This is a genomic window from Vibrio sp. 10N.237.312.B06 (assembly GCF_041464685.1).
In the GTDB taxonomy this organism is placed as follows: Bacteria; Pseudomonadota; Gammaproteobacteria; order Enterobacterales; family Vibrionaceae; genus Vibrio; species Vibrio tasmaniensis_A.
This window is the reverse complement of record NZ_JBFSPI010000016.1, coordinates 1-57,671: the sequence shown is the minus strand read 5'-3', so window position 1 is coordinate 57,671 and position 57,671 is coordinate 1. Positions and strand designations below refer to the sequence as shown.

General features: G+C 43.6%; 47 protein-coding genes, 1 pseudogene and 1 riboswitch. Of the genes and pseudogenes, 14 read left to right on the top strand and 34 right to left on the bottom strand.

The annotated features are described in order from the left end of the window. Nucleotides 1-124: 124 nt before the first annotated feature. Together AB6C75_RS06590 and AB6C75_RS06585 are read right to left on the bottom strand one after the other, a co-directional pair. Nucleotides 125-574 carry an L-alanine exporter AlaE gene (locus AB6C75_RS06590; RefSeq protein ID WP_009846408.1) on the bottom strand — a complete coding sequence of 150 codons (450 nt, stop codon included), beginning with the start codon at nucleotides 572-574 and terminating at the stop codon, nucleotides 125-127. 248 nt (nucleotides 575-822) lie between these two features. Further along, nucleotides 823-3,279 carry a hybrid sensor histidine kinase/response regulator gene (locus AB6C75_RS06585; protein ID WP_102502579.1) on the bottom strand — a complete coding sequence of 819 codons (2,457 nt, stop codon included), beginning with the start codon at nucleotides 3,277-3,279 and terminating at the stop codon, nucleotides 823-825. Between the two features lie 171 nt (nucleotides 3,280-3,450). Between AB6C75_RS06585 and AB6C75_RS06580 the strand changes: the two genes are divergently transcribed. Continuing rightward, the gene (locus tag AB6C75_RS06580; RefSeq protein ID WP_372107409.1) at nucleotides 3,451-4,020 is read left to right on the top strand and encodes a UPF0149 family protein; all 570 of its coding nucleotides are present in this window, start codon (nucleotides 3,451-3,453) and stop codon (nucleotides 4,018-4,020) included. Nucleotides 4,021-4,138: 118 nt separating this feature from the next. Here the strand turns inward: AB6C75_RS06580 and AB6C75_RS06575 are convergent, their stop codons facing one another. The 24 genes from AB6C75_RS06575 to aspS form a co-directional block, all read right to left on the bottom strand. Further along, a complete protein-coding gene (locus AB6C75_RS06575; RefSeq protein WP_009846405.1) occupies nucleotides 4,139-5,170 on the bottom strand; it encodes a potassium channel family protein in 1,032 nt (343 codons plus the stop codon). Nucleotides 5,171-5,359: 189 nt separating this feature from the next. After that, entirely contained in the window at nucleotides 5,360-6,172 is an 813-nt protein-coding gene (locus tag AB6C75_RS06570; protein WP_102502582.1) for an ABC transporter ATP-binding protein, read from the bottom strand. 354 nt (nucleotides 6,173-6,526) lie between these two features. Beyond that, nucleotides 6,527-7,588, bottom strand: a complete 1,062-nt coding sequence (locus tag AB6C75_RS06565) for a FecCD family ABC transporter permease (protein WP_372107421.1) — start codon at nucleotides 7,586-7,588, stop codon at nucleotides 6,527-6,529. Beyond that, nucleotides 7,585-8,625 (bottom strand): iron ABC transporter permease, encoded by a 1,041-nt coding sequence (locus AB6C75_RS06560; protein WP_102502584.1) that lies wholly within the window; start codon nucleotides 8,623-8,625, stop codon nucleotides 7,585-7,587. Before AB6C75_RS06560 ends, AB6C75_RS06565 begins: the two co-directional genes overlap by 4 nt. 39 nt (nucleotides 8,626-8,664) lie before the next feature. Then, nucleotides 8,665-9,648, bottom strand: a complete 984-nt coding sequence (fepB, locus tag AB6C75_RS06555; RefSeq protein WP_372107406.1) for a Fe2+-enterobactin ABC transporter substrate-binding protein — start codon at nucleotides 9,646-9,648, stop codon at nucleotides 8,665-8,667. Nucleotides 9,649-9,765: 117 nt separating this feature from the next. Continuing rightward, entirely contained in the window at nucleotides 9,766-10,581 is an 816-nt protein-coding gene (locus AB6C75_RS06550; protein ID WP_372107404.1) for a siderophore-interacting protein, read from the bottom strand. Nucleotides 10,582-10,749: 168 nt separating this feature from the next. Beyond that, nucleotides 10,750-12,810 (bottom strand): TonB-dependent receptor, encoded by a 2,061-nt coding sequence (locus AB6C75_RS06545; protein WP_372107402.1) that lies wholly within the window; start codon nucleotides 12,808-12,810, stop codon nucleotides 10,750-10,752. Between the two features lie 905 nt (nucleotides 12,811-13,715). Continuing rightward, nucleotides 13,716-14,777 (bottom strand): quinolinate synthase NadA, encoded by a 1,062-nt coding sequence (gene nadA, locus AB6C75_RS06540; protein WP_372107400.1) that lies wholly within the window; start codon nucleotides 14,775-14,777, stop codon nucleotides 13,716-13,718. A gap of 209 nt (nucleotides 14,778-14,986) precedes the next feature. Continuing rightward, the gene (gene ybgF / locus AB6C75_RS06535) at nucleotides 14,987-15,769 is read right to left on the bottom strand and encodes a tol-pal system protein YbgF (RefSeq protein WP_372107398.1); all 783 of its coding nucleotides are present in this window, start codon (nucleotides 15,767-15,769) and stop codon (nucleotides 14,987-14,989) included. A gap of 33 nt (nucleotides 15,770-15,802) precedes the next feature. Beyond that, the gene (pal, locus tag AB6C75_RS06530) at nucleotides 15,803-16,345 is read right to left on the bottom strand and encodes a peptidoglycan-associated lipoprotein Pal (protein ID WP_009846381.1); all 543 of its coding nucleotides are present in this window, start codon (nucleotides 16,343-16,345) and stop codon (nucleotides 15,803-15,805) included. Nucleotides 16,346-16,456: 111 nt separating this feature from the next. Next, on the bottom strand, nucleotides 16,457-17,809 hold the full coding sequence (gene tolB, locus AB6C75_RS06525; protein ID WP_009846380.1) for a Tol-Pal system beta propeller repeat protein TolB: 1,353 nt from the start codon (nucleotides 17,807-17,809) through the stop codon (nucleotides 16,457-16,459). Between the two features lie 12 nt (nucleotides 17,810-17,821). Then, nucleotides 17,822-18,811, bottom strand: a complete 990-nt coding sequence (gene tolA, locus AB6C75_RS06520) for a cell envelope integrity protein TolA (protein ID WP_372107395.1) — start codon at nucleotides 18,809-18,811, stop codon at nucleotides 17,822-17,824. Nucleotides 18,812-18,824: 13 nt separating this feature from the next. Beyond that, nucleotides 18,825-19,268 (bottom strand): protein TolR, encoded by a 444-nt coding sequence (gene tolR / locus AB6C75_RS06515; RefSeq protein WP_004736481.1) that lies wholly within the window; start codon nucleotides 19,266-19,268, stop codon nucleotides 18,825-18,827. Nucleotides 19,269-19,271: 3 nt separating this feature from the next. Next, nucleotides 19,272-19,955 carry a protein TolQ gene (gene tolQ, locus AB6C75_RS06510; RefSeq protein WP_009846377.1) on the bottom strand — a complete coding sequence of 228 codons (684 nt, stop codon included), beginning with the start codon at nucleotides 19,953-19,955 and terminating at the stop codon, nucleotides 19,272-19,274. Continuing rightward, a complete protein-coding gene (ybgC, locus tag AB6C75_RS06505; protein ID WP_372100050.1) occupies nucleotides 19,945-20,382 on the bottom strand; it encodes a tol-pal system-associated acyl-CoA thioesterase in 438 nt (145 codons plus the stop codon). The genes tolQ and ybgC overlap by 11 nt, the downstream gene beginning before the upstream one ends. A 172-nt stretch (nucleotides 20,383-20,554) precedes the next feature. Then, a complete protein-coding gene (ybgE, locus tag AB6C75_RS06500) occupies nucleotides 20,555-20,857 on the bottom strand; it encodes a cyd operon protein YbgE (RefSeq protein ID WP_102250075.1) in 303 nt (100 codons plus the stop codon). Next, the gene (gene cydX / locus AB6C75_RS06495) at nucleotides 20,850-20,957 is read right to left on the bottom strand and encodes a cytochrome bd-I oxidase subunit CydX (RefSeq protein WP_000270284.1); all 108 of its coding nucleotides are present in this window, start codon (nucleotides 20,955-20,957) and stop codon (nucleotides 20,850-20,852) included. The genes ybgE and cydX overlap by 8 nt, the downstream gene beginning before the upstream one ends. A 31-nt stretch (nucleotides 20,958-20,988) precedes the next feature. Further along, on the bottom strand, nucleotides 20,989-22,125 hold the full coding sequence (gene cydB / locus AB6C75_RS06490; RefSeq protein ID WP_017104274.1) for a cytochrome d ubiquinol oxidase subunit II: 1,137 nt from the start codon (nucleotides 22,123-22,125) through the stop codon (nucleotides 20,989-20,991). A gap of 13 nt (nucleotides 22,126-22,138) precedes the next feature. After that, nucleotides 22,139-23,725, bottom strand: a complete 1,587-nt coding sequence (gene cydA, locus AB6C75_RS06485; RefSeq protein ID WP_009846373.1) for a cytochrome ubiquinol oxidase subunit I — start codon at nucleotides 23,723-23,725, stop codon at nucleotides 22,139-22,141. A gap of 553 nt (nucleotides 23,726-24,278) precedes the next feature. Continuing rightward, a complete protein-coding gene (gene ruvB / locus AB6C75_RS06480; RefSeq protein WP_102533813.1) occupies nucleotides 24,279-25,295 on the bottom strand; it encodes a Holliday junction branch migration DNA helicase RuvB in 1,017 nt (338 codons plus the stop codon). A gap of 103 nt (nucleotides 25,296-25,398) precedes the next feature. Further along, nucleotides 25,399-26,010, bottom strand: coding sequence for a Holliday junction branch migration protein RuvA (gene ruvA / locus AB6C75_RS06475; protein WP_009846371.1), 612 nt, complete (start codon nucleotides 26,008-26,010; stop codon nucleotides 25,399-25,401). Nucleotides 26,011-26,102: 92 nt separating this feature from the next. Then, entirely contained in the window at nucleotides 26,103-27,563 is a 1,461-nt protein-coding gene (locus AB6C75_RS06470) for a methyl-accepting chemotaxis protein (protein ID WP_372107391.1), read from the bottom strand. Nucleotides 27,564-27,758: 195 nt separating this feature from the next. Next, complete coding sequence (gene ruvC / locus AB6C75_RS06465) at nucleotides 27,759-28,280, bottom strand: crossover junction endodeoxyribonuclease RuvC (protein WP_009846369.1); 522 nt, start codon at nucleotides 28,278-28,280, stop codon at nucleotides 27,759-27,761. A gap of 169 nt (nucleotides 28,281-28,449) precedes the next feature. Beyond that, nucleotides 28,450-30,228, bottom strand: a complete 1,779-nt coding sequence (gene aspS / locus AB6C75_RS06460; RefSeq protein ID WP_372107389.1) for an aspartate--tRNA ligase — start codon at nucleotides 30,226-30,228, stop codon at nucleotides 28,450-28,452. Between the two features lie 280 nt (nucleotides 30,229-30,508). On the opposite strand from aspS, the gene AB6C75_RS06455 reads away from it, so the two are divergent. The 7 genes and pseudogenes from AB6C75_RS06455 to AB6C75_RS06425 all read left to right on the top strand — a co-directional run bounded on the left by AB6C75_RS06455 (nucleotide 30,509) and on the right by AB6C75_RS06425 (nucleotide 39,193). Next, nucleotides 30,509-31,414, top strand: coding sequence for a DUF72 domain-containing protein (locus AB6C75_RS06455; RefSeq protein ID WP_372107387.1), 906 nt, complete (start codon nucleotides 30,509-30,511; stop codon nucleotides 31,412-31,414). A gap of 139 nt (nucleotides 31,415-31,553) precedes the next feature. Continuing rightward, entirely contained in the window at nucleotides 31,554-32,282 is a 729-nt protein-coding gene (cmoA, locus tag AB6C75_RS06450; protein WP_122046862.1) for a carboxy-S-adenosyl-L-methionine synthase CmoA, read from the top strand. A gap of 182 nt (nucleotides 32,283-32,464) precedes the next feature. Beyond that, on the top strand, nucleotides 32,465-33,436 hold the full coding sequence (gene cmoB, locus AB6C75_RS06445; protein ID WP_372107385.1) for a tRNA 5-methoxyuridine(34)/uridine 5-oxyacetic acid(34) synthase CmoB: 972 nt from the start codon (nucleotides 32,465-32,467) through the stop codon (nucleotides 33,434-33,436). 265 nt (nucleotides 33,437-33,701) lie between these two features. Continuing rightward, a complete protein-coding gene (locus AB6C75_RS06440; RefSeq protein ID WP_009846364.1) occupies nucleotides 33,702-34,442 on the top strand; it encodes an ATP-dependent zinc protease in 741 nt (246 codons plus the stop codon). A gap of 17 nt (nucleotides 34,443-34,459) precedes the next feature. Then, the gene (locus tag AB6C75_RS06435) at nucleotides 34,460-35,965 is read left to right on the top strand and encodes an inactive transglutaminase family protein (RefSeq protein ID WP_009846363.1); all 1,506 of its coding nucleotides are present in this window, start codon (nucleotides 34,460-34,462) and stop codon (nucleotides 35,963-35,965) included. Nucleotides 35,966-35,968: 3 nt separating this feature from the next. After that, complete coding sequence (locus AB6C75_RS06430; RefSeq protein WP_372107382.1) at nucleotides 35,969-36,928, top strand: alpha-L-glutamate ligase-like protein; 960 nt, start codon at nucleotides 35,969-35,971, stop codon at nucleotides 36,926-36,928. 364 nt (nucleotides 36,929-37,292) lie between these two features. Further along, nucleotides 37,293-39,193, top strand: a pseudogene (locus AB6C75_RS06425) (methyl-accepting chemotaxis protein). Nucleotides 39,194-39,529: 336 nt separating this feature from the next. Here the strand turns inward: AB6C75_RS06425 and mukB are convergent. From mukB to cmoM, 4 genes are all read right to left on the bottom strand, one after another. Beyond that, the gene (gene mukB / locus AB6C75_RS06420; RefSeq protein WP_372107381.1) at nucleotides 39,530-43,984 is read right to left on the bottom strand and encodes a chromosome partition protein MukB; all 4,455 of its coding nucleotides are present in this window, start codon (nucleotides 43,982-43,984) and stop codon (nucleotides 39,530-39,532) included. Next, nucleotides 43,981-44,787, bottom strand: a complete 807-nt coding sequence (gene mukE, locus AB6C75_RS06415; RefSeq protein ID WP_371703768.1) for a chromosome partition protein MukE — start codon at nucleotides 44,785-44,787, stop codon at nucleotides 43,981-43,983. The genes mukB and mukE overlap by 4 nt, the downstream gene beginning before the upstream one ends. After that, a complete protein-coding gene (gene mukF / locus AB6C75_RS06410; protein WP_009846358.1) occupies nucleotides 44,768-46,105 on the bottom strand; it encodes a chromosome partition protein MukF in 1,338 nt (445 codons plus the stop codon). Before mukF ends, mukE begins: the two co-directional genes overlap by 20 nt. A gap of 124 nt (nucleotides 46,106-46,229) precedes the next feature. Then, nucleotides 46,230-47,015 (bottom strand): tRNA uridine 5-oxyacetic acid(34) methyltransferase CmoM, encoded by a 786-nt coding sequence (cmoM, locus tag AB6C75_RS06405; protein ID WP_009846357.1) that lies wholly within the window; start codon nucleotides 47,013-47,015, stop codon nucleotides 46,230-46,232. Between the two features lie 115 nt (nucleotides 47,016-47,130). Here cmoM and elyC point away from each other — a divergent pair, with 115 nt between their 5' ends. Next, nucleotides 47,131-47,937, top strand: a complete 807-nt coding sequence (gene elyC, locus AB6C75_RS06400) for an envelope biogenesis factor ElyC (protein ID WP_009846356.1) — start codon at nucleotides 47,131-47,133, stop codon at nucleotides 47,935-47,937. A 91-nt stretch (nucleotides 47,938-48,028) separates the two neighbouring features. Here the strand turns inward: elyC and torR are convergent, their stop codons facing one another. Next, nucleotides 48,029-48,742 (bottom strand): two-component system response regulator TorR, encoded by a 714-nt coding sequence (torR, locus tag AB6C75_RS06395; RefSeq protein WP_009846355.1) that lies wholly within the window; start codon nucleotides 48,740-48,742, stop codon nucleotides 48,029-48,031. Between the two features lie 287 nt (nucleotides 48,743-49,029). Between torR and torD the strand changes: the two genes are divergently transcribed. The 5 genes from torD (at nucleotide 49,030) to AB6C75_RS06370 (ending at nucleotide 53,233) form a co-directional block, all read left to right on the top strand. Further along, nucleotides 49,030-49,677 (top strand): molecular chaperone TorD, encoded by a 648-nt coding sequence (gene torD, locus AB6C75_RS06390; RefSeq protein WP_372107377.1) that lies wholly within the window; start codon nucleotides 49,030-49,032, stop codon nucleotides 49,675-49,677. 318 nt (nucleotides 49,678-49,995) lie between these two features. Next, the gene (purR, locus tag AB6C75_RS06385; RefSeq protein ID WP_017099945.1) at nucleotides 49,996-51,000 is read left to right on the top strand and encodes an HTH-type transcriptional repressor PurR; all 1,005 of its coding nucleotides are present in this window, start codon (nucleotides 49,996-49,998) and stop codon (nucleotides 50,998-51,000) included. Nucleotides 51,001-51,170: 170 nt separating this feature from the next. Further along, nucleotides 51,171-51,256: riboswitch (cyclic di-GMP riboswitch) on the top strand. Between the two features lie 127 nt (nucleotides 51,257-51,383). Beyond that, on the top strand, nucleotides 51,384-51,974 hold the full coding sequence (locus AB6C75_RS06380; protein WP_009846352.1) for a TfoX/Sxy family DNA transformation protein: 591 nt from the start codon (nucleotides 51,384-51,386) through the stop codon (nucleotides 51,972-51,974). 154 nt (nucleotides 51,975-52,128) lie between these two features. Further along, nucleotides 52,129-52,809: a TVP38/TMEM64 family protein gene (locus AB6C75_RS06375; protein WP_009846351.1), complete on the top strand. Its 681-nt coding sequence runs from the start codon at nucleotides 52,129-52,131 to the stop codon at nucleotides 52,807-52,809. A gap of 106 nt (nucleotides 52,810-52,915) precedes the next feature. Continuing rightward, nucleotides 52,916-53,233 (top strand): DUF2007 domain-containing protein, encoded by a 318-nt coding sequence (locus AB6C75_RS06370; protein WP_102248916.1) that lies wholly within the window; start codon nucleotides 52,916-52,918, stop codon nucleotides 53,231-53,233. Between the two features lie 129 nt (nucleotides 53,234-53,362). On the opposite strand, the gene AB6C75_RS06365 is transcribed toward AB6C75_RS06370, so the two are convergent. The 3 genes from AB6C75_RS06365 to glgC form a co-directional block, all read right to left on the bottom strand. Beyond that, nucleotides 53,363-54,160 carry an alpha/beta fold hydrolase gene (locus AB6C75_RS06365; RefSeq protein WP_009846349.1) on the bottom strand — a complete coding sequence of 266 codons (798 nt, stop codon included), beginning with the start codon at nucleotides 54,158-54,160 and terminating at the stop codon, nucleotides 53,363-53,365. A gap of 283 nt (nucleotides 54,161-54,443) precedes the next feature. Beyond that, nucleotides 54,444-55,898, bottom strand: a complete 1,455-nt coding sequence (glgA, locus tag AB6C75_RS06360; protein ID WP_372107374.1) for a glycogen synthase GlgA — start codon at nucleotides 55,896-55,898, stop codon at nucleotides 54,444-54,446. Further along, entirely contained in the window at nucleotides 55,888-57,117 is a 1,230-nt protein-coding gene (glgC, locus tag AB6C75_RS06355; protein ID WP_081326175.1) for a glucose-1-phosphate adenylyltransferase, read from the bottom strand. The genes glgA and glgC overlap by 11 nt, the downstream gene beginning before the upstream one ends. Nucleotides 57,118-57,671 lie beyond the last annotated feature (554 nt).

Genomic DNA, 57,671 nt, shown 5'->3' with positions numbered 1-57,671 from the left:
GCTTTGGTCAAGAGGCATTATCAAAAAAAGTGCCTTTTTCAGTTTGTTCGATTACAAATTAACTCATTAGATCAAAAACAAACCAAATTTCATTCTATCGTTGTACTTACGCTTGTTGCTTTTCTTAAGCTTGTTGATAGTAGCCCGGAACTCTAAACCATTTACGGCACATATCTAAGAAGTAACCGTACAGCACGCCCATACCACATGAGATAACAGCGTTACTGGTGACAGCCGTAACAATCTGGTCGCTTGAAGCACCTACTGCCAATAAAATACCGGCATACACAGGTGACTGGAATAACACGTACGCCACCAAGTCAGACAAGTTTTTCATCAATGAGCTTTGTGAAAGCTTTGCGCCGTTACGCAAGAACCAATCACGAAAGACTCCATAAGGCCAAGCGATAGCTATGTTTACCGGAATAGATAACGTTCGAGAAGCAAGAGACTGCTCAAACGTCATACCAGAAATAAACACTTCAACAATCATTCCAGAAATAAAACAGAAAACGACCATAGCGAATGTATCCGCAGCTGCGTTTCGAATACAGAATGGACCACGAGACTTCATTGACGATAAACCTAAAATATATCACTACTTAATTAGTGATTTAACAACACATAAACAAGGCTAGATTACACCTCGCCAGATAATGTCACTATTAAACCACAAGATAAGCAGTCATACATTCCAAATTAAAAATAAAGTTGTAAATTAACAACCAAAAACCACTTTAAAAGCAGTCACTTCCACCAAAAAAACCCACAAAGGTCAAATAACGAGCGATTTGTTATTATATTTCCGTAATTAAACAACAACTATGCCATAGGAAGATTTACCGTAATGGTATTGATGATTTCTTGTTCAGGAGTGAAACCGAGAGAAACCTGCTCTAAAGCTTTATCGACGTGATCTGTGAGCTTTGCATTATTCATAGGTTCAGCATGAACACGCAAGCTCTCTAATGCAGACTTAATCAGCGCTAAGTTATTATCTTCGAGCGCAACGTACAGCGTGACGAGTAGCTCTTCGGTGTTATCTTTGTTTCGTAGATCAGGTTTAGGTAGTGACTCGCTGTTACTTTGCGAATCGTTTTTTTCTACATCTAGGCTATCAAGATCATGAACTTTAACTTCATGGTATTGGTAAAGCTTGTTTGAATAGCGGAATAACGCATCATCCAACTCACGCTCATCAATCGGCTTGGCAATAATATAATCCACACCCGCACCAAGCATACGTTCGCGAGTCTCTTTAAAGACATCAGCCGTACAACCAAACACCAGTACCGATGATATCTCGCCTATCAAAGCTCGAATTGCAGTGGTTGATTCAACGCCGTCCATCACTGGCATATGGTTATCCATTAATACCAAATCAAAGCGCTCAGCCACCACGGCTTGTATCGCAAGTTCACCATTTTCGACGCTCTTACAAGTAAAGCCTTTACTGCTCATGAAGGTTTCAATAATGACGGTATTGGTTCGGTTATCTTCGACAATCAGTACCTTCAAGCCAGAGTAATCTAACTTTTTATGTGGCAAGCTCTCTATTTCGCCAGGCTGGCAAGGCTTAATCTTCAAGCGAACATCGAAGCTGGTGCCTATCCCTTCTTCACTGGTGACGCTAATACTGCCCTCCATCAATTGGGCAATTTTCTTCACAATCGCTAACCCGAGACCAGTACCGCCAAAGCGTCTCGTAGTCGAAGACTCAGCTTGTTCAAACGGTTTAAAAATACGTTTTTGTGCTTCTTTAGATATACCAATACCGGTGTCGCGAACTCGAATACTAAGGTAGGTGTCACTCCCCTCTACGACTTCTTTAAGATACACCTCGACAAAGCCTCGAGAGGTAAACTTGACTGCGTTGTTTAAGAGGTTAAATAAAATTTGGCGAAGGCGTGCTTTGTCTGAGAAGTACCAACGGCCAGAAGGCACTTCGGAGTACACTTTGAATTGAAGCCCTTTCTCGGAAGACAATGTGTAATAGACACTGTTGATACTTCCTATAATTGAATCAAGCGGGAATCGTGTTTCATCTAGGTCTAACCGACCCTGCTCTATCTTTGAAAAATCCAAAATTTCATTGAGTAACGTCATCATATGATCACCCGAATCATACAGGCTCTTAAGATGCTTCTCTTGCTCTGTGCTCAAAGGGGTTTTCAGTAAGATCTGAGCCGTTCCTAATACACCATTCATCGGGGTACGAATTTCGTGTGACAAGGTCGCAAGAAAAGCCGTTTTGGCATTGGTTGATGCTTGAGCTTTAACCTTCTCAGCTTCGAGATAGATGGTTTTTTCGTTGAAGGTTTTGATCAAATGTCCGATTTCATCATCACTAGAGTAGTCAACATCGATGATCTCGCCCGCTTTAGAACTATCAACTTGGGCGGCAATCGTTGTGATTGGGCTTATCAAATAGCGGTTCAGTAAGTAATAACCTGCCATAACACACAATAATAACAGCGGCACAATACCGCTTTCAACGCTCATTACCTGACGAAACACTTCGTCTGCTACTCGTGATTTTGAGTTGACGACATCCACTTGCCATCCAAACTCTCCAAATTGGTTACTACTAATATAAATCCCATCAACGAGATTGAAGTTATGAGAAACCAACACTTGGTTGAGTTTGTCTCTTAGAGTAATACCAAGGTTGTATTCTTCCGCATGGTTCTTCATAAAGCCGAGTAACTCTTCGAGTGAGAGATCCACCGTCGCGACACCTGCAAAAGTTCCATCGTAATAGTAAGGTGAAGATGCTGTGATCATTTGAACATGTGTATATGGGTCAATATACACATTGCTCCATGCAATGGTTCCCTGCACTTTGTTTACTACAGATGTATACCAATATTCGTTTTGATAAGGCGCATTTTTGGGGTTGTTATAAGAAAAGAGCTGGTCAATATCACCATCGTCGGCTTTGTTGAAAAAATAACTGTTAAGGATTTTATCAGAATCCAATGCATGCGGTTCTGGCCAAATACCTGCGCTGACGATCGTGTCATCGCTCGCCGCCAACATTGACTTAATAAATAACGGTATAACATCAGTATCACTGCGCTGTGCCTGAGCGAAACCAACCAAACTATCAACAAAACCTTGAGAGCTACTGAGGGGCTCTGTAATCAATTCCGATAACAGTTGTGTACGTAAGTCGAGATTTTGTTGCAACTTAGCGCGTACAGGAGATTCTACGACGTAATACGTCACACTACCGACAATGGCAATGAACATTGCGAGGTATACACCAAGCGCTACCATACTTTTTTTCTTAAGAGACGACCGTATTTGCATAATTATCTTGTTGTTTTCTTTTCTGTTTAACCTAGTGTTTATCACTAATGACATCAAGCGTTTTTAGATTGAAGCTTGATTGGCGCAAGTTCATTGGTACTATAAGCGCAAATATGTTCCCTTTTACGGTACCTCACTTTGACTTTACAAGATATTCTTGCGCTTCCAGAGTTGGAAGGAAAGCTAATCACAGAACACAAAACCATGGGCTTTGTCACTGCAATGGCAGCAGATCCAAATGTGTTAACTCCTCATGAATGGCTACCATTCCTTTGGGGTGGCGAAGAAGTCGCGCCTTTTACCGACGGTGAACAGCTGGAAAGCTACATTGAAGTTATCATCGCGCTTTGGAACAAAACCCGCCCAGAACTGATCGAAGGTACTTGGGTATGGCCTGAAGCTTGTCAATTAGATGATGCAGAAGTTGTAAATACAGCAGCTCGCGATTTTTGTGAAGGCTTACTTCAAGGTTGGCAGATAGCCCGTGATGATTGGGAAACACTGATGCCCGAAGACAGCGAAGACAACGCACTGGTCGGCGGCGTGTTGCTTTCACTCAGCATGCTTTACGATCCAGAAACTTCCATTGCTACCCTTGCCGAACAAGGCATCGAAGGCCTTGAGCAGTTTGAAGAGATCTTTAACGCTGTGCCTGTGATGCTTTGCGGGTTAACGCAACGCGGTATCGCATTAGCTGAAGCTCAATAATTTTCCATTCTCTCTAAAGCGAGAGATATAAAAGAAATAAGCTGCGCTATATTCGAACGATAGTAAGAAGGCCTCACAATGAGGCCTTCTTTCGTTTCAGGTGACACTAAATAGCCGTCTAAAAGCCTTTCCAATCGAAATGATCAATTCGCTCATCGGCAATGTAAAACAACTTAGTACCGCTGCTGACAACTTGGTCTAACTCCGGATTAAGCTCTATACCACTCCCCGTATCAATCGCGATCAGCGTTGCTTTATACTTCTCTTTGAATACAGAGAAAATAGGCGCGACGGTTACAGGTTCGGCATCTTTAGGGTAATACGTCGAATACTGTGTCATACCTCTAGTTGAGCTTAAAAGCTCTTGATGAAGTGCACTTGAACCGGGATCAACCGCAGCTTTAGCCAGCATTTCGGCACCCACTGCCGGAATACATTCAGAGTTTGGGCAATGTTGATGCAGTAAATCGCTCAACGCCTCATCTTTAAAGTAAACCAGAAGATGAGCCTTAGGGTTTCGGTTCGCACAATAAAGCGCCGCAGACAGCGTGATATCGTCTTCGGGGTTATCAATAAGAATACAGCTGGCTGACTCAATGCCCGTTTTCTCCATCTCTTTGCCATCGGTGTAGCTGTTTACCTTAACGAAATTGATCTCACCGGGTAACGGATTTTCAATATCTGAACGCGTACATAATACGATTGGTCGCTTGCCCGTTTCTTCATGTTGCAGCATACGGATGAGATGAATGGTTCTTTGTTCATTCCACCCCAACATCAAAATGTGGTTTTCCACTCTAACTCTCCTTTTACCTAACAAGCCCGCTCGCCAATATTCAACACCTTCTGTTGCCACCTTACCCAGTAAAGCAGCGAAAAGGCTGAGCCCTCCAGGGATAACAAACAAAATAACAATCCATCGCCCCGCTTCCGTCGTCGGTGACAAATCGCCATAACCAACCGTAGAAGCCGTCACGACTAAATAGTATGCAAATGTAGTAAACGAGTTGGTTAAGTCCGTTTCACCCGCCAAATACAATGTCGACCACGATAAAAACACGTAGCCGAGGAAAGTAAACAATAGGTTTTTACCATTCAAAACAAAGATATTCGCTTTGACCCAACGTTTGAGTTGTAACCAGATTATCATTAGAGCCTCTAATCCATTTCTCTTAGTTACATGCTAGAAAAAATAAATGATATCAACAAGATGTATCTTAAGAAAAAGGCACATGAGCCCAAAATAATGCCAATAGTCCACATTTAGGTACAAAAAGACTTAGAAATATCTACAAACAATCTCTGGAGTAAATCAAAACTGAACAAAAAGTCATATGAGTTACTTCCCCAAAGGCACAATCAATGGAGTATGACTTACGGGATCATCAATAATAACGCTATCTAAGCCAAATACTTGCTTAACGAGTTTGGCGTCAATTAAAGACTTAGGTTTCCCTTGTGCGACAATTTCTCCACCAGCAAATGCAATCAGATGATCCGCATAACGACAGGCTTGATTCAAATCATGCAGCACGGCGACGATAGTGTGTTTTTTCTCTCTATTGAGGCTGCGGAACAACTCCAACAAATCGATCTGGTGTGCGACGTCTAAATAAGTTGTCGGCTCATCAAGTAATACTATCGGTGTTTTTTGTGCTAATACCATGGCAATCCAAACTCGTTGTTTCTGACCTCCTGATAGTTCATCAACCTGCCTCTCGGCCAAATCGGTGACACCAGTATCTTCCAGCGCTTGAAAGACCGCCTCTTGATCATCTAAGCTCCACTGCTTAAACAGTTTTTGATGCGGATAACGGCCTCTTGCTACCAAATCAACGACTCGAATCCCTTCAGGAGCTTGTGAGCTTTGCGGCAGTAACCCCAACTCTCTCGCCAACTCTTTAGCTGGTACTTTTTGGATATTCTGACCATCTAGACAAATTTGGCCTTTAGAAGGTTTCAATAAACGGCATAAGCTTCTCAATAAGGTCGACTTTCCGCACCCGTTGGGTCCGACAATGACCGTAAATTTACCTTCAGGAATATGAAGTTCGAGATTTTCACAAATAACGCGATTCTCGTATGCAAGTTTAAGGTTACTTCCATTTAGTCGAGAGGTGATTTTAGATTTAACCGGTGTCGATAGGCTCATAAGTTTCTGATTTAATTTATGTTAAACAATATCCCCAAGTAACTTTTAGCTATTTGCTTATTTAGCTAATTACTTAACTAATTAGCTCTAGCTATTCAGTTGCTTGGGAAAGCGTAGCATCAAGAATAGACTTGTTGCTGCTTAAGGTTACGCTTGGTTTCTTCGGGGCTAAAACAGGCAGCGTTACACAATTTCAAGTTCAGTTGGGTACACCATAAACCATTGGACCAACTTGTCATTTTTGAGTACTGATCTAACTCGGTAAAACGAGTCTTGCTCTAACACTCATATACTTGACAAATAATCGGTAAACTTAAGAAGTATCGCTCTCATTAATCATATGAGTACCTATGCTTAAAACTGGCGAGATCGAGTCAATAGCCAAATTAAATATATGCCACCTACAATACCCGTCATCCTGCCTATCGGCACGCTTGCTTGAAAAGGCAACCATTGAATTAAAACATCCGCGGTTAAGACCAACAACGCGCCCATAAGAGCTGAGGAGAACAAGGATAATGCTCGCGACTTTCTCAATCGACCAACTAATTGAGGAGCAGCAAGGGCAATAAAGGCAATAGGCCCAGCAGCTCCTGTCGCGAATGCGGCTAAGACCACAGCAAAGAAAATCATAGAAAGACGGACTCGCTCTACTCGGATACCCAGCTGAGTTGCGATGTCATCCCCCATCTCTATCATGGCAAGCTCACGCTTTAGCATCATCATAAAAGGGAGGAGGAGACATACCCCTATAAGTACAGGATAAACATGTGTCCATGTCCTAGCATGCAGTGATCCTGCAAGCCATAGATTGGCCAAAATGGCATTGTCTAAATTACCCTTAACTAACATCAGGCTGTTCAGCGCACTCAAAATGGACCCGATCCCAATACCAGTGAGTATTAGGCGATACCCTCCAACCACTCCTGTTTTTACCGCAAGTAAGTAAACGATAACAGCCGTGATTACTCCGCCGACTATCGCCGCGATTGCCACTTCGATAGCCCCTTGCTCAAACAAAACTATTTGAGCAATTGCACCGGTCGCAGCCCCCGTAGTGAAGCCAATGACATCTGGAGAACCAAGAGCATTTCTTGATACCGATTGAAATACCGCACCAGAAATGCCTAACGCAGCCCCAACAAAGACCGCAGTAAGAACCTTCGGTAGTCTTATGTTAAGAATTATTCGCTCTTTTACGCCCCCCTCTCCAACCCCAAGAATGATATCGGCCACTTGAGGCAACGAGATATTAAACTTACCCAATGTCATGGAATAAGTTGCAATAGCGCAAACTGATATCAACAAAATCAAAGCGACAAGTATATGAGACGGTTGATAACAGAAAGAAAACTGACCGAAGCGTACAACACTTCCCGAGCCAGAATGTTGAAGAGTGTAAGGCTCAATCATCATAGGAGAGATATCTTCCAACGTTTCACTAAGAATACAAAGAATGGCCCGCCGATTAGAGCAATCATAATGCCTACACTGATCTCATTGGGATACCCGACGATCCGGCCTAGTACATCGGCGACAACTGCCAGAATGGATGCAATCAGTAAAGAGAAAGGCATCAACCATTTATGATCAGGCCCCGCCGCCATCCTTGCAATATGAGGGGCAGTAAGACCAACAAAGCTGATAGGACCAGCCGCCGCAGTAGAGGTCCCCGCTAAAACCACAATAGCAATAGAAGCAAAACACCATATTTTGATCGGGTTAACACCTAAGGCGTGACCAATATCGTCCCCTAACGAGACAGTATCTAAGGCTTTACTTAATGAAAACGCGATTGCTAATCCAATGGCTATTAACATGGCAGCCGGGATCAAGACATCGTAACCTCGCCCTTGAAATGACCCCACAGCCCAATGTCTATATTGTTCAAACACCATTTCATTGCTGTTTATTGTGATCATATGAGTCAGCGCAAGCAACACAACCGACAAAGCAGTTCCCGCCAATACAACTCTTACAGGGTTAACCCCTTTATTTACCCCAGCAAGGGCAAAAACACCCGCTCCGGAAACAGCCGCCCCAAGTAAACCAAACCACATCACATAGGCCATATCATGGATGCCCAGAAAGGCTATCGCTGATACTATGGCAACTGTCGCCCCCGCATTGACACCGAGTATCCCAGGATCTGCTAATGGGTTACGAGTTAAGCTTTGCATGATAACGCCAGCAACACCAAGCGCACCGCCAACAACTAAAGCTAACAAGGTGCGTGGAATTCGAAGGTGGACAACCAATAGATGATCACTGTTGGTTGGATCAAAAGAAAAAATCGCATCCAAAGTCACTACCGGCGATATGTAATGCGTGCCGATAAAAAGGCTAAAACACGAGGCAAAAAATAACAACACGACTCCCGCTATCAGCCATCGTCGTCGTTGTCCATTTCTTATCTGTTCAAATGCTTCTGCAGGACTAGCAATACTTGTCATCACGGACATCCTTTACCCATTTCCCATCGGCATTAGCCATTAACCTGCATTTGTATCTCGTTCAAAAAGCTGAACAATGTCGTTAACGATTTCGGTAGCACTATACATATCGATACGAAATGAATTTTCACCTAAACCAAAGACTTGTTTATTCCGGACGGACGGAAGGTTGATCAGGATTGGGTCGTGCATAAATCGATTAGCGCTATCCTCACTCGCTTCTAGCAAAAATGTCGTATCAGCTTTAAGTTGAGTCAGCAGTTCAAAGTGGACGCGCATAAAATCTGATAAAGGCACGGTGTTGTCATGCCATTGACGATTTTGCACTTCCATTTTGAAACCGAGGTCAATGAGCAAGTCGGCATGAACGCCGTCCTCTAATGCGATAGCATTGGTTGCTCCAGGTCCAAAATACGCCACAATATTGGTTTCGCCTTCTGGTATCTGTAGCTTGTTTTTACTCTGGTTAACGAACAACTCAAACTGGCTAATTTTTTGTTGGGCTTGTTCTTCTAACCCTGTCGCCTGTCCAAGCCTCAAAGCCAAGTCTTGCCATGATTGTGCGGTGTAATCCAAAATAATGGTTGGTGCTATTTGCTTAAATTCAGCTATTTGATCTCTCGCCGAATCACCACCGCGCCATGCTACAACAATCAAATCAGGTTCATAGATATAGGCAGACTCTAAATCAACGCTGCCGGCAGGCCATGCCTTTTCCACGCTTCTCTGTTCAGCAATATCTGCCCATTGACTAAAAAACTTTCCTTCATAAGTGAGTGCTGTTGCGGCTAAAGGAGCATCAATAGCCAGTAGCGTCCCGCTAATCGTCACCGAGGTAGAAAGGATTCGAGTCGGTTTAGATGGGAGCACTGTCTGTGAGCCATCCGCATTGACGAAAGTCTTGGGATAAGTATTTTGATATGTCATTTCGGTTTCTGCGAAAACAGAAGCCGAAGCTGAAATCAAAAAAACAACAACGAACTTAAACATAATATTGATTTTAAAAATTACATTGATTCTCATTTACCACTTGCACTTCATTTAGTCTAAGTTTAATTATTAAGATGGACTTGCTGTGGTGATTACTAAATCAGAAAAATCATGGCTGAAACATCTATCGAATAACTTCAATAAAGCTGATTAGTACTCTTCATCCATAACTTCATGACGTTCATCATGGTACGCTTCTTCATCCTTACCTCGTTTCCAGTAAGGAATCGCATACATATCTTTTTTAGACAGCTTGTACTCTTGTTTAAGCGCTTTACGACACGCAATCACGCTTTCATTTTCACCCGCAATGAAAGCCGAAAGCGAGTGAGATCCATTCGGTGCAATTAAGCCGGAAATAGCTTCGCTCAATAGAGATTGATCGCTATTTTCGTCTCTAATTAGCCACTTCAGAACCAGACCTTGCGGATGCTGAATATCATGCTTATCTGCGGCATCCTCTATCTCGATAAATACATAGCCTTGAATGTCAGAGGGAAGGCTCTCCAAAATCGCACTAATGGCTGGTACTGCTGTTAAGTCTCCCGCAATAATATGCCAATCTGCGGGTTCAAGTAATGGGTCAGGCCCAGCAGGACCTACAAGGCCAATTTGGAAACCTTGTTCTGCTTTAATTGCCCACCCGCCGCCGAGAGAATCGGTTCCGTGGTTCACGAAATCGATATCAAGCTCATTCACATCAGCTCGATACTTTCTTACGGTATAGGCTCGGGGCACGGGTTTATGCTCAGGCCAAATCACAGTTTCACCTTCTCGGTAAGGTAACTGCAATATCCCACTAGCTCTATTGGGGAAAAACACTTTTATGTGTGTACCATTTTGATCTTCAGGGAACCCTTTTAAAGAGTCGCCCGTAACAGTTACTCGCAGTAGATGCTTTGAGATCTTCTCCTTACGAACAAAGTCCAACAACATCGGATGTAAACGCACTGGTTGATCGCTCATCAATTTTCCTCTTAAAGAGATCTACAGTATTGAGGGGAAAGCATGACTTTGGTGGGAGCCTCTCCTAATGTTCAGAGTTTTACTCATAGGGTCTTCGCCACTTTCCATGCTAATGATTTCAAAATAAACGCCTTGTTTTGAGCAAGGCGTTTTCTTATATCTAACCGATTAGAAGTACAATTCTACTGAACCACCAATTTGGCGAGGTGCTTGCTTCGTAATATCGTCTCCACCAAAGTTGAATGTTTCTTTTTCAGAATCAAACAAGTTTGTAGCGAATAAAGACATACGTCCGTTAGTAAACACATAGGCAACTTGTGCATTTGCAACCCAGTAAGCATCAATACTCTGGTTAGCTGAGTTTTCAACGTCACTGAAGTAATCTCCAGTGTAATTCGCATTACCACTCAATTCGAAATTCTCAGCAAACATGTATAAAGCACCGAAGCTTGCCGTCAAAGAAGGGGCTCGAGCGAGTTCTTTTGAGCTATTAGCATGATCTTTGTAACTTGTTTTCAACAAACCAAGTGAAGCCAATAGTTCTAGGTTTGATGTCGTTAACCAACGGCTTCCTAGTTCTGCACCGTAGGTATATGCTTCATCAACATTATCAACTTTCACATCACCTTTTGATGAAGTCTCCAGAACTTGGAAATTATCGTAGTCGTTGTAGAAGACGTTAGTTGTTAACTCAAGTTCATTATCTAGCAGACTATGGCGAGTGAAGAATTCATAGTTCCAAACGTATTCGTCTTCGTACGTATATGAAGAAAATGCCCACGTTTTGTTATTGAAGCCAACGCCGCCACCTCCAGAGTTAAAGCCCTTAGCTGCTCGGATACCCACGGTTTGGTCTGATTCAGGCTTATAGGCAACTTCAAGCTTGGGAAGGAATACATTTGATGTTTCATCATAATCTAAGCCAAAACGACCCGGGGCAACATAGCGTTTTTTGCTTTCGCGTTCGAATCGCCCTGCCGCTACAACTTCGATGCTCGGCATCACCAAGTACGTCACTTCAGCGAATGCCGACATAGCACGGTTTTTGCCTTCCATTGGTATAGATGACCCAGTCTGTTCAAATACATCGTCATCTTCAGATTTGAAGTAGCGTAAACCAAACAAACCAGAGAGATCTTCGCTAAGGGAATCAAATCGAACCAAAGGCTCTATTTGGAACTCATTACCTTTGGATTTGAAATCCTGCTTTCTGCCTGCAGGGTCAGTGATTCGGTTGTAAGTGCGATCGGTGTAGATCAAATTATTTTCAAACACTAACGTATCTGAGATGTCATAAGATACATCCCAAATGCCGCTTGTTGACTGAGTTTCGTAAACAGCTCTATTGATCTTTGTTTGTTGAGATTCAGATTGAGGTCCCACAGTATCCATATGGGCAATCGTTAACGTGGTTTTGAACCCAGGAAGGCCTGCTGGCTCTAGCAAAAATTTACCACGAGCTGTCGTCATTTCAATGCGATTAGGGTCACCGACTGGTTCATAAGCAGTAAGGTCTGCGTAACTACTGCGTTTTTGTTGATCAACACTCAATCTGAAGGCCAGTTGATCTTCTAGTATTGGCGCCGAGATAACCGCTGCGGTTTGAGAATAGTCTTGCTGACCAATAGCAGCCTTTACTTTGCTCTCAAAATCGTAAGTCGGATCATTAGATTTTAAAACGATAGCACCCGCAGATGCATTTCGGCCTTGAACGTAGCTTTGCGGTCCAAGATAAATTTCCGCTTGCTGCATATCCCATAAAGAACGAGGGCCAAACGCAACTTCAGAATAGCTGAGTGAACGTCCATCAATTGAAAGGTTCAACCTTGGCACGGAGCCACCAAAAGCAGCCAACCCGCCAATAGAAGGTCCAGAACCATCAACACCACGAATCGATGGTAGGTTATTACCCTGCCCTGAATCCACAATGTTTGGTGTTAACTGCAGCAGATCGTCGACCTCAGATGCGCCTGGAGTACTCGCGATACGATCTTCATCATACACATGCACGCTTGAGCCTGTATCATAAATCGAACGTTCTATTTTTTCGCCATACACGGTAACTTCAAAAGTAGTTTTGTCTTCGTTAGTGGTAGTTTCATTATTATTGTTTGTCGCTGCAAAAGCTTGACCACTTACACTAAGTCCCATGATGATTGCAGATAAGGTGCGAAGTTTGAATCTGCTATTTCCTAGCTCATTCACTGTCGCGGGGCGTAATGCTGTCATTTAAAATTCTCCTTGATTAAGCATTAACTTTAGGTGGGCTCATGTAACGGCATTTATAATGAAAACTAGGGAAGACATTCAAAAGGTGTTGAAAACGCAACAACTCAAAATGAGTATAAGCTGTACTTCCTTAGCTCCTTATTGACCACTGCTTTAATACATGAGCCAAAATTCCGACTGAAAACCGTCACATTGAACAAGCCCTAAGTCACTCAACGAATAAATTGAAAAATGATTTCCCTTTCAATGACCTGACGAATTTTCAACCGTACCTTATCGGTTGCATATTTAAATGTAAAGCATTCTCATTTAATATTGATAATAATTATCACTGGCATTAATTAACTTGAATTGAGAATTCTGATTTTTGATGGTTCGAGCACCTAACGAGACGCCCTATTCATGAAGAAGGGAAGAAAAATTAAAAATAAGACAGTATTAAGCTTATGTAGAGTTAATCTGAGACAGAGTTAAGAGCTTTAGAGAGGTACTTGAGCAAATGATTAGCAGGCTGAGTACGTAATCCTACTCATCTCTTGAATAGTTAAGCGGTAGCCTGCAATTCCGCTATCACTGACACCAATAATCGAATATTGCTCTCCTGCTAAAGCGCTCGTGCGGACTGACCATCTCGCTGATACTGGCTCGTGAACACTCTGTCTCAGACTTACCATGTCCATAAAAATCAGGACTTATTAACTGATAGCTATTACTAATAGTGGTATTTGCTACGATTGGTACATATCTAATGCAAACAGCAGCTACTAGTCAGACTAGATAGAGGCTAATATTCAGATACAAAAAAACCAGCACTGCGGCTGGTTTTTTAATGATGACAAATGCACCACATTATAAAGACTGCATAGTTATAAATATTGGATTATTTATAACCTCACGTCATTAGATTAAGCGTTGCCTTTCACTTGCACGTTAAGCTGCTCAGCAAAATCTAGCATGCGGTTCAATGGGATAAGGGACTTCACGCGCAGTTCGTCAGAAACGAAGATCTCGTGTTGCTCGCCACCATTCTCAAGCGCATTTTCAATCGCTTCAAGGCCGTTCATTGCCATCCAAGGGCAATGCGCGCAGCTTCGACAAGTTGCACCGGCACCTGCTGTCGGCGCTTCAATCAGCTCTTTTTCAGGAACCAGTTGCTGCATTTTGAAGAAGATACCTTTGTCTGTCGCGACAATCATCTGTGGATGAGGCAGCTCTTTTGCTTTCTTGATCAGTTGACTTGTTGAACCAACAGCGTCAGCCAGTTCAACCACGCTTGCTGGTGATTCTGGGTGAACCAAAATAGCCGCTTCTGGGTATACTGATTTCATTTTCTTCAAAGCATCAGCTGAGAACTCGTCATGAACAATACACTCACCTTGCCAAAGCAACATGTCAGCGCCAGTTTGATTTACGATGTAAGAACCTAGGTGACGATCTGGGCCCCAAATAATGGGTTTGCCTTCAGCGTCTAGGCTTTCAACGATTTCTAAAGCGATGCTCGACGTAACTACCCAGTCTGCACGAGCCTTAACAGCCGCAGAGGTATTCGCGTATACAACCACTGTATGGTCAGGGTGAGCATCACAAAATTCTGTAAATTTGTCTGCAGGACAGCCAAGATCAAGAGAACATTCAGCTTCTAGTGTTGGCATTAGAATGCATTTTTCAGGTGTAAGAATCTTTGCTGACTCCCCCATAAAACGAACGCCAGCGATGATCAAAGTGCTTGCAGAATGGCGGTTACCAAACTTAGCCATTTCTAATGAATCGCCAACAAAACCACCAGTTGCTTCAGCCAGGGCCTGAATTTCAGGATCTGTGTAGTAGTGTGCAATTAGAACTGCATCTTTTTCTTGAAGTAGTGTTTTGATGTTTGCGATGTGGGCCTGCTTCTGAGCGTCGCTCAGTGGAACTGGCTTAGGCGGAAACGGGTAAACTGTATCGATTTTATCTAGTATATGACTCATTGCTCTTGCTCTACGCAACTTCTTCCGAGAATTAGAGTATTCTACACAGGACAGCGATTGGGATCAAAAAGGATTGGTTTCAAGCGATGACTAACTAATGCTTAAAACGCATAAACAAAGCGATGCGTTGGCATTACAAAGAAGAGAAGTAGACACAAAACGAAAGTGATCAGATATAAAAAAGAGGTACCTGAGCACCCCTATTTTGTTTACAAGTGGGTTTTAGCCACTTTAGCCGAAGCACTGTTTGGATACTCGGTTACAACTTGCTGGTAATATTTCTTAGCTTGCGTCGCGTTGTTGTTACGCGTAGCTATGTCACCAAGCTTAACCAGAGCATCAGAGCGCTTGTTGGAGTCTTTGTATGACACAACAGCGGCAAAGCTCTTCACAGCTTCCTTATCTTGCTTTTTAGCGAAATAAAGCTGACCTAACCAATAATGGGTGTTAGGCGTGAAGGTCGAGTCTGGGAAGTCTTTTTGAAACTTTTGGAATGCTGCAATCGCACCCGTGTAGTCTCGTTGCTTTAGAATCATATCTACAGCATTTTGATAAGCGGTTTGCTCATCAACATCAGTACTGAACGTACCAGAAGCATCCTTAGAGCCTTCGCTCGCTGCTACTGCTACCGTTGCTGTTCCTGCTGCTTTCACCTCGCCTCTCACACGATCCAGTTCAATGAACAATTCACGTTGGCGCTCGAGCATTTGTTTCATATCGTAGCTGTTTCGCTCCAACTCACCACGAAGTTCACTGATCTCCAGTGACATATTGTCGATTTGCTGCTGCATTTGAAGCTGAACGAGATTACGATTTTGAAGCAAGCGCTCTAAACGCTCAATATCTGATTCGTTAGATGCTGATCGAGAGGAAGATGATGAATTTGTTGCGGTGCTATTGAGATCGGATACTGGAGCTGGTGCAGCGAACGTAGTGTTCGCTGCACTTGCCAGTAACGAAAGCAAAATGACTCGCTTTGTGTTACTGAACATGAGGCAATTCCTCAATTATATAGCCTACTGAAATTAGTAAACTAGTACTGCACGACGGTTTTTAGCGTACACGTCTTCAGATTGACCTAGAAGAAGTGGCTTCTCTTCACCGTAGCTTACGATAGAGATTTGGTCTGCTTGAACACCTAGAGCTTGTAGGTATTTCGCTACAGCTTGTGCACGACGCTCACCAAGTGCGATGTTGTACTCAGGAGTACCGCGCTCATCAGCATGACCTTCAACAGTAACGTTCATATCAACGTTCTTAACTAGGTATGCTGCGTGAGCTGCAAGCATTTCTTCGTAGTCGCCAGCGATAGTAGAGTTATCGAATGCGAAGTAGATTGTTTGAGTTTCGCGTAGCGCTTGCTCTTTAAGCTCTTGCTCAGACAGTTGACCGTTAGCGTCAATTGGCGTTACAACAGTTGTATCTACGTTGCCTTCTGAACCTGAAGTTGTTTGGTTGCTTTCTGTGCCAGATGTTGCAGAAGTTGCTTCATCAGTTGAGCTACATGCCGTTACTGCCATCACTGGTAGTGCAATCATCAAGCCTTTAAGAACTTTGTTAAGTTGCATCTTTTTTTCCTTACGTTATCAAACTTAGTTTCTACAGCGACTAAGTGCTATAGATAGTTAAATGCCACAATAGTTAACACTATCAATAGCTAAAAGAATGTATCAAATCAACTAGAGAAACGGTGACCACGAAGGCGCTCTTACGCGTCCGTTCGTTGCCGGTAATCTAGCCTTAAAACGACCGTCGATAGAAACCATCGATAGTACGTTTGTTTTATTGTAAATAGAGCTATAGATAACCATACCTCCATTCGGTGCAATACTTGGAGATTCATCTAACAATGTTTTTGTTAGCACCTGAACCGCACCGGTTTCCAAATCTTGTTTAGCCAAGTTAAAACCCGAATTGCTACGATTAACCATAATCAGGAATCGTCCGTCAGGGGTGATCTGGCCACCTAAGTTTTGGCTACCTTGCCAAGTAATACGAGATGTCGAATTATTTGACAAATTTACATTATAAATCTGTGGTTTACCACCACGATCAGATGTGAAAATTAGAGACTTGCCATCTGGGTGCCAGAATGGTTCAGTATTGTTAGAACGACCGCGGGTAATTTGAGTCAGCTTACGGCTAGCAAGGTCGAGTGTGTACACCTGAAGACTGCCTGTTTTCGACAATACCAACGCCAATGTTTTACCATCTGGCGAGAATCTTGGCGCACCATTATGACGAGGGTATGACGTCACTTTCTCGCGCTCACCCGTGTAAATATTCATTATGAATATTTCAGCTTGGCCATTTTGGAAACTCACATACGCAAGCTTCTTACCGTCTGGCGACCATGCTGGTGACATAAGAGGTTGCTTAGAACGAAGCACCAAACGCTCGTTAAAGCCGTCGTAGTCAGCAACACGAAGCTGGTACGGGTATTTGTCTTTGTCGTTCACAACTACGTAAGAAATACGCGTTAGAAACGCCCCTTTCTCACCCGTTAGCTCTTCATACACTAAATCAGAGATTCGGTGTGCGTACTCTCTCAAGCGTTTACCAGGCACTGTCGCTTTCTTGTTGAACAGCACATGATCTTTAGAAAGTACTAATTGGCCTTCATCGCTTAGTGCACGGCTTTGCCCTTTAGTCAGTTGACCACGAACAATGTCGATCAGTTGGTAGTTCACCACATACTGCCCTTCGGCATTTTTAGTGATGCTACCTGTTAGCAGTGAATCAACACCTAGGTTAGTCCAAGCATCAAAATTCACCTCGGTTTCGCTGTAAGGCGTTTGAGGCATTTTACTTGTCGCAACTGGGCTAAATTTACCACTGCGTTGCAAGTCAGAAGCGATAACTGCTGACACATCGTGCGGCAATGGTCCTGCGCCTTCCCAACGGAAAGGAACAATAGCGATAGGTCGTGCAGAGTTAATACCATCTGTAATAACCAGCTCCAGTGCCGCATGGGCAAACTGGCTGCTTGTAGCTATTAAGAAAACAAAACTCAGTAATAGTTTCTTTAACACAAGTTCGTCCTTTTACTCTGGTGATACAGTTAAGTTAATGTCTTTCAGTGATTTTATAATGTCTGGGTCCTTAGGTAACGGGTAAGATTGCACTTGTGCTACCGCACGCTTCGTTGCCGCACATAAGCGACTGTCACCATCTAAGATACTCAATCTACCTAATATCGCATTAGATCCCGTTGGAATAAGCTTTAGGTTCACTCGACATGAACGACCTCTGTAGCTGTCTTCTAACAACAAGTTTTGTTGAATGAGTTGGGTATAGATAGCACCATAATGCTGCGCTTCATCACTAATAAATTGTTGTCTAGCTGAAGAGTTTTGAGTCGCTTCAGTTTCAAGCCCAGCAAAAATATCATTCAATGCCGCTTCTTTCTCTTTCGCTATACGTTGTTTCTCAGCACGCTCAGCGGCTTCTTTTTCTTTACGGGCTTTTTCAGCGGCCTCTTTCGCGGCTTTTTCTTTCGCCACGCGTTCTTGTTCAGCTTTAGCAATGGCCGCTTCTTTTGCCTTGCGTTCTTTCTCTGCTTTCACAACCGCGGCTTCTTTCAACTTACGATCAGCTTCTGCTTTAGCGGCTTTCTTTTTCTCTTGTTTTAAGCGAGCCTCTTCAACTTTACGTTGCTTTTCATTTTCAACTCGACGCTTTTCCGCGTCGCGAGCCGCTTTGGCTTCTTTAGCTTGCTTTTCTTTCAGCTTTCGAATGTTCTCTTCTTCAGCTTTACGATTTTTTTCAAGTCGTTCGCTTTCACGTCTTAGTTTATCTAAACGCTCTTGCTCTTTTTTGCTCGCCGCTTCTCTTTGTTGGCGAATCTGTTGAGCTTGTTGGCGAACCAACTGAGGATCAATCACCACGGCTTGAACCATCTGCCCAGTAGGCTTTGGTTCCGACATCGTGAAATCCGCCCCCCAAATAAGCGCAACGAATAAGATGACGTGCAGCCCAAGAGAGATAAGAAGCGGTGATCTAAAATTATTGGATTTCTTATTATTCGCTTTCATGAATGCTACGGAGCTATTCCCTTATATCCGTTAATAGGCCAACCTTTGGCACACCTGCACGGCTTAATTCATCAAGTAATAAAACCACTTCAGCGTAAGGCGTTGCGGCATCACCACCAACAGCCACTGGAGAGTTTGGCTTAAGAGACAGCTCAGCTTTCACTCGGACGATAATGTCTTCCATCGATAAACCACGCTGTACTTCTTCGTTGTTCACACTCAAACCAAGCTCACCGTCTTTGTTCACTTCAACGATAATAAAGCTCGCATTGTCGTCACCCAATAGATCTTGTGCAGACTGAGCCGTTGAAGCCTTAGGCAATTCAACATCTACGCCTTGAGTAACGAATGGCGAAGTCACCATAAAAATGATCAGCAAAACAAGCATAACGTCGATGTAAGGTACAACGTTAATCTCTGCTGTCATTTTGCGTTTTTTAGGTTGGTATCCGGCCATCTATTATTCCCTGCCAGCCATCGCTTGACGGTGAAGAATACTGTGAAACTCTTCAGAGAAAGTCGCGTAGTTGTGCTCTAGCTTGCCTACTCGGCTGCTGAAGCGGTTGTACGCCATTACTGCTGGAATCGCAGCGAATAGACCCATTGCTGTCGCGATCAGTGCTTCTGCAATACCAGGAGCAACCATTGCTAATGTCGCTTGCTTCACTTCACCTAATGCGATGAATGAGTGCATGATGCCCCAAACCGTACCAAATAGGCCGATGTATGGGCTGATAGAACCGACAGTCGCCAAAAAAGGTAAGTTAGTTTCCAGTTCATCAACTTCGCGGGCAACCGCAACACGCATTGCACGACCAGTGCCTTCCATTATGAAGTCTGGAGACGCTGCATTTGATTTTCGAAGGCGAGCAAACTCTGTGAAGCCGGCGTAGAAAATCTCTTCAGTACCAGAGAGTTCGTCTTTGCGCTTATTACTCTCCTGATACAATTTAGCGAGATCAACACCAGACCAGAACTTATCTTCAAACACGTCAGTTTGTTTAGTAGCTTGAGATAATACTTTGCTTCGTTTGATGATCATCGCCCAAGAAACAACAGACATGCCCATGAGAATTAGCATGACCATCTTAACTAGTAAGCTAGCTTCTAAAATTAGGCCTAAGATTGAGATTTCAGCAGTCACTATTCGTTAGCTCCGTGAGAATAAATGTTGGCATTGCTTTGGGTTTCATTTTTTGATTGTCGATACATGCTACCTTAACCATTGCTTTACACAATGCTTTGCCATCAGGATTTACGATCTCTTGACAGAAGACTAAGGTAGCTCGCTTCAACTCGTAAATATTTGTAATGACTTGTAAAGAATCATCAAGGCGCGCACCTTGAATAAAATCGATGTCCATATGTCGGACTACAAAACCGATATTTTGTTCTAACAAGACTTGCTGAGAGACGCCAATTGAGCGCAACATCTCAGTTCGAGCGCGTTCGAAAAACTTAAGATAGTTTGAATGGTATACAACACCACCTGCATCGGTGTCTTCGCAATACACTGTCACTGGCCACGTAAATGGCTTAGATAATCCCTGCAATTTGATACCACAATTCAAAACGATAAAGATCTCACTATAACCTAACTCCTTATCATTAATAGTATATCGCTGTGAATTTTTTGATTTAAGAGACGAAAAAAAAGGCCATCTGTATAAGATGACCTCTTTTTGGCTAAAAACCCAACAAGTATAAAGGTTCACGTCGTTATGAACCTAAATCCTTTGCCTTTTATAAAAGGCGCAGCACCGTTAGGTAGAGCAAAATTGTGAGTGAAACGTATGGGCTGAACAGTACCTGCCACATCCAAGCTCTCGGCTTAAATCCGATACCGTAAACCATGCTTGAACATGCAGCCCAAATGAACATTGGCCCGATGATCGCGTTAAAGCCACCGATGCTTGTCGCATACGCTTCAGGTTCCCACATCACTAAACCTACATGCATGAAACCCAATACTAGAGATAAAGCTCTTAACAGAGTCTTATCCATTGGTTGATGCAGTTTAGCGATTTGCTCTGCGAGATTACTCACTATCTTTATCCATCATTTCTGAATGCTCTAACCATAGAGCATTGATGATGCCGAATGCACATGCTAGAAGTACACCCAAAATCCATGCGAAATACCACATAAAATTTCTCCTAAGTTATTTAACTTCTAGCTTAGTAAGCTGAAACGTCGTTATCTTCGATGTGTTTCTTATCTAGACGACCGAACATTTTGTAGTATGTCCACGTTGTGTAGCCAAGAATCACAGGAACCATTACCGCCGCAACTCCAGTCATAAGACCAAGCGTTAGCTCACTTGCTGTTGAATCCCACATAGTCAAGCTATGGTTAGGGTTCCAGCTTGATGGCATTACGAATGGGAACATTGCAAAACCAGCCGTTAGAATAACACCAGCGTTAGATAGACTTGAGAACAAGAATGCGAAACCACCACGCTCAAAGCGAGATGCAATCACAGCAAGCAGTGGCATTACTACACCAAGAATCGGCGCAGCCCACATTGCTGGATACGTTTCGAAGTTTGTCATCCAAGCACCAACTTGAGGTGATACTTCTTTATTTAGTGGGTTTGAATCAGCAAACGTGTCTATCGTGCTTGTAATTACATAGCCTTCGATAGATTGAACCCAGAAACCACCGATAACGAACAGAGCAATAGCAATTAGGCCAGTGATCTGAGCAACGTTACGTGCGCGGCTGTGCAGTTCTTCTGTTGTCTTCATTTGAAGCCATGTTGCACCTTGCATCACGAACAACATCAGAGCCAACACGCCACATAGCAATGCAAACGGGTTTAGCAGAGCGAAGAACGTACCATGGTACTTAGACATCATCAGGTAGTTCAGCTCGAATGGAACACCTTGTAGTAAATTACCAAATGCTACACCGAAGATGATTGGCGGAACTGTGCCACTAAAGCAAAGTGCGTAGTCCCATGCCTTACGCCATTTTGGCTCTTCAATCTTTGAGCGGTAATCAAGCGCAAGTGGACGTAGCCAAAGTGCTGCTAGCGTCACGTACATTGCGAAGTAGAAACCAGAAAACGACGTTGCGTAAACCAATGGCCATGCAGCGAACAATGCACCACCAGCCGTAATTAGCCATACTTGGTTGCCATCCCAGTGAGGGGCAATAGTATTCAGCATAATACGACGTTCAGTGTCGCTCTTACCGATAACCGGTGAAAGAGCAGCAACACCCATGTCAAAGCCGTCAGTTACGGCGAAACCAACCAGTAGAACACCGATCAATACCCACCAAATAAGTCGTAAGCTTTCGTAATCAAACATAATATTCCCTCACTTATACTTCGACTGAACGGCTAACTTTGTCTTCAACAGAGTTATCGTTTTGTTCAAAGTGGTAACGGCCTGTCTTTAAGCTACTTGGACCTTTACGTGCGAATTTCAGCATTAGGTAAACTTCAGCAATCAAGAACACTGTGTACAGTGCAAGAATTGCAAATAGAGAAGTCCAAAGCTGTTCAATAGTCAGTGCTGATGCAGCAACGTTAACCGGCAGGATTTCACCAACCGCCCATGGTTGACGACCAAATTCAGCAACAAACCAACCTGCTTCAATCGCAATCCAAGGTAGTGGGATTGAGAATAGCGCCGCTTTAAGTACCCATGGTTTCTGTTCGATCTTCTGACGACACGTTTGAACAAACGCCGCACCGAATACAAACAGCATGATGAAGCCACAAGCAACCATCAGACGGAACGACCAGAATAGAGGCCAAACTGTTGGGATAGAATCATCCGCAGCCATTTGGATTTGGTCTTCTGTTGCATCAACAACATCGTCTGTGTAGCGCTTAAGAAGCAGACCGTAACCTAGGTCACCTTTTACTTCGTCAAATGCCGCTTTGTTCTCTTCTGAACGGTCACCACCACGTAGCTTTTCAAGCAACTCATACGCATACATACCGGTACGAATACGATCAACGTGATCGTCGCGCAAGTCACGTAGTCCTGTTACTTCTGTATCAAAAGAACGTGTTGCAATAATACCCATAACGTAAGGGATCTTAATTGCGTAGTCTGTGTGCATGGTTTCTTGGTTTGGAACACCAAATACAGTGAACGCGGCCGGTGCTTCTTCAGTGTGCCATTCAGCTTCAATAGCTGCTAGCTTCACTTTTTGAACTTCACCAAGCTCGTAACCAGATTCATCACCTAGCACGATTACTGACAAGATTGCCGCCATACCGAAAGATGCTGCAATCGCAAAAGAGCGACGAGCAAAGGCAAGGTCACGACCTTTAAGAATGTAGTATGAGCTGATACCAAGGATGAACATTGCACCCGTTGTGTAACCAGACGCTACTGTGTGTACGAATTTAACCTGCGCTACTGGGTTTAGGACAACTTCAGCGAAGCTCACCATTTCCATACGCATGGTTTCAAAGTTAAATTCCGCACCCACTGGGTTTTGCATCCAGCCGTTCGCTACCAAAATCCAAAGCGCAGAGAAGTTAGAACCAAGAGCTACTAACCACGTTACCGCTAAGTGCTGACGCTTCGACAATCTGTCCCAACCGAAGAAGAAAAGACCAACAAAAGTAGACTCTAGGAAGAATGCAACAAGCGCTTCGATAGCCAGCGGAGCACCAAAGATGTCGCCAACATAGTGAGAATAGTAAGACCAGTTAGTACCGAACTGGAACTCCATGGTTAAGCCTGTCGCTACACCAAGAGCAAAGTTAATACCAAACAATTTACCCCAGAACTTAGTCATGTCCTTGTAAATTTGCTTGCCAGTCATTACATAAACTGACTCCATAATGGCAAGTAGAAATGCCATACCTAAAGTCAGTGGAACAAATAGGAAGTGATACATCGCTGTAAATGCAAATTGCAATCGCGACAGATCAACAACATCAATCATGGTAACTCCTTTGTGTCGGCTGAATGACACTTGTGTGATTATTCACCGCAAAAATCCATGTTAAAACAATTTGTGTAATTGTTATTACAAATTGAAATTTGTAGCAAAAACGTACCGTTATAGTTAGATTATTGTTAAGCATGAGCTAATATAGCTGGCGCTAATATTACTGGTAAAATCAGTATGTTTCAAAAGGTTTATAGGAGAACCTTGCGTTGATTTGTATCAATTTTATTCGAGCAAATTAGAGTTATTTTTGTACAATCATGATTAAAATCACACCAATTTAGCCTCTGTTAATAACAGCGCATGATATCTGTGACAAAAGCTCAGCACCACTTCAACATACGAATTACAACTACCTATAAAGTATTAACAAAAAATATGACAACTTATTTCATTTTTTGCTAGCTAAATCAAACCTGCAATCAAAGTTTTCATTTTTGACAGAGGCTATTCAGCCTTTTTATCGAATCGCTCAAAGAGTTGTTATTCAATAAAAAGCAAAAAAATCCCAGCGCTTATGCAACTGGGATCTTTGAAAATGAATAATTTAACGATTAGACGGTTTATCTATTCCAAAGTGTAAATACGCTCTGTCGGTCGCGATTCGACCTCTTGGCGTTCTTTGTAAGTAACCTTGCTGAATCAAGTAAGGCTCCAACACATCTTCAATGGTGTCTCTCTCTTCACCAATCGCAGCTGCCATGTTGTCGATACCAACCGGACCACCACCAAACTTCTCCATGATCGCAAGCAGAAGCTTTCTGTCCATGTAGTCAAAGCCTTTGGCATCAACGTCCAACATATTGAGTGCCTTATCCGCTACGTCTGGGCAAATATGTCCGTCGCCTTTCACTTCCGCATAATCTCGTACACGGCGTAATAAGCGGTTCGCGATACGCGGTGTACCACGAGCACGACGAGCAATTTCTAATGCCCCATCCGACTCCAATGAAAGTCCAAGGCAATCTGCACTGCGCTGAACGATATTTTGAAGGTCTTCAACCTTGTAGTACTCAAGACGCTGAGTAATACCAAAACGGTCACGTAATGGCGATGTTAGTGAGCCAGCACGAGTGGTTGCGCCAATCAAAGTAAAAGGAGGAAGGTCAATCTTGATAGAGCGAGCCGCAGGGCCTTCACCAATCATGATATCTAATTGGTAATCTTCCATTGCTGGATACAGAACCTCTTCAACCACAGGGCTTAAGCGGTGGATCTCATCAATGAACAGCACATCATTTTCTTCAAGGTTAGTCAGTAGCGCCGCAAGGTCACCGGCTTTCTCAAGAACAGGGCCTGAAGTGGTACGGATGCTCACATCCATTTCATTGGCAACAATGTTTGCCAATGTGGTTTTACCTAAACCGGGAGGGCCAAAAATCAACAGATGATCCAGAGCTTCATTTCGCATTTGAGCGGCTTGAATGAAAATCTCCATCTGGTTACGAACGTGGTCCTGACCTTGATAGTCGGCAAGTGCTTTAGGGCGTATTGCGCGATCAATGACATCTTCATCTTTAAAGACCGGATTATCCGGTGCAATCAGGCGATCGGCTTCAATCATAAATTCTGTTATTCCTAACTCTGCTCTTCCTGACTCTGCGCTTCTTGACTCTGTGTAAAGGCAAAGTGAATGAGTCTATTTTGTAGAACAAGTATATGAGGTATTAAACCATCGACTTTAGTGCTTCGCGAATCAATTGTTCACTTGTCATGCCATCTTTAGCCACTTGAGAAACCACCTTAGAAGCTTGGGTCGGCTTGTAGCCTAATGCAAGTAGTGCACTTACCGCTTCTTCTTCCGCGTCGTGCACCGTTGGCATAGAGTCCATTGGCGCTGCATCTGTTGCAGGTGTAAACAGGTCACCTGCGCCCCACCCTTTCAGGCGGTCTTTCATTTCAACGACCAGACGTTCTGCGGTTTTCTTACCAACACCCGGCAGTTTAACCAGCGTTGAGATATCTTCTCGTTCAACACTTTGAACGAATTGGCTAGCGGTCATGCCTGAAAGAATCCCAAGACCAAGTTTAGGACCGACACCATTCGCTTTAATCACTTCACGGAACAAGGCGCGCTCTTTAACCGTGTTAAAACCATAAAGTAGCTGAGCATCTTCACGTACCACAAAATGAGTGTAGATAATTGCTTCTTCGCCTACGTTTGGTAACTCATAAAAACAGCTCATTGGCATTTGAACTTCATAACCAACACCACTGACTTCAATCAATAATTCTGGTGGCTGTTTTTCTATTAATGTACCGCGGAGACGTCCAATCACAATTCACTCTCTTGATGGAATTTAATTTGGAGGACAGAATATAAAAGAACTGGATACTTATCCAGTTCTTTGTGTTTTTTGAAGTGAATTATTTAGACTTGCTTGGCTTGCGAGACCACGCAGTTCAAGCTCGCGACCAGTTCTTTAACCGAAGTCACATGACCTGTTAGCTCAGAACCATAATTAGCGACTAAGCCTGACACCGATTTAGTTTCCGCCACACTTTGGGCAACTTCTGAACTGGCGAGATCGAGCTCTTTTAACGAATTCATCTGCATCGCCATAATATTGGTAAGCTGATTAACATCTGTTGATATGGTTTGCACCTCAGAGATAATACCGTTCATCTCGCTTGCCGTGGTTTCGATAATCGCTCTTCCGTGTTCAACTTCTTCTTTACTGCGGTCTAACAAAGTTCGAATCTCTATCGCGGAATGGCTGCTTTTCGCCGATAATTCTCGCACTTGATCAGCGACGACAGCAAAGCCTCGTCCCTCTTCACCTGCACGCGCAGCTTCGATTGCCGCGTTGAGTGCTAACAGGTTGGTTTGCTCAGCAACCGAAGTGATCAAATCAGCGACTTTCATGATTTCTTGATTACTTTGAATGATCTGGCTGATTGCACTGGTTGAGGCTTCTAGTGACTCTGAACTCTTTTGCGCTTTTGTGCCAACCGCTTCGCTACGCTCTTTCAGTTCACCTACAAATGAATTGGATTCTTCGATGCCTTGAGTCATTTGATGGAGTTGTTGGCTCATCTCTTCTGCAGCGCTCGCTTGAGATTCACAATTGACATTCAACACTTCGACTTGAGCATGCAAGTCTTGTGACTGCTGTCCTAAATGAACCGAAACACCTTGTAGACTCTCTGAATTCGAATTAGCTTGATCAAGCACCACCGAGAGTCGCCCTTCACTTTGAGTCGCTTGATTGGCAATCTGTTGGCTTTCTGAAATCGCATCCTCTGCCATTTCGATCGCCACCTCTTTCTGTTTCGCAGTAAATGCTTGGGCAATGCAGATCACCACCAACGGCATAATCACACCAGACCAAGTTTCTACCACTACCGCATCAGGAGTTAACTCAAGCTGGGGAAATGCAAATCCATTGAGATGTGCTGAGGTCATCACTAATGAAACACCGATAACCAGTCCACTCCACACCAAAGCCACAATTCGTGTTCCTGACAAGAAAAAAGCGACTACTAACAACGGCACCCAATAAGCTTGAGTGGAAGCCACAACCCCACCACTTTGATAAATGATGTTCAACGCGTGTACCGCCATGCCGACAAAACCAAAGTTAAGTGCAAAGCTCGGCTTACTCGTCACACGAAGTAGCAGTGCAGAGATCAGTTCGAATACGATAAGAAATACAGATGTGGCGATCAGAAGTTGCTCTTCGTGCTTAGTCCACTTGATTAAGCTATAGACACCCACGAAGAATGCGATAAAAGTGAAGAGTAATAAGATATCGGCTTGTCTGACTTCGTTGTTACTCCAGCCATTGCTTTTAGGTAGAAACAGCGCGCGCCACAGCTTGATTGGGTTCATCAGTGATCATCCTTGATTAACTTGTAAGACCTCTGACCAATGTTAATAACATGTTAAATGATACGCAATGTTATTATCTGGGTTCTGTTCGAAAGATCTCATTTCATCAAGGATTTAGGTGCGTATTGTTTTGATATGAGCCAAACGGGGGCGTAAGGCTCATCGAAAGAAAACTTCTAGAAAGCGATAGGGGGATTAACGGTAGCGTCCTTTTCTCGCACCTGTCGCTTTACCTGCCAGTGCAACCAAGGTTTTATTGGTGTTAGCGTGAGTGATCGCTACGCCGAGAGCATCGGCAGCATCAGCCTGTGGTTTGGCAGGTAGCTTGAGCATGCTCATCACCATGTTCTGAACCATAGACTTGTCAGCGCCACCATTACCTGTCACCGCTTGTTTGATCAAACGAGCCGCATATTCATGAACAGGTAAATCTGCATTCACCGCTGCCACAATCGCGCTACCTCGAGCTTGTCCAAGCTTAAGTGCAGAGTCAGCGTTCTTCGACATGAAAACCTGCTCGATCGCAAACACATCCGGTTGGAACTGAGTGATGATTTCGCTCACACCGGCATAAATCTGTTTTAGTCGACCCGGCAATTCTTTTTCGGAAGTACGAATACAACCACTACCTAAGTAATATAGATGGCGACCATTTTGACGAATCACGCCATAGCCGGTAATGCGAGAGCCAGGATCAATCCCTAAGATAATAGACATAACTTCAATACTGATTATTTATACATGCTTTTCAGCTTAGTATATCGAACGCAAAAAAAAATGCCCGTCAAATTAACGGGCATTTTCTAATTTACTCACAAATCTTGGCTAATTAATTAAGAGCTCTCTATCAACTAGGATCTCTTCATCAACAAGAAAGATAACAGGCTTACGCTTGCTCTTTCTTCTCTGCCAATTTAACAGCGATTGCTAGCTCTTCCAGTGATGCTGGGTTTGCTAGGCTTGGCGCATCTGTTAGCAGACATGCTGCAGCTGTTGTTTTCGGGAATGCGATAACATCACGGATGTTCTCTGTACCACAAAGAAGCATAGCTAGACGGTCAAGACCGAATGCTAGACCTGCGTGTGGTGGCGTACCGTACTTAAGAGCTTCAAGTAGGAAGCCGAACTTCTCTTGTTGCTCTTTAGCTTCAATACCTAAGATACCGAATACAGCCGTTTGCATTTCTGCGCTGTGAATACGTACCGAACCGCCGCCTACTTCGTAGCCGTTGATTACCATGTCGTATGCATCAGAGTTTGCTGCTGCTGGATTCGCTATTAGCTCTTCCGCGCTCACACCTAGTGGTGATGTGAATGGGTGGTGCATTGCGTGTAGGTTACCTTCGCCGTCTTCTTCGAACATTGGGAAATCAATAACCCACAGTGGAGCCCACGCTTTCTTGTCTGTTAGCTCTAAGTCATCACCTAGCTTGATACGAAGTGCGCCCATTGCTTCAGCAACGATGCCCGCTTTGTCTGCGCCAAACAGAATGATATCGCCAGATTCAGCTTGAGTGCGATCTAAAATACCGTTGATTACGTCTTCGCTTAGGAACTTAGCAACTGGAGATTGAATACCTTCCATGCCTGCAGCACGGTCGTTAACCTTCATCCAAGCTAGGCCTTTCGCGCCGTAGATGTTTACGTGTTCAGCGTAACCGTCAATTTGCTTACGAGTTAGCTTAGCACCACCTGGAACACGGATAACTGCTACGCGACCTTTTTCGTCGTTAGCTGGGCCAGAGAACACCTTGAATTCAACGTCTTTAACCAAGTCAGCAACGTCAACTAACTCTAGTGGGTTACGTAGATCTGGCTTATCAGAACCGAAACGACGAATCGCTTCAGAGAAAGGCATTACTGGGAATTGACCTAGTTCAACATCTAGAAGTTCTTTCCACATATCGTGAACAAGCTTCTCAGTTACGTTACGTACTTCTTGAGAAGTCATGAAAGATGTTTCGATATCGATTTGAGTAAATTCAGGCTGACGGTCAGCACGTAAATCTTCATCACGGAAACATTTAACGATTTGGTAGTAACGGTCAAAACCAGACATCATCAGCAGTTGCTTGAACAGCTGAGGAGATTGAGGAAGTGCGTAGAAGCTACCTTTGTGAACACGGCTTGGTACTAGGTAGTCACGAGCGCCTTCAGGTGTCGCTTTCGTTAGTACTGGCGTTTCGATGTCTAGGAATAGGTTCTCGTCTAGGAAACGACGAACGAAGCTAGAAGCACGCGCACGAAGCTTGATACGGTCGCTCATTTCTGGACGACGAAGATCGATGTAACGGTACTTAAGACGCTGCTCTTCAGAGTTCGTTTGGTTGAAGTCTAGTGGAAGCGCTTCTGAACGGTTGATGATCTCAAGGCCAGTTGCGTAAAGCTCAACTTCACCCGTCGCCATATCTTTATTTACTTGGCTGTCCGGACGAACGCGTACTTCACCAGTAAACTTGATACAGAATTCATTACGCAGTTGGTTAGCGATCGGGAAGATATCTTTCATATCTGGATCGACAACAACCTGAACGACGCCTTCACGATCTCGCATATCGATAAAGATAAGACCGCCTAAATCACGGCGACGGTTTACCCAGCCGCACAACTCTACAGTTTGTCCCGCCAGGGACTTGTTCAGGTTACCACAGTAATGGGTACGCATAATGAATTTCCCAATCTCTTAATTATTTACTAATTTCCAAGCTGTCAGTGGTCATTCCACACAACAGAGCAAAGGAACATTTATACGCGGAAACTCGCTTAAAATCGACCTTCCACATTCGAATTTATTGTGTTTTATCTGGCTTTGCTGATTTTTAGCCCATCAAGTGCGCAAAGATTCATCAAAACCGAAAAAATTGCGATAATTATATCTCGAAAGTACCTTGATCAGCAAAACTCTCGTACAGTAGATTTTCATTTCGATTAAAAGCAGTAATGTGATGACTAATGGTGCAAAAACGATGGACACTTTACCTCTAAGACTTGGGTTAACAATGTGGTCTCATTCCGAGTGGCAAAGTCAGTTCTATGGTAAAGGAACAAAAGCCGCTGAGCGCTTAGAAAAATACTCCCAAGTTTTTCATACCGTTGAAGGCAACACGACTTTCTATGCGACACCCAGTGTCTCAACGGTCAATAACTGGAAAGCCGCGAGTCACGATGATTTCAAGTTTACTTTTAAGCTGCCTAAGTTCATCACCCACCAGCAGCACTTAAAACATTGCCAAGCCGAACTCAAAGAATTTCTGCTCACCATGTCGCCCCTACATAGGCGCATTGGTCAGTGGACGATTCAATTGCCCCATAGCTTCGAACCTAGCATGCTTCCTGCCCTGCAAAAATTTTGTACCTTGTTTCCAAAAGACATGCAGCTCGGCGTTGAAGTTCGTCACCTTGGTTTCTTTGATAAAGGCGATGCCGAAAAACGTTTCAATCATTGGTTGATAGAAGAAGGGATCAATCGCATCATTATGGATAGCCGTCCTGTTTTCTCCGCACCACCAACCACAGAAGCGGTGATCGACGCGCATCAAAAGAAACCACGTGTTCCGGTTCATGCCATTGCGACGGCAAACAATCCGATGGTTCGCTTTATTGGTCATCCAGATCAGGAACCCAATCTGGCTTTCTTTAAACCTTGGTTCGCGAAATTACAGACTTGGTTAAACGAAGGAAAACAACCTTATTTAATGATCCACACCCCAGACAATAATCACGCCCCTGAGTTGGCGATTGCTATCTATAAGCAATTACAGACGCAAGTTGCTGAACACACAAAGATAACCTTGCCTAATTTGGCGGAGTTTCCTGCTCAAAAAGGCGACCATCAAATCTCGATGTTTTGATAGTAAACAACTACTAACAAGCGTTCACTTTCATCAATCTCAGTTTTCGTGACAGCCGCGCTTTTTTTACGTAAAATACGTCCCCTTTTATTTGGTATGAATTTTGTGCCAATTACGCTGACTGTCGAGAGAAAATGCCATGAGCAACACAGACAATATCTTTTCCGCTCCTATTGATAAAATTGGAGACTTCACCTTTGATGCAAGGGTTGCTGAAGTATTTCCGGATATGATTCAACGCTCGGTGCCTGGCTATAGCAATATCATCTCTGCAATCGGCATGCTGGCTGAACGCTTTGTAAAGCCACATTCAAATATTTACGACCTTGGCTGCTCGCTTGGTGCTGCGACACTTTCTATGCGTCGTCACATTCAGCAAGAAGGCTGCACGATTTTCGCTATCGATAATTCAGAAGCCATGGTTGAACGCTGTAAGCTGCATGTAAACGCCTACCGCAGTGACACACCGGTAGAAGTGATTGAAGCCGACATCCGTGAAGTGGAAATCAAAGACGCCTCTGTTGTGGTGCTTAACTTTACACTGCAATTTCTGTCTCCTGACGACCGATACTCTCTGCTTGAAAAAATTCATGCAGGCTTACGCCCGGGCGGAATCTTAATCCTTTCTGAAAAGTACGTATTCGAAGACGAAAGTTCAAATGAACTGCTTATCGACCTGCACCATGATTTCAAGCGTGCAAACGGATACAGCGAGCTTGAAGTCAGCCAGAAACGCAGCGCAATTGAAAACGTGATGCGTCCTGACTCGATTACAGTTCACAAGCAACGTTTTGAAAAGATTGGCTTCTCAAGTAGCGAAGTGTGGTTCCAATGCTTCAACTTCGGTTCAATGTTCGCGATTAAATAGCGCACATACCCAGTCAGCTCGTACTAAAACGTCATCCTCAAGAGCGAGGAACGAGCGAGTTGGGGATCTCTATCAAGTACGATCAACCGAGACTCCCTATCATGTTCGTCCCTCACTGTAGGGAATGACAAATTTAATTTCTATTTTAGGGTTTATTGACCCTATTAACTCAGTGAAAAACTATGTTTAATTTTGCCAATTTTTATCAACTCATTGCCCAAGACACTCGCCTTCAGCCGTGGCTTAATGTTCTTCCTCAACAGCTGACGGATTGGCAAAATGCAGAACACGGCGACTTCGACCGTTGGTTACGTGCACTGAATAAAATCCCGCAAGGTGTGCCTGATCAAGTTGATCTGAAAAACTCAGTGACGATTGGCAGCTCTACACCGTTCCACACGGGTGAACTTAAAAAGTTAGAAAGCTTACTGAAGACTTTCCACCCTTGGAGAAAAGGCCCTTACACAGTTCACGACATTCATATCGATACAGAATGGCGCAGTGACTGGAAATGGGATCGTGTGCTTCCACATATCTCTCCATTGAAAAACCGTTCGGTTCTCGATGTAGGTTGTGGCAACGGCTACCACATGTGGCGCATGCTAGGTGAAGGCGCTCGCTTGACGGTGGGTATCGACCCTTCTCACTTATTCTTGGTTCAGTTTGAAGCCATTCGTAAATTGATGGGCGACGACCAACGTGCTCACCTATTACCTCTAGGTATTGAGCAACTGCCAAAACTGGAAGCTTACGACACTGTATTCAGCATGGGCGTGCTTTACCACCGCCGTTCACCACTTGATCATTTGATTCAACTAAAAGACCAATTGGTATCTGGTGGCGAACTGGTACTTGAAACGTTAGTGATTGAAGGTGACGAAAACGCTGTTCTTGTGCCTGTGGATCGCTACGCGCAAATGAGAAACGTTTACTTCTTCCCATCTGCACGCGCACTGAAACGCTGGCTTGAACAGGTAGGCTTTGAAGACGTGCGTATCGTTGATGAAAATGTCACAACGATTGGCGAACAACGCACAACAGAGTGGATGACACACAACTCTTTACCGGATTACTTAGATCCTAATGATCCAAGTAAAACCGTAGAAGGTCACCCTGCACCAAGGCGCGCGATTCTAATAGCGACAAAACCTTAAGCTCTGTTACACAAAACCATAAGCTCTGTCGTCATACAGCCACCGTTATTTATATGTGGGAATTTTGATAAAAAAGAGAACTAATTGTACAAAAGTTGCGCTCATGTTTAATAAGTGAGCGCCCTTAAGTGACAATAATTTTCGTAGCGCTCACATTGCGATTCAAGATGACCAGACTCTTACAATAGGATGCTTCACGCATCCTTTTTTGTGGGATAAACTTCTAAATAGTCTGAACTATTCTCTAATTTCCAAAGGTTTTTATATGTTTAAGCGATTATCGCCTATCGTGGCGGTTGGTTTGCTCTCTGGTTGCACCCTCACGAGCGGTGCTACCTACCATCAAGAAACTCTCGACGCTATTTCCCGCTCAGAGACAAACATCGCAAACAAGGTTCAAAATCTTGAACTGCAGCTAAGTAATCAAAGTGATTATATTGAAAGCTTGGAAGACGAAATTACCACTCTTTCTAGTCAATTAGATGTTCACCTGACCAGTATGGAACACAGGGTCATTGAAGAGCTAAAAGAAGCCGAGCCTGTTGCCGTTGCAGCTGCACCTACCGCTCCTACATCACAGCCGACTATTCTAGGCGGTATTGAAAAAGTATCGATCGACTCTATCAAACAAAGCTTCGATGCTCGTGTTGATACTGGCGCAACCACCTCTTCTTTAAATGCCGTCGACATCAAAGAATTCGAACGCAACGGTAAAGATTGGGTTAAGTTCCATTTGGCAGATAAAGCACAAGCAAAAGAAGACCAAAAATGGATCGAAGCGCCCGTTGTACGTTATGTGAAAATCCGTCAATCGACGAATGATCAAACAGAACGTCGAGCTGTGATCGAATTATGGGTAAAAGTCGGAAAAATCCATGAAAAAGCGCAATTTACATTGGCGGATCGCTCTCAAATGAGTCACCCTGTATTACTAGGGCGCGAATTTATCAAAGACATAGCGCTAGTAGATGTAAGTAAAAAGTACGTACAAACGGAAGTTAAATAACAATAGTAGGGTAAGCTATGACGTCAAGAATTCCATTTTATATTTCTATATTCCTGCTCATCGTGGCAGGTATAACTCTGAGTATGTTCAGACATACAACCTACGGTGTACCCTGGACTCCAGGCGAAACTAATCAGGTTTGGGACATTGAAGCTCGTATCGAATTCAATGCAGTGGGCAAAGAAGCAAAAGTTTCACTAGCCGCACCTCACACACAGTCTAACTTTACACTTATCGGCGAGTCAGCTTCATCACCAGGCTACGGCATTTCATACTTGAATACAGATTCAGGTCGCCGTGCTGAGTGGTCAATTCGTCACGCAGATGGTCCGCAGACTATCTACTACAAGACACAGTTCTTAGTCGATAGCCAAGCGAACGTTACCTCAACACCTCCAGAAGGTGATGTGGCTCAACCAAGCTTTGATGGTCCTGAAGAAGCCGCGGCCCTTGCTTTAATTGACAGAGCAACCAAGCGCTCAGCAGACAACATCACCTTTACTCGTGAGTTAATCAAAACGCTTAACGATCCAGACAGCCAAAACTCAGCGCTGATTCTGAATAATATGACCAAAGTGGAAGCGACACACAAGCTACTTTCTGCCGCTAAAATCCACAACAAAGTCGTCGGTGTTATTGAACTGGAAGACGGACGTCGTCGCCAATCAATCCAACACATGAACCAAATTTGGGATAATAACCAGTGGGTTCTATTCTCTCCTGAATCTAGCGAGCAGCAAGTTCAACCAAACCTGCTAATTTGGGATGAATCAAATGTATCTCTATTAGACGTGGTTGGCGGTCAGAACAGTAAAGTTCACTTCTCTATGATTGCTCAGGAAGTTACTCCAACTGAAGCAACCAACAGTAAAGTATCAGCGGATCAACTGTTAAACCTTTCCATTCATAGTCTGCCGCTAGAAGAGCAAGCGATGTTTAAAACCATCATGCTGATTCCTATCGGTGCTCTGATTGTTGTGTTCCTACGTGTCATCATAGGTCTTAAGACTTCTGGTACGTTCATGCCCGTTCTGATTGCCGTGGCATTCGTTCAAACACAGTTGGTTACCGGTATTGTTGGCTTCCTACTGATTGTAGGTACCGGTCTTGTAATTCGAAGTTACTTATCCAAACTCAACCTATTGCTCGTGGCCAGAATATCCGCTGTAATTATTACAGTAATTATGATTATTTCGATATTTACTGTAGTCGCGTTTAAAATCGGACTTACAGAAGGCCTATCAATTACGTTCTTCCCAATGATTATCTTGTCTTGGACTATCGAACGTATGTCTATCCTTTGGGAAGAAGAAGGCGCGAAAGAAGTTGTACTTCAAGGTGGCGGCTCTCTATTTACCGCGGTGCTTGTTTACTTAGGTATGACTAACCCGTTCATTCAGCACTTAACGTTTAACTTTATTGGTTTACAGCTTGTTATTCTAGCGACCATCTTGTTACTAGGTAACTACACAGGCTACCGTCTAACCGAGCTTCGTCGCTTTAAACCGCTAGCGGAGGACTAAGTTATGTTTGATCAATTTACTTCACCGTTTAAGTTGAAAGACAAAGGCATAATGGGAATGAACAAGCGTAACCATAGTTATATTGGCCGCTACAATGATCGTTCCAAGTACCCACTCGTTGATGACAAGCTTAAGACTAAAATCATTGCTGAACAGGCTGGCGCCACCGTGCCAAAGCTTATTGGCGTTATTAGTCACCAAGCTGAAGTAAAAACAATCCACAAGATGGTTAAAGAGTGGCCGGGTTTTGTAATCAAGCCCGCTCAAGGCAGTGGTGGTAAAGGCATCCTTGTTGTGATCTCTCATAAAGATGGCGTTTACACCAAACCATCGGGTTCTACTATCAATGAAGAAGATGTAGAGCGCCATATCAGTAACGCGCTCGCGGGCCTTTTCTCACTGGGTGGCAAGAACGATGTGGCCGTAGTTGAAAACCTCATCAAGTTTGATGAGTGTTTTGAAGGCTTCAGCTACGAAGGTGTGCCAGACGTACGAATCATCGTATTCAAAGGCTACCCTGTGATGGCGATGATGCGTCTGTCCACTTCAGATTCAGATGGTAAAGCTAACTTGCACCAAGGTGCTGTTGGTGTGGGTATAGACATTGCGACAGGTAAAGCGGTTCGAGCGGTTCAGTTCGACCAGCCTGTTACACACCATCCAGATACGGGTAAAGAACTCGCGTTATTACAAATTCCTCACTGGGAAAAGCTGTTAACTCTAGCATCAAGTGCTTGGGAAATGACGGGCTTAGGCTATATGGGTACTGACATGGTATTAGACCAAGAAGAAGGCCCTATGGTACTAGAACTTAATGCTCGACCTGGTTTAGCTATCCAAATCGCGAACGGCGCGGGGCTACTTCCTAGACTGCATCATATTGAAAACCTTGGCACGCCTGCAGAATATCCAAAACCTGCGGAGCGTGTTGCTTACGCTGCAAAACAGTTCGGTCACAACTAGTCAAAATTTTGTCACTCAAGTTTTAGGCCAAAATTTGGGGTGTTTGGGGTTATCTCCCCTTACATCCCAACCCTTTCTATACGCTTACTTCAGCAACACATTCACACCAAAAATAGATTAAAAGGTACTTATTTGTGCTAATTTCGCCTAGGAAGTAGAAAAATACGCACCATCAAAATCAATTAAAACCCATCAAATTTGTTTAGATACCCTATTCACTGTAAATCCCACGCATAAGTATTCATACAGCCTATTTGTAACGACTTTCCCTTACAAAACGACCAACAAATAAATTGTAACCCTATGTTAGCATACGGATAATTTAGTCAATAAAATAAGCAACAACTGTTAAGGAAATGCTCTGATGACCGTCAAAAATAAGATTATGCTAACAATTAGCGGCCTAATCTGTTTAACGATTTTAGTTATATCACGATAGGATATTTCGAATTTAAGTCTGCCACCACGTATGACTACCGTCATAACTTGTCTACGAAATCGTTTCTTGTAGCCAAAGCTGTCGAAGGGAAAATGGAAGCGTATTTCGGCGCTTTGGAAAGCATTTCAACCAGTATCCATACTGATAGATCCGGTAACATCATGATCAACCCGATGCTGTTGAAAATGATGACGAACAGTAAAGAATCTCTTGGTGTTCTTAATATTTACATCGGTCTTCCTGATGGCAAAACTTACGACGTTAAAAATCAAGGTATCATTCCCAACTTTAATGCTAAACAAAAACAGCGTGAGTGGTTCAATCTCGGCTTTTCTGGCGCAAAGCGCTCAGTAACCAACCCTTACCTAGCAACAACAGGGCATTTAACTATGTCAGTTGTTATCCCTTTCAAAGCCAGAGGTGAAACGAAAGCTGTTATTGGTCTTAGTCTTAAAATGAGTGACATCACAGACTACATAAACGAGTTATCTGATGTTCCAAATTTATTTGTCTCTCGCCAAGATGGTTTCCTTGTTGCCGCTAGCTATGAAGATTTTATTGGTAAAAATATCTACGATCTTCGACCATCATACCGTGAACACGGTAGTAAGATAACCAGTGAGCACTCTTACAATGTTCCAGATAAAGGCGACTTTTATGTCGTTTCGTCTCAAATTGAGTCATTAGGTTGGAATATTTGGGCTTGGGCAAGTTGGGACGACATTGAAGCGCCTTCAAATGCGATGGTGAAAATAAATACTGTAGTTGGTCTAATTTTCGCGGTTATGGCAACCGGAATAACATTCTTATTAGTCACCCGATTAATGTATCGTCCTATTGGCGGGGAGCCACAATACATAGAGGCTCTTGTTAGTCGAATCTCGGCAGGAGACCTGACCAACATCCCTAAATTAAATGGCGATGAAACGGGGATCTACCGTTCAACTCTTGAAATGGCAGGTAACCTCCAAGGCATTATTGGCATTATTGGCAATATTGAGCAGTCTTCAAACTCTCTCTCATCACAATCTTCATCTCTTGAGACCTCGTCAAATCAGTTAAGTACCTCATCAGAAGAGCAAATGATGCAGCTAGAGCAAGTTGCAACCGCGATGAATCAGATGACCGCGACTGTTGCGGAAGTGGCTCAAAATGCGATGCAGGCATCATCATCATCCAATGAGGCAAGCCTTTCATCTCAGTCAGGTCTTGAGACTGTGGGTGACATGAACCAGCAAATCAGCTTACTTGTAACGAATATTGAGCAGGTTCAAGATTCGATTCTTGGTGTTGAAAAAGAAACTCAAAATGTAGGTAGCATACTTGATGTTATCCGAGGTATTGCTGAGCAAACAAACTTGCTGGCATTAAACGCAGCAATTGAAGCAGCTCGAGCGGGTGAGCAAGGTCGCGGCTTCGCCGTCGTGGCTGACGAGGTGCGTAACCTCGCTAACAAGACACAAGAAAGCACGAACGAAATACAAACCATGATTTCATCACTTCAAACTCAAGCAAAACAATCTGTTGAGCTTATGGTTGAAAATGCGGAAACAGCTAAAGTAACTCGTGAAAAGTCAGATCAAGCGAGTCAAATGCTGAATACTATTCAGCATGAGATTGGGACAATTCAAGACATGAACAACCAGATTGCAGCGGCAGCGGAAGAACAATCGCAAGTAGCCGTTGAAATCAACGAAAATGTAGTGAATGTAAATGATTTGGCGCGAGCGACTGTCGATGACGTCCAGCAAAATGTTCAAACAGCGCAAAATGTTAATAATGTTTCGGACGAACTGCATCAAACGATAAAGATGTTTAAGATCTAATCTTAGATAAGCTAAACGTACCGACAACCTATACGTTAAAGCCTAAGTATCAAAATCTTCGGCTTGAAAAAAGATAACGTAAGTAAAAACCGCCTTCTCTTCTGAGAAGGCGGTTTTTTATATGGTAATAAATTCTGGCTGAGTCATGCCAATCACAGTCAGTGATTATAAATAGCTCAGGAATACCACCCTCACCCTCACCCTCACCCTCACCCTCACCCTCACCCTCACCCTCACCCTCACCAAAAGAATACGAGACCCGTGAAGCTGCCAAACAAAAAAAGCCCCGAAGTGTATACTTCGAGGCCATTAATTTACGGTAGATAGATTACGCTTCTAAGGGGTTTCGATAAGCTCTTGAACAGGAGATACCGGTTTGTTTTGAGCAAAGCCTCTTAGGCCAACAACGTGTACATGTTCGTGATCTTTGAAAACCTTACGTACCAGTTTATAGGTTGTACCTTTCTCTGGGCTAATGTTCTCTGGCGCTGCAATCAGAAGTTGCATACCTAAACGGTCACACAGTTCAAACAGCGTAGAAATCGACTTAGAATCCAGACGTGCGGCTTCATCAAGGAACAACAAACGACATGGAACGATATCTTTACTGCGAAGTCGACGAGACTCCTCTTCCCAGCTCTGAATAACCATCAATAGGATTGATTGACCCGTACCGATCGCTTCACCCGTAGACAGTGCGCCCGATTCCGCTTGTAACCAACCATCTGAACCACGGTTAACTTCAACACTCAGCTCTAGGTAGTTACGGTAATCCAGTAACTCTTCACCAAGAACTTGTGGAGAACGTTGACCCATATCGATATGTGGATTGACACGTTGGAACAACTTCGCCATTGCTTCAGAGAAGGTAAAGCGCGTTGATTCGAACAAGTCTTTATGCTGCTCTTGTTGAGTCGCTAAGCCTGATAGCAAAATCTCGTGGCTTTCACGGATCTTAACGTTCAGACGCACGCCTTTAACCTGACCAAAGTAGATATTCGACAGACCTTGGTTGAGCATACGAATACGGTTCTGCTCGCGCTGAATCGTTTTCTTGATGATGCTTGCTACCGACTCAGAGCTGATCGCTAAGCGGTTTTCACGCTGCGTCAGTTCTTCTGTTAGTCGAGCTAGCTCTACTTCCATCTCTTCGATTGCTTCAACCGGATCATCCGTATGAATGATGTCTTGGCGAATGCGCTCTCGAAGGTGTTGGTAAACCGCAATGTAGAACAGAACCTTACGCTCTGGATGTGCGTTGTCTTCAGAGAGACGCAGCGAATCACGCAGGTCGTCATTGTCGGCTACAGCCAGACGTAGCGCACCCAGTGATTTATCCGACATAGAGCGAAGTTCGCCCGCCGTTAGATAAGCCAGTTCACGTTTGTGCAGACGACGTTCAACGTCATTCTCACGAGCTAAGCGAAGTACTGAACACCAGCCGGCTTTTGCTGCAACAACGAAGGTACGAAGCTCTGTGTACTCTTTCTGAACTTTCTTAAGACGCTTAGCCAGCGCTTTCATCTCAAGTTCAGTTGAGGTAATCGTGCGTTCGTATTCACTCTTACGGCTACGAGAAGTATGCAAACGCTCTTGAAGTTCGTCACGACGACGAACCGCGCGCTCTTCAGCACCTTCATCAGCGTTAACACCGAACTCTTGAAGCTCTTGCTTGAACTCTTGAACCGTCTCTTGCTTCACTTGATGTGAGCTCTTCAGCGCTGCCAATACTTGGTTGTACTGGTTCATCTGTTCGCGAGCTTGCTTCAAGCCATCGCGGCCTTTCGCTCGTGCTTGTTCTGCTTGAACCAACTTCGCTTTCAGTTGCTCGCTCAGTTCGCTGCTCTTGTTAAGCAGGTCAACAGAATCTGCGTAAGCAAAGTAGTGACGACGTTCGATTAAGTCAGAAAGAGCAAACACTTTACCTTTTAGAGTTTGTAACGCGCTGTCCGCCTGACGATACTCGGCTTCCAAAGCTTCGAATTGCTCTGGGTCAGCATCGAGTGCAGAAACGATTTGCTCCAATGAAGTAAGCGCTTTGCCATGAGTGTTCAAGTAAGACTTAGCTTCGCTTAAACGCTCTAGTTGTGCTTCTAATTCAGCGAGACGCTCAGCTAATGTTTCGTCTTCAAGAATACGAACCATTGGTGCCAGTTTGTCCAGTGCACCAAGTGCCTGCTTGCTTTGTAGAAGCTGACTGCGTTGTTGTTGCTCTTTAGAGTCAAGCTCAGCCAGAGAACGAACAATTTGATTACGCTTATCACGAATAGCAGCCAGTGCTTGTTCTGGATCTGCGTTAAACGCAACGTGCAGATGCTTAGCAACAAAGCTGTTGAATGCTTGGTATAGGCGATTCAGTTTCTGAGAGTCAAACGCAGCTTTGGCGTGGTTTTCTACCACAACGTCACGCTCTTCACGCAATTTCTCTAGGCGTTGCTCACGAGCTGCACGACCAAACAATGGAATCTCAGGGAAGCGCGAGTAACGCATTTGACGATCGTTCAGTTGAACACACACCGCACCTTCAAGCTCATCGGCATTGAATGAGCTGTCATCAAACGCATCTACATCACCTTCTAGGATGTAAAGGTCTTCTGGACAATCATCAAGATCCACCAGCTTCTCTTTAATGCCATCAAGGTCCGAAACCACAATTGCGTGACGAGCCGGGCCGTACATCGCACTGAAGTACGGCGCATCGCCAATCGTGATGTCATCGTAGATCTCAGAAAGCAGCACGCCACCAAGCGTATCCGCTAGACCTTTCAGGCGAGGATCGTTAGAACCACCTGGAGAAGCTAAGCGTTCAATCTCTTGCTCAAGTTCAGCTCGGCGCGTAGCCAACTGATCTTTTGCTACCGCTTGAGATTTCTCGTCTTCAAGCACTTGCTGCATTTGAGTCATTACTGCTTGGCTATCTTCTAGCTCAGCTTCTGTTTGATCTCTTAGGGCTTCAAGTGCATCGTTCGCCGTGATCCACGCTGGAGCAATAGACTCAAGTTTTTGAATCTCTTGGTCTTGGTTTTGTTGCACACGACGTTGCTCACTCTTCGCTTCACGCAGCTCTTCTTGAGCATACTCAAGAGATTCGATCTGGATTGCATGGCGTTCACGTTCTTCATCGAAAACCGTTTCGTCAGTCAGTGAGATGTTGTGTTGCTTTTGGTATTCAGTCGCAAGCTCTTTTGCTTGACGCTGCTGCGCCACATCACGAGCCATGTCGCGGTGCTGAGCACGCCACTGCTGTTCGTTTTCAACAACGTGTTTTGCGTTACGGCCTTTTTCTAACGCTTGCTTAGCACTGGTAGACGCTTCTTTACGCTCAACATCACCAACAATGCTTTTAACAAGAGACAGTGCTTTGTCGAACTGTGCAGACGCAGCAGAGGACATGTCTAGCTTATGTTTAGTCGACAGTAGCGTTTGAGTGCTTGATTCTTCTTGTGCTTTTAGCTCAGAAACCAGAGTTAATGCGCTTTCTGCCGTAATAGACTCATCACCAAGTAGCTGTTTAGTTTTCTCTAATGCTTGAACCGCTTGCTGGTATTGAAGCGCACGAGTCTGCTGAACATCCAACGCTTGTTGGTAGTCAGCAAGCTGAGTTTTCAGGCTATCCACTTCTTCTTCAGTTATGGTTGCCTGTTCTTCAGCAAGAAGTACTCGCTCTTGAGCTTCTTCAACCACCATAATCTGCTCTTCTAGACGCTCATTAAGCTCTTCCAGATCTTCGCTGTAACGAGCGATTTTCTCTTGCTGACGAAGTGCTGTTTGAACCAATTGAAGATGATCCGACGCCGCTTGATAGTCTTGCTCTAGTGCCGATTCTTGATCGACCAACAACTCAAGCTCTTCTTGAACGCGGTTCAACAAGTTGTTTTGATCAAGCAAGGTCTCGCGAGAACCAAACAGTTCACCACGAAACTTCATGGTTTGATCAAGCTTGTTACGACGATCGTTGGCATGGCGCATGTAATCTGCTGCCACGTAGTTCGTAGATTCAGTGATCAAGTGCTTGAACAGGTCACGATCCGACTGAGTCGTTTTGATCGCTTCTAGCGTCATGCGGTTTTCACGCAGTGCTGATTCCATATCTTGGAATGCTTTCTTCACACCGCCATTTTGCGGCAGAAGGTAATCACGCAGAGAACGTGTAATCGCACTTGAGATACCGCCGTAAAGTGATGCTTCAATCAAACGGTAGAACTTAGAACGGTCGCTGCTGTTACGCAGTTTCTTAGGAACAACACCGTACTCAAACATCTGTGAGTGGTAATCAACAATCGAAGAGAAGGCTTTAAAGTGCGCCCCTTCATATTGCGCTACCGCTGCTTTCACGTCGTTCAGTTGACACACACGAGCGTGGCTGTCTGAAACGTTCTGAATCAATACATCCGTTGGCTTCACATGGCTTGGAAGGCCTTGGATTACAAACGGTTTGATGTCGACCTTCTTATCACGACCCGCAACTTGCTGCAGTTTTACTGCAAACAATAGGCGTTGATTACGAGAGTTCACAACATCTAGCGCGGCATAACATGCGCCTGGCTGAAGCTTACCGTAGAGACCTTTATCACGAGATGACTGTGAGCTACCCGCTTCCGTAGTGTTACGGAAATGCAGAAGGCTTTGGTCAGGGATAAGTGCTGTAATGAATGCCGCCATTGTGGTCGACTTACCTGCACCGTTACCGCCAGAAAGCGTTGTAACCAATCCATCAATATCAAAAGTACGCGCGAAGAAGCCGTTCCAGTTGACCATGGTTAATGATTGATATTTACCTCTTTCAATCATGCTTCACCTTCTACTTTTGTTTGTTCGCTGTCGTTTGACTCAAGGTCAAAGTCAGCTTGATCGTTAAAAATGTCTTGTTGACCGTTTTCGTCTACGTCTAAATCTATTTCTGAGACGGCTTCTGCTTGTTCTTCATTCAACAAGCTACCTTGGTTAGGCTCTTGAGTATGAACAACAGCTTCGCCATCACGAATAAGACGTAATTGTGCTTCTTTCATATCATCGCCAACACGAACGTCCGCACCAAAACGGAACACCGCTTCGCTGATACGGAATTTACCTGTTTCACCAATCACGATCAGCATGCCGATACGACGTAAACGGCGTAAAGAAGTACGTACTTTTTCAAACAGCTTTTCTTTGTCTAAGTCAGAACCAGACGCACGGTTGGTTGCTAGCTTCATGAGTTTTTTCTCATCCGCTAACGACATCAGTTCATCAAATAACTCTTGATTGGTGAAGATGCCTTCATGAGCCAAACGCTCTGGGCTTAGGTATAAGAAACACAATACTTTGCCAACCAGCATGTCGAGCTCAGACAACACACTACGGCTAATTAAAGACGTAGAACGCGGACGCAAGTAAAAGAAACCTTCAGGTGCTTTTACCAGTTCCGTATTGTAGCGTTGGTAAAAATGCTGAAGCTCAACTTCAAAATCAGAAAGTAACGCATGGTTATCGAGGTCTTCTGTTGAAACATGCTTGCCTGAACGCAACATGCTATCTAGCGCAGGAAACAATGGGTTCGCTATCGCTTTTACCAGTTTCTCTGGCATGTAATCATCAGTACTTGTTAATGACATTTGCTTGTACCTTTGCACCGAAATCGTTGATTGCCTGCCAATCTGGCTGAATAGCCTGATAGTCAGACTCTGAGTAACCTAAGCGAACGGCTTGGTCGACAACAATTCTGGCTAAATCAAAATGGTGTGTGCGAGGGTGCGCTGCGAGGTAATCACGCAGCACAAGGCCAAGATCAATTGGCGCACCTTGCTGTTTGTGAGCTTTCAACATATCTGCGATTCGTTCTGAAAGTAGATCGTTCACTTGCTCAAATTCTTCGTATTCTACGTCGATTGGGGCTTGCCCCATCACTTCGTCATCACGGAGCACAAGTGCTTCATCGCGAAGATCCGTGAGTTTTTCTGCGTCTGCGTAGGTCAATAACCAAGGCGCATCAAAGTAGTCAGTGACTGACTGACGCAAGCGTTGGCTAAAGGCACGGTTTTTATCCATATCGATCGCGGTACGGATAAATTTATGCACGTGGCGATCGTAGCCGATCCACAAATCAATCGCTTGTTGGCCCCAACTGGTGATTCGGTCTAGCTTCATTTGCAAACCAAATAGGGTTTCGCCAACGAACTCGAGCTCATCGTCACCATAAACAATTTCTTGAATATCAAGAATCTGGGTTTGCAGTTCATCACCCGCCGCTTGCAAGGTGTCTTGCAACTCTTTTAGCGTGGCTGAGGTTTCTGATAGCAAAGACTCACAGTTGTTGATTGCTTCTCGCCAATCTTTATTTAACAGATCCGCAATTTGCTGCTTGACGGTTTGTTGCTGTTCATCCATAACCCGCTGGTTGAGATCGATCTGATCAAAAATTTCGCCAACAGAATACTTGAGCACGCCGTACACATTCCTTCTCCAATGTCCCGGAGTTCCACCTTTCTGGGCGGCTTCAATGGCTTTTGCCATCTCATCGGCAACCATAGAAAGCTGGATAGACAGTTTTAATTTAGAAAACTGGCGGTGACGTAAGTAATAATCTGAGATACCAATCGCCAATGGCGATAAGCGATAAATGCTTGCACCATCTGTGATTTCGCTGGTAAAGCGGCTGATCAACTTCTGTTTAACCAACTCATTGATAGCGTTGTTGGCACGAAACGCAGACGCTTCGCCAGTATCTTCAAACAGTCGAGTGACAATAGTGAATGCATCGTGCAGTTCACCCTCGCCCAACTCTTCATCGAACCTTTCATTGCTTAATACGGCGATAGCAATCAAAAATGCTAAGCGCTCTGGTGGCAAGTTTAATGAAAAATCATGCTGCTTGACCCAGCCCACCAACTCATCAATTGGCTGCTCTTCGGCAGTTTGAGTCATTTCACTCATTGTGGTTCCTGTTACTGTTGTTCGTCATATCGAACGTATTAGATATGACGCCTATTTCTTTATGACGCGGCTTCTTACGATGGCATAGCGCATGTTGTGGCTTCTTTTACCACATTCACCGCTGTTATTGCGCAGGTTTTTGAGCCCAAACGTGAATATAACGGCCTAGCGACAGATATGGCTCTTGGCGACATAGCTGTTTCTCTAGTTCCAACACATCTTCAAATTGGTAATCACCCATGTACTCCATATTACCTATGTAGTCACTGAAAGAACGAATGCCTGATTTACCACAGATATCTAGACCAGCGTCTTCTATCCATTGATAAACCTCTTCAGGCTTCAAGCCTTTTTGTGGTTGCAGCTTAAACCTTTTTCGATGTGGCATCCCATTCAATACATGAGGAATGTTGCCACAAATCACATTTTTCAGGACTAAACCATGGTGGTTGTAAAACATTATCGAGGCAATACCACCGGGTTTTACTTGTTCCAACAATAAATCAAGTGCCTGTTTGGGGTCTGCTAGCCATTCCATTACGGCATGAAACATCACAAAATCGACTTTCTCTTCGAGATGCTCTGCCACTTTTTGTACCGGAGAATGAATAAATCGATATTGCTCGAGCAAACCCGCTTCGCTGATACTTTCTTCTGCGAGCTTCAACATTTCAGAGGAGAGGTCGCACAGAGAAACGTTGTGGCCTAGTGTCGCAATTTTTTGTGACATCTGTGCAAGTCCACCGCCTGCATCAAGGACATGCAGCGGCGAAGCGGATTGATCAAACTTGCTCAAAGCTTGTTCTAAATCTTCCCATACGATGCACTGACGGATCTCTCCTTTGTCAGAGCCGTATATGTTTTTTGCAAATTTGTGGGCAATATCGTCGAAATTACGGTCTTCAGTCACGGCTACTTGAGTTATTATGTCCTATCGTGCCTGCTATTCTGTCACAGGAATTTCAGGAATAAAGAGGCGATGTCTCTTTTTACTACTAAGTGATGTTTTTTCGGACTATTCGGATATGTTTGAGCTGAAAAAAGTAGTGTCTTCGTTACTGATGCCACTGCCAGCAATGTTAATTCTCGCTTTTCTGGGTTTAGCCCTAGTGATGTTTACTGCAAAAAGGAAGACAGGTTGCCTAATTACCCTTTCAGCCCTCTGTGGTATTTTCCTAATCGCTTTCCAGCCTGTTTCTAGTCAACTTTTAATGCCAATGGAAAGGCAACACACCGCTTTTTTACCTATCGATGATACCGTCGATTACATTATGGTTCTTGGAAGTGGTCACGTTGTTGATGACCAAATCCCACCAACATCAGAACTTAGCCGCACCGGTCTGATGCGCTTAAGTGAAGGGATTCGTATCTTACGTCTTTACCCTGGAGCTAAACTCATTTTGTCTGGTTATGGCGCAGGCACTGAGGTGAGCAACGCCAAAATGATGGCTAAAGTAGCGCTAGCACTCGGCGTGGCAAAACCCGATATCATTCTGCTTGAAACAGCGAAAGATACGTGGGAAGAAGCTCGCCAAGCCGCTGCATTCGTTAAGAATAAGAAAATGGTGCTCGTGACATCAGCTAGCCATATGACTCGCGCACTTAATGAATTCAATGCCGCGGGCATGAAACCATTACCAGCTCCAACCAACTACCTTGCACAAGAAGGGATTGTTGAACCATGGAATAAGTATATGCCTAAGGCTATCTATCTCGAGCAGACTGAGCGCTATTGGCATGAGACGATGGGATTAGTTTGGCAAAGCTTGCGAGATTGGCTAGACACAAGTAATGACCCTGTCGAGAGCAGTACTCCGACGGTAAACAATTAAAAAGTTCAGTAACAAAAAAACCGAGGCATCATTGATGTCTCGGTTTTTTTACGTTCAAGTATCGTTACTGAAACCAGCTTTCCACGGAAAATTAGTCACCAGCAAACATGTAACCTTCACCGTGAACCGTCACAAAAATTTGTGGGTTCTTAGGGTCAAACTCCATTTTTGCACGCATACGACGGATTAACACGTCGATAGTGCGGTCATTCGGCGCGTCTACTCGATGGCTGATCATATTCAAAATACGTTCACGGCTTAATACTTGGTTAGGGTAAGAAGAGAGTGCAACCAATAGTTCATATTCAGCTTTGGTCAATTTCACCGGCTCGCTGTTCTTGCTTAGCGCACGGCGAGGTATATCAAACGTCCATTCACCAAAACGAACCACAGATTCGTCTTCTGTTTGTTCTACCGCAACCGCTGCCGTTTTACGAGCAGCCGAAATACGCCACAAGAGGTTTTTAACTCGAACCAACAACTCGCGAAGTTCGAAGGGTTTAGTAACGTAATCGTCTGCGCCCATTTCAAGGCCAACGATCTTGTCAATGCTATCCGTGCGTCCAGTAACTAAAATTATTCCAATGTCTGATTGACTGCGTAATTCGCGAGTTAGCATCAATCCATCTTCGCCTGGCAAGTTGATGTCTAACATAATGAGGTCAACGTTATTTTCTTCTAACATTTTTCTCATTTGAGCCCCGCTTTCAGCTTCGCTCACTGTGTAACCTTCGTTCTGGAAATATCCAACCAGTTTACTGCGGGTTACCACATCATCTTCTACGACTAATACGTGATAGCTCATCTACACCACTTTTCTTATTTAATAGTTTCAGTGACCATTCTATTCATAACTCGTAACAATTCTAGTACTACAGAAGATAAAAGCCAGAAACATGATTTTTTTTTGATACAAGACAATCTTAAACCTTGCTATTTGTCGCCCATCGCAATTCAATATAGGCATTACTACTAACGAGTAACTTTGCGTTTCGCAAATGACCTTGTTATTCAGCCTTGGTGTGCCTATACCCAAATCACTCGACGATGCTAGGTAAACACACACCACAAGACTAAATCAGGATCTAAGAAATGAAAGATACGAAAGCATTCAACGAACAACGAGCAGAAATATACTGGTGGCTATCAAGCTTGTTCGCTAAAGAGCTCACTCAAGAAGAACTCGATCACTACCACTCTGTTGAAATTCGTTCTTTCCTAACTGGTTTAGGTGAAAATGAAACACTAAAGCCGGCGATTGATAGCTTAGTGGATGCGCTCAACCGTCTACAAACACGTGAAGATGCTCAATTAGAATTGTCTGCTGACTTCTGTGACTTATTCTTAAAGACTGATAAACATGGCGCACTTCCTTACGCTTCTATGTATATCGGCCAGACTGGCCTATTGAACGATAAGCCAGCAAAAGATATGGAAGAGATCATGGCTAAACACAACTTAGTGGTTAACCAAGACCTAAAAGAGCCAGCTGACCACATTGCTATCGAACTCGATTTCCTAGGTAATCTAATCATTCGTTCGAACGAAACTGAACTTGAAGAAGAACTAGAGAAATCCTTCGCTGTTCAACAACAATTTATCGAACAGCAACTGCTTACTTGGGTACCAAAGTTCAACGCCAAATGTCATGACATTGACACATTCGGTTTCTACGCTTCAATCTCATCCCTGCTATTGGCATTCTGCAAATTGGACACTCAATACCTAGCTGGCGAATAAGCTTTTTTTGGCGACTCGATAAATAAATTCAATAGAATTGTGACCATTCACCCGGATTTCTGGGTGAATTTTATTGCGAGTAATTTCTAGTCAGTCTAAAATTGTGACCGCAAACGATAAAATATGAAACATTCACGAAATGCTACACTTATTGAAGTTCAGAGCATTTCGGTGTTAAGACAAGCCGCTCAATAGCGGTTTTTTGTTTTTTAGCACTTTAGTACCCAAAGAGCCCTACAAATTTAAGCTCTTAGTTAGGTAGCTTAACGGCTACTTCATTCCGTACTTTGGGAAAGTAGCTTCTAATAGGATAAAAACATGGCCACTATAAAAGATGTCGCACGCTTAGCCGGCGTATCAACAACAACCGTTTCTCACGTAATCAACAAAACTCGCTTTGTTGCTGAAGCGACTCAAGAAAAAGTAAACAAAGCCGTAGACGAACTGAACTATGCGCCAAGTGCCGTTGCTCGTAGTTTGAAGTGCAATACAACCCGCACCATCGGTATGCTAGTGACTCAATCAACTAACCTATTCTTCTCTGAAGTTATCGATGGTGTTGAGAGCTACTGCTACCGTCAAGGTTACACTTTGATCCTATGTAATACGGGCGGTATCTACGAAAAGCAACGTGACTACATTCGAATGCTTGCAGAGAAACGTGTAGATGGCATCTTAGTTATGTGTTCTGACCTGACTGAAGAACTAAGAGAGATGTTAGACCGTCACGCAGACATCCCTAAAGTTATCATGGACTGGGGCCCTGAAAGCTCTCAGGCTGATAAGATCATCGATAACTCTGAAGAAGGTGGCTACCTAGCAACCAAATACCTCATTGAGCGCGGTCACTCCAAGATTGCATGTTTAAGTGGCCACTTAGACAAAGCAGCGTGTGTTGAACGCATCTCAGGTTACAAGCGCGCACTCAATGAAGCGAAGATTACTGCCGATGAAAATATGATCATCGAAGGCAACTTTGAATGTGACACAGCTGTGATTGCTGCTGACCAAATCATTGAGATGAAAGATCGCCCTACCGCAGTATTCTGTTTTAACGACACGATGGCATTAGGACTGATGAGCCGATTACAAGAAAAAGGCATTCGTATTCCTGAAGATATCTCAGTGATCGGTTACGACAACATAGAATTGGCTGAATACTTCTCTCCACCGTTAACGACGGTTCACCAACCTAAGCGCCGTGTTGGTAAAAATGCATTCGAAATACTACTAGAGCGTATAAAAGACAAAGACCACGAGAAACGCGTCTTCGAAATGCACCCTGAAATTGTTGAGCGAAGTACAGTTAAAACGTTAAATTAATTGATGTAATGAGTTTAGTTTAATCAAGCGCACCTTTAGGTGCGTTTTTTTTCTCAACAAACAAGGTGCACTTGAGTGCATAATTCAAAGATCATTAATTGAAGCAATATCACATTTTTAAATAAGAAGTGTGAGCCTAATTCAACAAAAACTTTATTCTAATAACCCAGTCACGCACAGGGCAAACCACTTGAAAAAGTGGGACGCAAAGCTTCCGGCCTAAACCACTCGTTGGTATGGTAGCGGGGTTACCGATGGCAAAATGCAGTAACTGCTAATACTTTAGTAATTTACAGCCTATTGACAATTTAATTGCAACATTTTGCTAATCTCTCGGACCTGCTTATTTGGTGGCGTAGTTCAAATACACCGAGATAAATAACATGGATAAACCGATACTAAAGGATTCAATGAAATTATTTGAGCCCCTAGGAAAAATTAAGTCACGCTCAATGTTTGGTGGATTCGGGCTTTTTGCTGATGACACTATGTTTGCCCTGGTTGTGAATGACCAGTTGCATATACGAGCTGACAAATGCACAACACAACAATTCGAACAACAAGGATTTCAACCGTACGTCTACAAAAAACGTGGTTTTCCTGTCGTTACTAAATATTTCGCTTTACCTGAAGGCTTATGGCAAGACCAAGAGAAAATCTTGCAGCTTGCGACTACGTCTCTAGGTTTTGCTAAAGAAGAGAAAGCTGAACAATCTTCTGCTAAACCAACTAGACTCAAAGATCTGCCTAACCTTCGACTCGCTACCGAGCGGATGTTGAAAAAGGCAGGGATCGATTCTGTAGAACGTTTATATGAATCAGGCTCTGTAAACGCATTTAACGCCATCAAAGAATCGCATGCGTCTTCTGTCAGTATTGAACTGTTATGGGCGCTAGAAGGCGCGATCAATGGTACACATTGGTCTGTTATACCGCAGCAACGTCGTGAAGAGCTTATCAATCACGTCAATTAACATTGTCAGTGCAAACTATATAGATAACTAAGCCGCATTTTTGCGGCTTTTTTTATATCTGGTGAAAGTTATTCTATGCTTTGCCTGTCTATCTATACTAGTGGTATACATTGAAAAACTAATGGTATGCATTGAAAATTTAGAGGAAGTATCAATGAGTAAAAAAATGATATTGGGTATTGTGTTGGTCATAACCATCGTCTTGTTAGGCGTCAATTTCGGCCAGTACTTAACGCTTGAAAATGCAAAAGCCCAGCAAGCTGTTTTGAATGACTACATCGAGAGCAATTTCATTGCCGCTGCCGCTATCTACTTTGTCGCGTATGTCATGATTACGGCTTTCTCAATTCCTGGCGCTGCCGTTGTTACGCTGTTAGGCGCTGCGCTGTTTGGGTTTTGGAACAGTTTACTGCTGGTGTCTTTCGCGAGCGCTATTGGCGCAACCCTCGCCTTCTTAAGTAGCCGTTACCTGTTACGTGACTGGATCCAAACCAAGTTTGGCGACAAGTTAGCCACCATCAATAAGGGCGTTGAGAAAGACGGTGCATTTTACTTATTCTCGCTACGTCTAATTCCTGTTTTCCCGTTTTTCCTTATCAATCTATTGATGGGTCTAACACCGATGTCGGTGAGTCGTTACTATATTACTAGCCAAATCGGTATGTTGCCGGGTACCGCCGTTTTCTTGAATGCCGGAACTCAACTCGCAGAAATTGATTCACTTTCGGGCATCGTGTCTCCCTCAGTACTGTTGTCATTTGCCTTACTGGGTGTATTCCCAATTATTGCTAAATGGTTAATGAACAAATTTCGCTCAGCACCTGTCGCTGAGTAACGTATATAGCTAAATAACTAAGTAACTAAGTAACTAAGTAACTAAGTAACTAAGTAACTAAGTAGCTAAATAACGCATGCAGCCAAATAAATAAGGTTCTATTTCAATGAAAATCTTCAGTGCATCGAATCCGACAGAAGCTCATATCATCTGTGGATTGTTAGAAAGTGAGAATATTGCGTGTGAAGTCCGTGGTGAGGGTTTGTTTGGTTTAAAAGGTGAAATCCCATTTACCGAAGATACAGACCCTTACGTATGGCTACATGAGCCAGAACTCGCTAGTAAAGCCCGCACGATCGTCAATGACTACCAAAAACAGCAAGATTCGATCATCTATGAAGAGTGGCGTTGTGGTGAGTGTCATGAAATCAATGAAGCACAATTCGGGTCTTGTTGGCAGTGCGGCGCTGCTTCGCCTGAATAGCAAAGTTTCAGTTATTACAGACACGATTCGGTCAAATACCTCCTCCAAATAAAAACGGGAAGCTAAATTAGCTTCCCGTTTTTATTTTAATTCTATTGGATCATCGAGTCTGATAACCAACCCCAATAATCACTGAATTTGCTTTTGGATAAAAGCGATAGATTGTTGATTGAATTCTTCAGGATTTTCTACATTACATACATGCCCACAGTTGGCAATTTCTACCAACTCGCTCGACTCGTGCGCTTCGACCATTTCTTTAACGGGTTTGATGAACATGTAATCGCGCTCGCCCATCAAATACAAAGTCGGAATCGGCAACTCCCTGTCTTTAAAGTATTTCATCAATGGGTTCACATCAGCCGTGAGGATAAACCAGCGCTTGAACTCTTTTTGGCACAGCTTTTTCGCTTCGCGGATAAACAGGTGACGTGATTCTTTCTGACTTTTTTGCGGCATCACAACATAAGCAAAAAGGCTGTATAGCCACATATAAGGAATGATGTGCTTACTCAGGTTTCCTAATTTGATTAAGACTTGAGATCGAGTGTTGAGTTTAGTGACAGCACCACCAAGCACCATCGAACGTACTCTGCTTGCCGCCAGTTCGGCCACGTTACGAACGATAATTGTACCCAAAGACATACCCACAAAGTGTGCGGATCGGATTTTTAGATGATCTAACACTTTAAGAATATCGAGCGTTACTGATTTGAACGTATAACGGTTCGAAATCAGATCTTTAAGTATGTTGTCTGATTTACCGTGCCCTCTCAAGTCAATGAGAAGCAAGTTGAAATGCTGTTTATACGCTTTGATCTGCTTAAACCAAATGGAGGAACTGCCCCCTGCGCCATGCACAAATACAACCCACTCATCGCTCGTAGGGTGAGTAAATGTTTTATGAAATAATAAACTCTCAGACATACCTATCGCTTAATTTATTTATGGAGCTAAGCCTCATCACAAGGCGATGACTAAGGATATCACGCAATTAAGAATTTTAAGTGATAATAGTGTCAAACCCAACACTAGTCATGTGAATACCTGACCACCTTTTCTACCTGACTAAAATGAGTTTGCAAGCTTTGTCTTTGGAAACGTGATGTGATCTGACCAGAAAACAAAAAGGCACTCTATCAGCAGAGCGCCTTCTTTTATTATGAACGGTTGTTATTCAACAACTGAATTTTAAAGCTAAGTCAAAAAGTTAAAATGCAGAATGGTACATCGCAAGATATTCTTGTGCCGCATCTTCCCAACTAAAGTCTTGTTGCATCGCGTAAAGTTGAACGCGCTTAATTTCAGATGGATTTTGAGCATAAAGTAGTAATGAACGATGCAATACCGCTAGCAATGCTTGCGGTGTTGGCTCTTCAAAAGCAAAGCCTGTTGCTATCTCGGGATCCTGATCGTAATCATTCACACTGTCCTTTAAACCACCAACAGAGCGCACAATAGGCAAAGTGCCGTAAGCCATGCTGTAGATTTGGTTCAAGCCACAAGGCTCAAATTCAGAAGGCATCAAGAAAAAATCAGAGCCCGCTTCAACCAAATGCGCTAGTTCATTATTGTAGGCTTCTACGAATGAGAACTTGTCTGAATGAAGTGCTGATAACTCTTTCAATTGACTAGCCAAAACCGGATCACCAGTACCGACAATCACGATCTGCAATTCGTTTTTCAAGAACTGCTCGATGATAGGCAGTAAGTAATGAACGCCTTTTTGGTTGGTCAGACGGCAAACCATGCCATAAACCGCACAATCGGTAACGGGTAAACCAACATCTTGTTGCAGTTTTTGCTTACAAGCAGATTTCCCACGAGTCATGCTGTGTTTCGTTGCTTTGAATTTACGAGGAAGGAAAGCGTCTGTTTCCGGGTTCCAAGCTCCATAATCACAACCGTTGAGAATACCAAATAAGTCTGCCGAACGATGTTGGAACTCTGCAGCCATGCCATGGCTACCTAACTCCGTTTTCAGCTCTTCTGCATACGTTGGGCTTACTGCATTGATCTTATCGGCACACATCACCCCTGCTTTTAGCATGGTGACATGCGTGTCACTTACAGATGCTTCAGGCACATTGTAACTGTGCATCTCTGGCAGACATTGCAGTTCATCGTATGCGAACACCCCTTTGAAAACTGCATTGTGAATCGAGATAACACTGCGCGTATTTTCAAAGAAATCGTGTTGTTGATAACGTGATTTAAGCAAGAAAGGCACAAAACCTGTGTGCCAGTCATTTGCATGAATGATATCAGGTTGGAACGCGAGCTTAGGAAGCATATCCAAACAAGCCGTACTGAAGAACGAGAAGCGCTCTCCGTTATCGGCATACGCTTGATTGTTCTCTGCGTACATTTCAGGGCGATCGAAATACTTAGCACATTCAATAGCGAAGATTTGAACACCTTCGACACTCAACTTTTTGACTTGATAAGCAGTATGAGGCCAATGATCGAGCTCGGTCGACAAAATCACTTCAGCTGAATCAATGTTTGGAATGTTTCTATAAGCAGGGATGGTCACTCGAACATCTTGCTCGAGTGTTTGTAACGCTTTTGGCAGTGCCTTGGCTACATCAGCCAAGCCACCACTTTTAATCAAGCCTTCAACTTCAGACGCTACAAAAAGTACCGAGAGAGTCTTAGTAACCAACTCGAGCTCCTTTAGGAATAACTACTACACCATCGTCAGAGACATGGTAATGCTTTTTATCTTCTTTCAGATTTACGCCAATCTGTGTTCCAGGTGCGATATCTGCATCTTTATCGACGATGACACGACGAAGTACGCAACCTTCACCCACTTTCACGTCACCGAGTAAGATACTCTCACTAATATCACACGCTGATGCGATATTACTGCGGAAACCCAATACACACTTCTCAATGCGAGAACCACGTACATAGCTACCATTACACACTAAGCTATCGATGATCTGAACACGGCCGTTTGCCGAATCAGTAAACGTAGCCGGCGGTAGTGGCGGATAGTATGTATGTAGTGGCCACTTGCGGTTGTATAGCGAGAATGGCGCATCTTTCTCAAGAAGATCCATATGAGCTTGCCAGTACGCGTCAATCGTACCTACATCGCGCCAATAAACTTCTTCTTTCTCACCAGTAATACGGTTAGTACTGAAGTCATAAACAAACACATCACCACGCGGAACCATGTTTGGAATGATGTCTTTTCCGAAATCATGTGTCGAGTCTTCTTTATCTGCATCTTCAACAAGTTCTGCGAACAACTCGTTAGCTTCAAATACGTAGTTACCCATAGACACAAGCGCAGACTCCGGGTCACCTGGAATTGGTTTCGGGTTAGCCGGTTTCTCTTCAAAACCAATCATACGGCCTTCAGCATCCACTTCGATAACGCCGAATTCAGATGCTTCAGCAAGCGGCATACGCAATGCAGAAACGGTTAAAGCCGCTTTCTTCTCTTTATGGAAATCAAGCATCTGCTTAATGTCCATTTTGTAAATATGATCTGATCCAAAAATACAAACTTGATCAGGTTCTTCCAACTGCATGAAGCGAAGGTTTTGATAAATAGCATCTGCAGTACCTTCATACCAACGCTTACCTGTACGCATTTGCGCAGGGATTGGGTCGATAAAACGGTCGGTTATACCACTGATATTCCAACCTTTTTTCATGTGATGGAACAGTGATTGTGACTTAAACTGTGTTAATACGTAGATCTTCATTAGATCAGCATTAACGAAGTTATTCAGAGCGAAATCAATTAAGCGGTAACTACCACCGAAAGGAACCGAGGGTTTGCTGCGAGATTCAGTTAAAGGTCTTAAGCGAGAGCCTTCACCACCAGCAAGAATCATTCCCAATACACCAGCCATTTTATTCTCCATATATTTATAGCTTGTCGATGTTAGTGCTCTAAGAGGTATCTTCCTCTGGGGGATGAGCACCAACACTTATTTCGGTACTTAACGAATATCCATTCACATGCAGTGAAAATATCCTAAGCCAAACGTTGTTAAGTGTGCACTATTGTTTGCACTTGGTTTTATATACGTTATCGACTTTCCGGTCGATTTCAATTTTTAATACGCCATTCTGTGTTATGTAAGCCGATTGCTTTCCTAAGACTTAAAGCAGCTCACATTACACTGTTTTTATGAAACATTAAGTTAACACTCGGAATACATCAGGTATACAACTAAAACCTGATCTGTGACTTACAATATTTTAATTAAGTTACAATCACGTTAAGGTTGCATAATTAAAGATTATTATCCATTTCATTTATTTCATGACCTGAATTTAACAAATAGACACAGGTAAGGCCGACGATCGAGAGACAGCATAATTAGTCATATTCAGATCAAAAAAAAGCAGCCTAATGGCTAACACTGATCATTTAAGCATTTTCCTGATCAGTTGAACGATCCTACAGATGGTT

Bases quoted from the DNA above. Each gene is read 5' to 3' on its own strand.
- AB6C75_RS06430 (WP_372107382.1), top strand. From the start codon at position 35,969: ATGTTTGATCAATTTACTTCACCGTTTAAGTTGAAAGACAAAGGCATA.
- mukF (WP_009846358.1), bottom strand. From the start codon at position 46,105: ATGAGTGAAATGACTCAAACTGCCGAAGAGCAGCCAATTGATGAGTTG.
- fepB (WP_372107406.1), bottom strand. From the start codon at position 9,648: ATGAGAATCAATGTAATTTTTAAAATCAATATTATGTTTAAGTTCGTT.
- purR (WP_017099945.1), top strand. From the start codon at position 49,996: ATGGCCACTATAAAAGATGTCGCACGCTTAGCCGGCGTATCAACAACA.
- AB6C75_RS06375 (WP_009846351.1), top strand. From the start codon at position 52,129: ATGAGTAAAAAAATGATATTGGGTATTGTGTTGGTCATAACCATCGTC.
- elyC (WP_009846356.1), top strand. From the start codon at position 47,131: ATGTTTGAGCTGAAAAAAGTAGTGTCTTCGTTACTGATGCCACTGCCA.
- AB6C75_RS06585 (WP_102502579.1), bottom strand. From the start codon at position 3,279: ATGGTAGCGCTTGGTGTATACCTCGCAATGTTCATTGCCATTGTCGGT.
- AB6C75_RS06440 (WP_009846364.1), top strand. From the start codon at position 33,702: ATGTTTAAGCGATTATCGCCTATCGTGGCGGTTGGTTTGCTCTCTGGT.
- AB6C75_RS06545 (WP_372107402.1), bottom strand. From the start codon at position 12,810: ATGACAGCATTACGCCCCGCGACAGTGAATGAGCTAGGAAATAGCAGA.
- ruvC (WP_009846369.1), bottom strand. From the start codon at position 28,280: ATGTCTATTATCTTAGGGATTGATCCTGGCTCTCGCATTACCGGCTAT.
- AB6C75_RS06550 (WP_372107404.1), bottom strand. From the start codon at position 10,581: ATGAGCGATCAACCAGTGCGTTTACATCCGATGTTGTTGGACTTTGTT.
- AB6C75_RS06370 (WP_102248916.1), top strand. From the start codon at position 52,916: ATGAAAATCTTCAGTGCATCGAATCCGACAGAAGCTCATATCATCTGT.
- AB6C75_RS06380 (WP_009846352.1), top strand. From the start codon at position 51,384: ATGGATAAACCGATACTAAAGGATTCAATGAAATTATTTGAGCCCCTA.
- tolA (WP_372107395.1), bottom strand. From the start codon at position 18,811: ATGAAAGCGAATAATAAGAAATCCAATAATTTTAGATCACCGCTTCTT.
- cmoA (WP_122046862.1), top strand. From the start codon at position 31,554: ATGAGCAACACAGACAATATCTTTTCCGCTCCTATTGATAAAATTGGA.
- glgC (WP_081326175.1), bottom strand. From the start codon at position 57,117: ATGGAGAATAAAATGGCTGGTGTATTGGGAATGATTCTTGCTGGTGGT.
- AB6C75_RS06565 (WP_372107421.1), bottom strand. From the start codon at position 7,588: ATGATGATTGAGCCTTACACTCTTCAACATTCTGGCTCGGGAAGTGTT.
- ruvB (WP_102533813.1), bottom strand. From the start codon at position 25,295: ATGATTGAAGCCGATCGCCTGATTGCACCGGATAATCCGGTCTTTAAA.
- AB6C75_RS06365 (WP_009846349.1), bottom strand. From the start codon at position 54,160: ATGTCTGAGAGTTTATTATTTCATAAAACATTTACTCACCCTACGAGC.
- nadA (WP_372107400.1), bottom strand. From the start codon at position 14,777: ATGAGTCATATACTAGATAAAATCGATACAGTTTACCCGTTTCCGCCT.
- cydA (WP_009846373.1), bottom strand. From the start codon at position 23,725: ATGATTGATGTTGTTGATCTGTCGCGATTGCAATTTGCATTTACAGCG.
- mukB (WP_372107381.1), bottom strand. From the start codon at position 43,984: ATGATTGAAAGAGGTAAATATCAATCATTAACCATGGTCAACTGGAAC.
- AB6C75_RS06470 (WP_372107391.1), bottom strand. From the start codon at position 27,563: ATGAACCCAATCAAGCTGTGGCGCGCGCTGTTTCTACCTAAAAGCAAT.
- AB6C75_RS06575 (WP_009846405.1), bottom strand. From the start codon at position 5,170: ATGATAATCTGGTTACAACTCAAACGTTGGGTCAAAGCGAATATCTTT.
- AB6C75_RS06435 (WP_009846363.1), top strand. From the start codon at position 34,460: ATGACGTCAAGAATTCCATTTTATATTTCTATATTCCTGCTCATCGTG.
- AB6C75_RS06570 (WP_102502582.1), bottom strand. From the start codon at position 6,172: ATGAGCCTATCGACACCGGTTAAATCTAAAATCACCTCTCGACTAAAT.
- cydB (WP_017104274.1), bottom strand. From the start codon at position 22,125: ATGTTTGATTACGAAAGCTTACGACTTATTTGGTGGGTATTGATCGGT.
- cydX (WP_000270284.1), bottom strand. From the start codon at position 20,957: ATGTGGTATTTCGCATGGATTTTGGGTGTACTTCTAGCATGTGCATTC.
- torD (WP_372107377.1), top strand. From the start codon at position 49,030: ATGAAAGATACGAAAGCATTCAACGAACAACGAGCAGAAATATACTGG.
- AB6C75_RS06560 (WP_102502584.1), bottom strand. From the start codon at position 8,625: ATGACAAGTATTGCTAGTCCTGCAGAAGCATTTGAACAGATAAGAAAT.
- ybgF (WP_372107398.1), bottom strand. From the start codon at position 15,769: ATGTTCAGTAACACAAAGCGAGTCATTTTGCTTTCGTTACTGGCAAGT.
- tolR (WP_004736481.1), bottom strand. From the start codon at position 19,268: ATGGCCGGATACCAACCTAAAAAACGCAAAATGACAGCAGAGATTAAC.
- AB6C75_RS06455 (WP_372107387.1), top strand. From the start codon at position 30,509: ATGACTAATGGTGCAAAAACGATGGACACTTTACCTCTAAGACTTGGG.
- cmoB (WP_372107385.1), top strand. From the start codon at position 32,465: ATGTTTAATTTTGCCAATTTTTATCAACTCATTGCCCAAGACACTCGC.
- pal (WP_009846381.1), bottom strand. From the start codon at position 16,345: ATGCAACTTAACAAAGTTCTTAAAGGCTTGATGATTGCACTACCAGTG.
- torR (WP_009846355.1), bottom strand. From the start codon at position 48,742: ATGAGCTATCACGTATTAGTCGTAGAAGATGATGTGGTAACCCGCAGT.
- AB6C75_RS06590 (WP_009846408.1), bottom strand. From the start codon at position 574: ATGAAGTCTCGTGGTCCATTCTGTATTCGAAACGCAGCTGCGGATACA.
- mukE (WP_371703768.1), bottom strand. From the start codon at position 44,787: ATGTCATTAACAAGTACTGATGATTACATGCCAGAGAAACTGGTAAAA.
- aspS (WP_372107389.1), bottom strand. From the start codon at position 30,228: ATGCGTACCCATTACTGTGGTAACCTGAACAAGTCCCTGGCGGGACAA.